This window comes from Pararhizobium antarcticum (assembly GCF_001885585.1).
In the GTDB taxonomy this organism is placed as follows: Bacteria; Pseudomonadota; Alphaproteobacteria; order Rhizobiales; family Rhizobiaceae; genus Pararhizobium; species Pararhizobium antarcticum.
Window position 1 is genome coordinate 1 of sequence record NZ_LSRP01000089.1, and the last position, 54,335, is coordinate 54,335.

Annotated in this window: 47 protein-coding genes; 24 read left to right on the forward strand and 23 right to left on the reverse strand. The window is 61.1% G+C overall.

Features of this window, described 5'->3' with window-relative positions; translation table 11 throughout:
- Both AX760_RS13805 and AX760_RS13810 read right to left on the reverse strand, forming a co-directional pair.
- Positions 1-765: bifunctional ornithine acetyltransferase/N-acetylglutamate synthase (locus AX760_RS13805; RefSeq protein ID WP_175552064.1), on the reverse strand; the 765-nt coding region annotated here is incomplete at its 3' end.
- A gap of 164 nt (positions 766-929) precedes the next feature.
- Positions 930-1,790 carry a peptidylprolyl isomerase gene (locus AX760_RS13810; protein WP_071833479.1) on the reverse strand — a complete coding sequence of 287 codons (861 nt, stop codon included), beginning with the start codon at positions 1,788-1,790 and terminating at the stop codon, positions 930-932.
- Positions 1,791-2,034: 244 nt separating this feature from the next.
- Here AX760_RS13810 and secA point away from each other — a divergent pair, with 244 nt between their 5' ends.
- From secA to AX760_RS13825, 3 genes are all read left to right on the forward strand, one after another.
- Entirely contained in the window at positions 2,035-4,746 is a 2,712-nt protein-coding gene (gene secA / locus AX760_RS13815; protein ID WP_071833480.1) for a preprotein translocase subunit SecA, read from the forward strand.
- Positions 4,747-5,026: 280 nt separating this feature from the next.
- Positions 5,027-6,421 (forward strand): lipopolysaccharide biosynthesis protein, encoded by a 1,395-nt coding sequence (locus AX760_RS13820; protein ID WP_071833534.1) that lies wholly within the window; start codon positions 5,027-5,029, stop codon positions 6,419-6,421.
- Positions 6,418-7,701, forward strand: coding sequence for a GNAT family N-acetyltransferase (locus tag AX760_RS13825; protein ID WP_071833481.1), 1,284 nt, complete (start codon positions 6,418-6,420; stop codon positions 7,699-7,701). The genes AX760_RS13820 and AX760_RS13825 overlap by 4 nt, the downstream gene beginning before the upstream one ends.
- Before the next feature lie 9 nt (positions 7,702-7,710).
- Here the strand turns inward: AX760_RS13825 and AX760_RS13830 are convergent, their stop codons facing one another.
- Entirely contained in the window at positions 7,711-9,363 is a 1,653-nt protein-coding gene (locus AX760_RS13830; protein ID WP_071833482.1) for an AMP-binding protein, read from the reverse strand.
- Positions 9,364-9,559: 196 nt separating this feature from the next.
- Here AX760_RS13830 and AX760_RS13835 point away from each other — a divergent pair, with 196 nt between their 5' ends.
- The 5 genes from AX760_RS13835 (at position 9,560) to AX760_RS13855 (ending at position 17,057) form a co-directional block, all read left to right on the forward strand.
- Entirely contained in the window at positions 9,560-10,165 is a 606-nt protein-coding gene (locus AX760_RS13835; protein WP_071833483.1) for a TetR/AcrR family transcriptional regulator, read from the forward strand.
- Between the two features lie 58 nt (positions 10,166-10,223).
- Complete coding sequence (locus tag AX760_RS13840; RefSeq protein ID WP_071833484.1) at positions 10,224-11,378, forward strand: efflux RND transporter periplasmic adaptor subunit; 1,155 nt, start codon at positions 10,224-10,226, stop codon at positions 11,376-11,378.
- Positions 11,379-11,406: 28 nt separating this feature from the next.
- On the forward strand, positions 11,407-14,568 hold the full coding sequence (locus AX760_RS13845; RefSeq protein WP_071833485.1) for an efflux RND transporter permease subunit: 3,162 nt from the start codon (positions 11,407-11,409) through the stop codon (positions 14,566-14,568).
- Between the two features lie 171 nt (positions 14,569-14,739).
- Complete coding sequence (locus AX760_RS13850; protein WP_071833486.1) at positions 14,740-15,753, forward strand: LacI family DNA-binding transcriptional regulator; 1,014 nt, start codon at positions 14,740-14,742, stop codon at positions 15,751-15,753.
- 50 nt (positions 15,754-15,803) lie between these two features.
- Positions 15,804-17,057 (forward strand): glycerate kinase type-2 family protein, encoded by a 1,254-nt coding sequence (locus AX760_RS13855; RefSeq protein WP_071833487.1) that lies wholly within the window; start codon positions 15,804-15,806, stop codon positions 17,055-17,057.
- A 28-nt stretch (positions 17,058-17,085) separates the two neighbouring features.
- Here the strand turns inward: AX760_RS13855 and AX760_RS13860 are convergent, their stop codons facing one another.
- Positions 17,086-19,653: an ABC transporter permease gene (locus tag AX760_RS13860; protein ID WP_071833488.1), complete on the reverse strand. Its 2,568-nt coding sequence runs from the start codon at positions 19,651-19,653 to the stop codon at positions 17,086-17,088.
- A complete protein-coding gene (locus AX760_RS13865; RefSeq protein WP_071833489.1) occupies positions 19,650-20,384 on the reverse strand; it encodes an ABC transporter ATP-binding protein in 735 nt (244 codons plus the stop codon). Before AX760_RS13865 ends, AX760_RS13860 begins: the two co-directional genes overlap by 4 nt.
- An 85-nt stretch (positions 20,385-20,469) precedes the next feature.
- Between AX760_RS13865 and AX760_RS13870 the strand changes: the two genes are divergently transcribed.
- Together AX760_RS13870 and thpR are read left to right on the forward strand one after the other, a co-directional pair.
- Positions 20,470-21,114, forward strand: a complete 645-nt coding sequence (locus AX760_RS13870) for an arylesterase (protein WP_071833490.1) — start codon at positions 20,470-20,472, stop codon at positions 21,112-21,114.
- A gap of 160 nt (positions 21,115-21,274) precedes the next feature.
- Entirely contained in the window at positions 21,275-21,865 is a 591-nt protein-coding gene (gene thpR, locus AX760_RS13875) for an RNA 2',3'-cyclic phosphodiesterase (protein WP_071833491.1), read from the forward strand.
- On the opposite strand, the gene AX760_RS13880 is transcribed toward thpR, so the two are convergent.
- Positions 21,802-22,272 (reverse strand): low molecular weight protein-tyrosine-phosphatase, encoded by a 471-nt coding sequence (locus tag AX760_RS13880; RefSeq protein ID WP_071833492.1) that lies wholly within the window; start codon positions 22,270-22,272, stop codon positions 21,802-21,804. The genes thpR and AX760_RS13880 overlap by 64 nt on opposite strands.
- 125 nt (positions 22,273-22,397) lie before the next feature.
- Between AX760_RS13880 and AX760_RS13885 the strand changes: the two genes are divergently transcribed.
- Positions 22,398-22,715, forward strand: a complete 318-nt coding sequence (locus AX760_RS13885) for a 4a-hydroxytetrahydrobiopterin dehydratase (RefSeq protein WP_071833493.1) — start codon at positions 22,398-22,400, stop codon at positions 22,713-22,715.
- A gap of 91 nt (positions 22,716-22,806) precedes the next feature.
- Positions 22,807-23,184 (forward strand): YkvA family protein, encoded by a 378-nt coding sequence (locus AX760_RS13890; RefSeq protein ID WP_071833536.1) that lies wholly within the window; start codon positions 22,807-22,809, stop codon positions 23,182-23,184.
- Positions 23,185-23,193: 9 nt separating this feature from the next.
- Here the strand turns inward: AX760_RS13890 and AX760_RS13895 are convergent, their stop codons facing one another.
- Entirely contained in the window at positions 23,194-23,763 is a 570-nt protein-coding gene (locus tag AX760_RS13895; protein WP_071833494.1) for a sigma-70 family RNA polymerase sigma factor, read from the reverse strand.
- Positions 23,764-24,210: 447 nt separating this feature from the next.
- Between AX760_RS13895 and AX760_RS13900 the strand changes: the two genes are divergently transcribed.
- Both AX760_RS13900 and rlmN read left to right on the forward strand, forming a co-directional pair.
- Positions 24,211-24,714 (forward strand): invasion associated locus B family protein, encoded by a 504-nt coding sequence (locus AX760_RS13900; protein WP_071833495.1) that lies wholly within the window; start codon positions 24,211-24,213, stop codon positions 24,712-24,714.
- Between the two features lie 328 nt (positions 24,715-25,042).
- The gene (rlmN, locus tag AX760_RS13905; RefSeq protein ID WP_425348848.1) at positions 25,043-26,218 is read left to right on the forward strand and encodes a dual-specificity RNA methyltransferase RlmN; all 1,176 of its coding nucleotides are present in this window, start codon (positions 25,043-25,045) and stop codon (positions 26,216-26,218) included.
- 39 nt (positions 26,219-26,257) lie between these two features.
- Here the strand turns inward: rlmN and AX760_RS13910 are convergent, their stop codons facing one another.
- Positions 26,258-26,899: a LysE family translocator gene (locus AX760_RS13910; RefSeq protein ID WP_071833497.1), complete on the reverse strand. Its 642-nt coding sequence runs from the start codon at positions 26,897-26,899 to the stop codon at positions 26,258-26,260.
- 268 nt (positions 26,900-27,167) lie between these two features.
- Here AX760_RS13910 and AX760_RS13915 point away from each other — a divergent pair, with 268 nt between their 5' ends.
- On the forward strand, positions 27,168-28,388 hold the full coding sequence (locus AX760_RS13915) for an argininosuccinate synthase (protein ID WP_071833498.1): 1,221 nt from the start codon (positions 27,168-27,170) through the stop codon (positions 28,386-28,388).
- A gap of 88 nt (positions 28,389-28,476) precedes the next feature.
- Here AX760_RS13915 and AX760_RS13920 read toward each other — a convergent pair whose 3' ends face one another.
- Positions 28,477-29,667 carry a multidrug effflux MFS transporter gene (locus AX760_RS13920; protein ID WP_071833499.1) on the reverse strand — a complete coding sequence of 397 codons (1,191 nt, stop codon included), beginning with the start codon at positions 29,665-29,667 and terminating at the stop codon, positions 28,477-28,479.
- Between the two features lie 271 nt (positions 29,668-29,938).
- Here AX760_RS13920 and AX760_RS13925 point away from each other — a divergent pair, with 271 nt between their 5' ends.
- The 3 genes from AX760_RS13925 (at position 29,939) to typA (ending at position 34,766) form a co-directional block, all read left to right on the forward strand.
- Complete coding sequence (locus AX760_RS13925) at positions 29,939-30,580, forward strand: LysE family translocator (protein WP_071833500.1); 642 nt, start codon at positions 29,939-29,941, stop codon at positions 30,578-30,580.
- Between the two features lie 108 nt (positions 30,581-30,688).
- On the forward strand, positions 30,689-32,752 hold the full coding sequence (locus AX760_RS13930) for a M3 family metallopeptidase (protein ID WP_071833501.1): 2,064 nt from the start codon (positions 30,689-30,691) through the stop codon (positions 32,750-32,752).
- Between the two features lie 184 nt (positions 32,753-32,936).
- Positions 32,937-34,766: a translational GTPase TypA gene (typA, locus tag AX760_RS13935; protein ID WP_071833502.1), complete on the forward strand. Its 1,830-nt coding sequence runs from the start codon at positions 32,937-32,939 to the stop codon at positions 34,764-34,766.
- Positions 34,767-35,068: 302 nt separating this feature from the next.
- Here the strand turns inward: typA and AX760_RS13940 are convergent, their stop codons facing one another.
- The 6 genes from AX760_RS13940 to AX760_RS13970 all read right to left on the reverse strand — a co-directional run bounded on the left by AX760_RS13940 (position 35,069) and on the right by AX760_RS13970 (position 43,155).
- Positions 35,069-35,638: a CarD family transcriptional regulator gene (locus AX760_RS13940; protein ID WP_071833503.1), complete on the reverse strand. Its 570-nt coding sequence runs from the start codon at positions 35,636-35,638 to the stop codon at positions 35,069-35,071.
- A gap of 411 nt (positions 35,639-36,049) precedes the next feature.
- Positions 36,050-36,388 carry a ferredoxin FdxA gene (gene fdxA / locus AX760_RS13945; RefSeq protein WP_071833504.1) on the reverse strand — a complete coding sequence of 113 codons (339 nt, stop codon included), beginning with the start codon at positions 36,386-36,388 and terminating at the stop codon, positions 36,050-36,052.
- Between the two features lie 204 nt (positions 36,389-36,592).
- Positions 36,593-37,012: an RNA-binding S4 domain-containing protein gene (locus AX760_RS13950; RefSeq protein ID WP_071833506.1), complete on the reverse strand. Its 420-nt coding sequence runs from the start codon at positions 37,010-37,012 to the stop codon at positions 36,593-36,595.
- Between the two features lie 3 nt (positions 37,013-37,015).
- Entirely contained in the window at positions 37,016-40,231 is a 3,216-nt protein-coding gene (locus AX760_RS13955) for a helicase-related protein (RefSeq protein ID WP_071833508.1), read from the reverse strand.
- 897 nt (positions 40,232-41,128) lie between these two features.
- Positions 41,129-41,854 (reverse strand): beta-ketoacyl-ACP reductase, encoded by a 726-nt coding sequence (gene phbB / locus AX760_RS13965; protein ID WP_071833538.1) that lies wholly within the window; start codon positions 41,852-41,854, stop codon positions 41,129-41,131.
- Positions 41,855-41,973: 119 nt separating this feature from the next.
- Complete coding sequence (locus AX760_RS13970) at positions 41,974-43,155, reverse strand: acetyl-CoA C-acetyltransferase (protein ID WP_071833512.1); 1,182 nt, start codon at positions 43,153-43,155, stop codon at positions 41,974-41,976.
- A gap of 227 nt (positions 43,156-43,382) precedes the next feature.
- On the opposite strand from AX760_RS13970, the gene phaR reads away from it, so the two are divergent.
- Entirely contained in the window at positions 43,383-43,964 is a 582-nt protein-coding gene (gene phaR / locus AX760_RS13975) for a polyhydroxyalkanoate synthesis repressor PhaR (RefSeq protein WP_071833514.1), read from the forward strand.
- A 48-nt stretch (positions 43,965-44,012) separates the two neighbouring features.
- Here the strand turns inward: phaR and AX760_RS13980 are convergent, their stop codons facing one another.
- The 4 genes from AX760_RS13980 to mtgA form a co-directional block, all read right to left on the reverse strand.
- A complete protein-coding gene (locus tag AX760_RS13980) occupies positions 44,013-44,420 on the reverse strand; it encodes a hypothetical protein (protein ID WP_071833516.1) in 408 nt (135 codons plus the stop codon).
- A gap of 193 nt (positions 44,421-44,613) precedes the next feature.
- Positions 44,614-44,799: a 50S ribosomal protein L32 gene (rpmF, locus tag AX760_RS13985; protein WP_071833517.1), complete on the reverse strand. Its 186-nt coding sequence runs from the start codon at positions 44,797-44,799 to the stop codon at positions 44,614-44,616.
- A 177-nt stretch (positions 44,800-44,976) separates the two neighbouring features.
- Positions 44,977-45,624, reverse strand: a complete 648-nt coding sequence (locus AX760_RS13990; protein WP_071833518.1) for a glutathione S-transferase family protein — start codon at positions 45,622-45,624, stop codon at positions 44,977-44,979.
- 75 nt (positions 45,625-45,699) lie between these two features.
- Complete coding sequence (gene mtgA, locus AX760_RS13995) at positions 45,700-46,386, reverse strand: monofunctional biosynthetic peptidoglycan transglycosylase (protein WP_083531187.1); 687 nt, start codon at positions 46,384-46,386, stop codon at positions 45,700-45,702.
- 215 nt (positions 46,387-46,601) lie between these two features.
- Between mtgA and AX760_RS14000 the strand changes: the two genes are divergently transcribed.
- Together AX760_RS14000 and AX760_RS14005 are read left to right on the forward strand one after the other, a co-directional pair.
- Positions 46,602-47,516, forward strand: a complete 915-nt coding sequence (locus AX760_RS14000) for a polyprenyl synthetase family protein (RefSeq protein WP_071833521.1) — start codon at positions 46,602-46,604, stop codon at positions 47,514-47,516.
- Between the two features lie 139 nt (positions 47,517-47,655).
- Positions 47,656-48,297 carry a LysE family translocator gene (locus AX760_RS14005; RefSeq protein WP_071833522.1) on the forward strand — a complete coding sequence of 214 codons (642 nt, stop codon included), beginning with the start codon at positions 47,656-47,658 and terminating at the stop codon, positions 48,295-48,297.
- A gap of 1 nt (position 48,298) precedes the next feature.
- On the opposite strand, the gene ispG is transcribed toward AX760_RS14005, so the two are convergent.
- The 4 genes from ispG to AX760_RS14025 all read right to left on the reverse strand — a co-directional run bounded on the left by ispG (position 48,299) and on the right by AX760_RS14025 (position 52,058).
- A complete protein-coding gene (ispG, locus tag AX760_RS14010) occupies positions 48,299-49,552 on the reverse strand; it encodes a flavodoxin-dependent (E)-4-hydroxy-3-methylbut-2-enyl-diphosphate synthase (protein WP_071833524.1) in 1,254 nt (417 codons plus the stop codon).
- Positions 49,553-49,668: 116 nt separating this feature from the next.
- Positions 49,669-50,865, reverse strand: coding sequence for an MFS transporter (locus AX760_RS14015; RefSeq protein ID WP_071833526.1), 1,197 nt, complete (start codon positions 50,863-50,865; stop codon positions 49,669-49,671).
- A 30-nt stretch (positions 50,866-50,895) separates the two neighbouring features.
- Positions 50,896-51,279 (reverse strand): glyoxalase/bleomycin resistance/extradiol dioxygenase family protein, encoded by a 384-nt coding sequence (locus tag AX760_RS14020; protein ID WP_071833528.1) that lies wholly within the window; start codon positions 51,277-51,279, stop codon positions 50,896-50,898.
- On the reverse strand, positions 51,276-52,058 hold the full coding sequence (locus AX760_RS14025; protein WP_071833529.1) for a DeoR/GlpR family DNA-binding transcription regulator: 783 nt from the start codon (positions 52,056-52,058) through the stop codon (positions 51,276-51,278). The genes AX760_RS14020 and AX760_RS14025 overlap by 4 nt, the downstream gene beginning before the upstream one ends.
- A gap of 303 nt (positions 52,059-52,361) precedes the next feature.
- Here AX760_RS14025 and AX760_RS14030 point away from each other — a divergent pair, with 303 nt between their 5' ends.
- The 3 genes from AX760_RS14030 to AX760_RS14040 all read left to right on the forward strand — a co-directional run.
- Positions 52,362-53,138 (forward strand): amino acid ABC transporter substrate-binding protein, encoded by a 777-nt coding sequence (locus AX760_RS14030; protein WP_071833531.1) that lies wholly within the window; start codon positions 52,362-52,364, stop codon positions 53,136-53,138.
- 108 nt (positions 53,139-53,246) lie between these two features.
- Positions 53,247-53,927 (forward strand): amino acid ABC transporter permease, encoded by a 681-nt coding sequence (locus AX760_RS14035; protein ID WP_071833533.1) that lies wholly within the window; start codon positions 53,247-53,249, stop codon positions 53,925-53,927.
- Positions 53,924-54,335 (forward strand): ATP-binding cassette domain-containing protein (locus AX760_RS14040; protein ID WP_139276501.1); only part of this gene is annotated, 412 nt, incomplete at its 3' end. The genes AX760_RS14035 and AX760_RS14040, both read left to right, overlap by 4 nt.

The following is a 54,335-nucleotide window of genomic DNA, read 5'->3' on the forward strand; positions in this document are numbered from 1 at the left end:
GGTGATCTTGGTCTGGCCATCGGCGCCGGCAGCACCGGTTGCAAACAGCATCAGCGTGTCGGAGGTCGAGGTATCGCTATCGACCGTGACGGAATTGAATGTCGGGCCGGTCCCTTCGGACAGAAGCACCTGCAAGGCTGCCGGCGCAATGTCGGCATCGGTGACGACGAAGGACAGCATGGTCGCCATATCGGGCGCGATCATGCCGGCACCCTTGGCGATGCCGTTGATCGTTACCGTGACGCCGCCGATCATGGCAGTGCGCGTCGAAACCTTGGGGTAGGTATCGGTGGTCATGATGGCCTTGGCCGCCTCGAACCAGACATCGCCTGTCGCGGAAACGGCTAGCGCATCGAGCACGCCGGAAAATTTCGTGGCGTCCAGCGGCTCGCCGATGACACCGGTGGAAGCAAGGAAAACCTCGCTTTCCTTGCAGCCCGCAGCCTTGGCGGCCGACTGGGCGGTGAGCTCTGTCGCGGCTCGACCCTTCTTGCCGGTAAAGGCATTGGCATTACCGGAATTGACGACAACAGCGCGGGCCACGCCGCCCGGTAGGTTGCTCCGGCAAAAATCAACGGGAGCCGACGGGCATTTCGACCGGGTGAAGACCCCGGCGACCGCCGCAGGCGCGTCGAAGATCATCATCAGGACGTCGGTTCGGTTCTTGTACTTGATGCCGGCAGAGGCGGTCGCCATGCGCACGCCGCGGACGGCTGGCATCTCGGCGAAGGATTTCGGGGCAAGCGGGGAAACGGTTCCGGACATGATCAGACCTGCAGGACAAGAGCAACGGACCGGCAAGGCGGACCGACGACAAGGTCCCGAAAGACATTATGTCCCCGGGACCCGTTGAAACTCGAAGGCTTAAACCAAAAGCACGTGACCGCGTGACGACAGCAGACACGTCCTCAGCCGTTCGGAACCGCCGCTCAATTGGCAGCGGGCTCCTTGTTGGCGTCATCATAGGCCTTCTTCAGTGCCGGATCGATGATTTCGACGCCGGCATCCTTCTTCGCCGCAGCCAGCAGCTCGAGATATTTGTCGCGCATGACCAGCTGCTTGACCTGGGGCTCGACCTGCTCGAGCGCCGGGGCTGCCTGGGTGCGCCGATCGTCGAGACGAATGACATGAAAGCCGAACTGGGTCTTGACCGGGGTCTCGGTGTACTTGCCCTTTTCAAGCGCAAAGGCTGCCTCGGAGAATTCCGGAACCATGCGGTCCTTGGTAAAATAACCGAGATCGCCGCCGCCATCCTTGTTCGGATCGGTGGACTTTTCCTTGGCGAGCGCTGCAAAATCCTTGCCGGCATCCAGTTCCTTGATGATGGCCTTCGCCTCATCCTCGGTCTTGACCAGGATATGGCTGGCCTTCACCTCTTCAGGCGGTGTGATCGCCGCAATTTCCTTGTCATAGCGCGCCTTGACGTCTTCCGGCTTGATCGCTTCGACGACATGCTTCTTGAAAAACGCGTTGTGCAGTTCGCGATTGGCCAGGAACGAAACCCGGCGCTTGAAGGCTTCGTCGTTCTGAAGGCCTTCCTTGTTTGCGCCTGCGGCAAGCAGCTGCATGTCGATCACGGCGGACAAGGCGGCCGCACGCTTCTGCTCTTCGGGAAGCTGGGCGACCTGCGGATCGAGACCGCTGATGGCCATGTCGATATCCGACTGGTGAATCTCGCTTGCACCGACCTTGGCGACAACCGGATCGGCCGCATCGGCGGCGAAGACGGATCCCTGGGACGCCATCAGGGCGACCAGCGCCACCGCTGCCAGCTTGTTGTGCTTGAACATTCGTCTAACCTTTCGCGCTTCAAAACCGAACCCTTCGGGCCGGCCAAAAAACGTTCCACATCATCATATTGTGGCCGTTCTGTAGCCTCGCCGCGCCTCAAGTCCCGTTGACATAATTCGACCCCCCTCTTATCTGTCACGCAACCTCGCGTCCAGAACAGTTTCCGGGCGTTCCAGTGCATAATGCGGAAATGTGCTCTCCGCGCCGGAACGGGCGGCGACAGAAAAGAAAGGACCATTCCTTATGGTCAGTCTCGGCGGCCTCGCCCGCAAAATTTTTGGCTCATCGAACGATCGTCGCGTTCGTGGCTACAAGGCACGCGTCGACGCGATCAACGCACTCGAGCCGGAGATGAAAGCCCTCAGCGATGAGGCACTGGCTGGAAAGACCGTGGAGTTCCGCCAGCAGCTTGCCGACGGCAAGACACTGGATGATCTCCTGGTGCCGGCCTTTGCCGTGGCACGCGAAGCCGCGCGACGCACGCTGGGCCTGCGCCCCTTTGACGTCCAGCTGATCGGCGGGATGATCCTGCATGAGCGCGCCATCGCCGAAATGAAGACCGGCGAAGGCAAGACACTGGTCGCGACACTGCCGGTCTATCTCAACGCGCTCGCCGGCAAGGGCGTGCATGTGGTCACGGTCAACGACTACCTTGCTTCCCGCGACTCGGCGACGATGAACCGCATCTACGCCTTCCTCGGGCTGAAAACAGGCGTCATCGTGCATGGCCTGTCGGACGACCAGCGGCGCGATGCCTATGCATGCGACATCACCTACGCGACAAACAACGAACTTGGCTTCGACTATCTGCGCGACAACATGAAGTACGAGCGCGCCCAGATGGTGCAGCGCGGACACTTCTTCGCCATCGTCGACGAAGTCGACTCGATCCTCGTCGATGAAGCGCGCACGCCGCTGATCATTTCCGGCCCGCTCGACGACCGCTCGGATCTCTACAACACGATCAACGCCTTCATTCCAATGCTGGAACCCGAGGACTACGAGATCGACGAGAAGCAGCGTTCGGCCAACTTCTCGGAAGTGGGCACGGAGAAGCTCGAAAACCTTCTGCGCGACGCAAATCTGTTGAAGGGCGAAACGCTCTACGACGTCGAGAACGTGGCGATCGTCCACCATGTCAACAACGCGCTGAAGGCCCACAGGCTGTTCACGCGCGACAAGGACTACATCGTCCGCAATGACGAGATCGTCATCATCGACGAATTCACCGGCCGCATGATGCCGGGCCGCCGCTATTCGGAAGGCCAGCACCAGGCGCTGGAAGCCAAGGAAGGCGTCAGCATCCAGCCGGAAAACCAGACACTCGCCTCGGTTACCTTCCAGAACTATTTCCGCATGTACAAGAAGCTCGGCGGCATGACCGGTACGGCTTCGACCGAAGCCGAGGAATTCGGCAACATCTACGGTCTGGAAGTGCTCGAAGTCCCGACCAACCTGCCGATCATCCGCCTGGACGAGGACGACGAGGTCTATCGGACCGCGGAAGAGAAATACAAGGCGATCATCGCCGAGATCAAGGAAGCCCAGGACCGCCAGCAGCCGGTTCTGGTGGGAACGACCTCGATCGAAAAGTCCGAGCTTCTGGCCGAAATGCTGAAGACTGCAGGGTTCAAGAACTTCCAGGTCCTGAACGCCCGCTATCACGAGCAGGAAGCCTTCATCGTATCGCAGGCGGGTGTTCCCGGTGCAGTCACGATCGCCACCAACATGGCGGGCCGCGGCACCGACATCCAGCTCGGTGGCAACCTCGAAATGCGCATCGCTGCCGAACTCGGCGAGATGGAGCATGGGACCGAACGCGATGAAAAGGAAGCTGCGATCAAGGTCGAGGTCCAGCGCCTGAAGGACATCGCGCTCGCCGCCGGCGGTCTCTACGTCCTGGCGACAGAACGCCATGAAAGCCGCCGCATCGACAACCAGCTTCGCGGCCGTTCCGGCCGTCAGGGCGACCCCGGCCGTTCGAAGTTCTTCCTGTCGCTGCAGGACGACCTGATGCGCATTTTCGGCTCTAATCGCATGGATTCGATGCTGACCAAGCTTGGCCTCAAGGAGGGCGAAGCGATCGTCCATCCCTGGATCAACAAGGCCCTCGAACGCGCGCAGAAAAAGGTCGAGGCCCGCAACTTCGACACCCGCAAGAACCTGCTGAAATATGACGACGTGCTGAACGACCAGCGCAAGGTGATCTTCGAACAGCGCATCGAACTGATGGATGCGACGGATGTGACCGAAACCGTCACCGATATGCGCCACGACGTCATCGACGATATCGTCAACAAGCGCATCCCGGAAAAGGCCTATGCCGAACAGTGGGACGTCGACGGCCTGACCAACGATGTCCGCACCCAGCTGAACCTCGACCTGCCCGTCGCCGACTGGGCTCGGGAAGAGGGCATCGACGAAAACGATATCCGCGAGCGTCTCACGGCAGCAGCGGACGCAGCGGCAGCCGATCGCGCCGCGCGCTTCGGGCAAGACATCATGCAGTATGTCGAACGTTCCGTCGTGCTGCAGACGATTGACCATCTGTGGCGCGAGCATATCGTCAACCTCGATCACCTTCGTTCGGTCGTCGGCTTCCGCGGATACGCGCAGCGCGATCCGCTGCAGGAATACAAGTCCGAAGCCTTCGAACTTTTCCAGGCCCTGCTCGGCAATCTGCGCCAGGGCGTGACTGCGCAGCTGATGCGCGTGGAACTGGTCCGTGAGGCAGCCGACGCCCCGCAGCCGCAGCTCCCGGAGATGGAAGGCCATCACATCGATCCGCTCACCGGGGAAGACGACTTCAATGAAGGCGAAAGCCAGTTGCTCGTTGCCCCGGAAAACCGCGATCCGCAGAATCCGTTGAGCTGGGGCAAGGTTTCCCGCAACGAACTCTGCCCCTGCGGCTCCGGCAAGAAGTACAAGCACTGCCACGGCGCCTTCGAAGCTTAAAACGCGGCGGCTTGCTTTTAGAACCTTTGTTTTTCTGAAACGGCAGACGGGATTGCAGTCCCGTCTGCCGTTTGACTGACCTCACGAAATTGACCCAGGTGTCTATCGACCTGACCGGCCTGTTTTTCCGAGAAACAGCATGCCGCTCGCTGGCTGCCATGCCATCTCCCGCACCGCCCTGCACCCTTTGTTAACGCTGTTCTGGCTACACTGACGGCCAGTATTGCGTAATCTCATGGGTATTCCCTTGTTCCTGGCTGCATGTCATACGGCTGGACGACTGTTGCCGCCGGCCTTGCGCGAACGGCTGTCGCCGTTTGCCCAAAAGCTGGTGCCCGTTCTCACCGAAAACGATCCGAAGCATCGGGCGCAGCGCATGGCGCTTGTCGCGTTTGCGATCCGCATCGTCAGCGCGGCCATCGCCTTCGTTTCGCAGATCATCCTCGCGCGCCTCATGGGTGAATTCGAATACGGGATCTTCGTGTTCGTCTGGGTCCTCGTCGTTCTGTTCGGCAATCTCTCCTGCCTCGGCTTCCATACGGCGATCATCCGCTTCCTGCCGCAGTACCATGCGCGCGACGCGCTGCCTGAGATCCGCGGCCTGACGACAACAGTCAGGATATTCGCCCTCGTCTCCGCAACAGGCCTTGCCATTGTTGGCATCAGCGGCCTCTGGCTGTTCGGCGACCGAATCGACAGCTACTACATCGTCCCGCTCTATCTCGGCATCTTCTCCTTGCCGATGATCGCGCTCGGCGACGTCATGGACGGCACGTCGCGGGCCCATAGCTGGGCGGTGTCGGCGCTCAGCCCGACCTATATCATCCGCCCGGTGCTCATCCTCGGACTGATGATGCTGGCTGTTGCGATTGGCGAGCCGCACACGGCCCGGACCGCGATGATCGCTGCGATGGCGGCAACGTACCTGACCAGCGTGACGCAGTTCTTCATCCTCACCTGGCGGCTGCGCAAACGCTATGTCAAAGGCCCGCGCAAGATCGAATTCGGCACCTGGATCCGCATTGCCCTGCCGATCTTCCTGATCGAGGGTTTCGGCTTCATGCTGACAAACTCGGACGTTGTGATCGTCGGTCTCTACCTCGACCCGCAAAGCGTCGCGATCTATTTTGCTGCCGCCAAGACGATGGCGCTGGTACATTTCGTGATGTTTTCGGTGAAGGCGGCCGCCGCCCCGCGGTTCTCCGCAGCCATGGCCGATCCGGACCGCCAGCAACTGGCCGTCATTGCCGTCGAAAGTGCGCGCTGGTCGTTCTGGCCATCGCTTGCCGTAGGTGCGCTGGTGCTGCTGGCCGGCAACTTCCTGCTGTCGCTCTTCGGACCAGCCTTTGTTTCCGGCTATCCGCTGATGGTCATCCTGTTTGCCGGCATCATGGCCAAGGCGTTTGTCGGACCGGCCGAGGCTTTCCTGACCATGGCGGGACAGCAGAAGCTCTGTGTCGGCCTCTACGCGGCAGCGCTCGTCTGCAATCTCGCCCTGAACATGACGCTAATTCCGCTTTTCGGCCTGTCCGGCGCTGCCCTGGCCACCGCCGGTGCCATGCTGATCGAGGCCATCCTTCTTCATCTGGCCGTGCGCCATACGTTTGGCATCGTGCTGTTCGCCTTTGCGGACCCCCATGCCAGAACCATCAAATCAGAGGCTCCCAGACCATGACCGGCACGCCAAACTACCCAGACGATCCGACCGGCCGCGCAGCGCGGGTACTAGGTGGGCTGGCCCCCACGGTCCTCCATCATCCGGCCGCGGAAAACAGCCTGCCGATCGGCCGACCCGGTCGCAAGCTCTGCCTCTATCCGGCCCGCGCCGGCTATGACCTGCAGCAGGAACTGGACTTCCTGTCGAACAGGGCGCTGGAGCCGAATGTCTTTTTCACCGGGCGCTTCCTCGCCCCGGCCATGCCGCGCCTCGAGGACCGCGTTATCCGCCTGGCGCTGATCCGCGACGAGAACGAACAGCGTAGCCGCATCCGTTTCCTGATGCCGTTTTCCATTGAAAAGCCCGGTTTCTCCATTGGCGCATCGATCATCCGCGCCTGGTCGAACCCATTTGGGCCCCTCGGCGTCCCGCTGCTCGACGCGGAAGAAGCCGCCGAAACGATCGACAATCTCTACGAGGCCCTTGCCGATCCCACGGCTGGCCTGCCTTCGGTTCTGGTGCTTCCGGATGTCCGGCTGAAGGGCAAGTTTGCCCAGCTTGCCCGCGCCGTCGCCATCGGTCGCAACCTTCCGATCACGGTGACAGACAGCTTCACGCGGCCGATGCTGGAAAGCCTTCTGGATGGCCAGACCTATCTTCGCAAGGCAATGAACCCCTCCCATTTTCGCGATCTGCGCCGGCAATGGGGACATCTGGAGGCGCTGGGTAAACTCGACTACAACGTCGCCCGCCAGCCGGCCGACGTCCGGGTGCGCATGGAGGAATTCCTGGCGCTCGAGGCAAGCGGCTGGAAGGGCCGGCAGCGCACCGCCATGGTTATGGATCGCTACCGCGCAGCGTTTGCCCGCGAGGCGATCACCAATCTTGCCGAGGCAGACAGCGTCCGCATCCACACGCTCGACCTGAACGGAACGGCGATTGCCGCGATGATCGTTTTCATGATGGCCGGCGAGGCCTATACGTGGAAGACCGCCTATGATGAGCAATATGCCCGCTATTCGCCCGGCAAGCTGCTGATGGCGGAACTGACGGAATGGCATCTCGACGACGCCAACATTATGCGTTCTGACAGCTGCGCCGTGCCGGATCATCCCGTGATGAGCCGATTCTGGGAGGAACGCGAAGAGATGGGCACGCTGGTCATCGGTCTTCATCAGAACCGCGACCGCGATGTCCGACAGGTCGCAGCGCAGCTCCATCTCTACCGAAATACCCGCAACATGGCCCGCTTGCTGCGCGAGAAAATCCGCGCCCTGGCACCGCGTCGATCGAAATAGCCGGTCAAATCAGGCAGCCGGCTTTGCAACCTCGGCTGCCGCCTGCTGACGCAGAAGCCGGCGGATGACCTTGCCCGACGTCGTCAACGGCAGGCTTTCGACAAACTCCACCTCGCGCGGATATTCGTGCATCGACAACCGCGTCTTCACCCAATCGCGGATCTCTGCCTCCAGCGCCGGGCTCGCCGCATGCCCGGGCTTCAGAACGACATAGGCCTTGACGATTTCCGTTCGCAGCGCATCCGGCTTGCCGATCGCCGCTGCAAGCTGGATGGCCGGATGGCCGGCGAGACAGTCCTCGATCTCGCCCGGACCGATCCGGTATCCGGATGAGGTGATGACATCGTCGTCGCGGCCGAAGAAGGTAACATAGCCTTCCGCATCCTGAACGCCCTGGTCTCCCGTCGTCATCCAGTCGCCGATGAATTTTCGCTCCGTTGCCGTGTCATTGTTCCAGTAGCCGAGAAACATCACCGGGTCCGGCCTGCGGACGGCCACTTGCCCTACGGTTCCAACAGGCACACTGTTGCCCTGCGTATCGATGATCGCGACGGTATGGCCTGGCACTGCCTTGCCCATCGATCCCGGCTTCAGCACGCCGAGATGGGCCGCCGATGACAGCACGATGTTGCACTCCGTCTGGCCATAGAATTCATTGACCGGCACCCCGAAGGCTACGCTTGCCCATTCGCCTGTTTCCCGTCCAAGCGATTCGCCCGCTGAGCCGATCGTGCGCAGGTTGAGATTGTAGTGCGCCCGCGGATCTTCGACCACCTTCAGCAGGCGCAGCGCCGTTGGTGGAATGAAGGCATTGCGCACCTGCATTTCGGCCATGATGCGAAGCGCCATGTGCGGGTCGAACTTCTGGCCCGGTGAGGAAACGACGGGCACCCCGAGCAAAAGGGACGGCAAGAGCGCATTGAGCAATCCGCCCGCCCAGGCCCAGTCGGCCGGCGTCCACATCCGGTCGCCCGCCTGCGGCAGGTTGGCGTGGTGGAACTGGAAGCCCGGAATATGGCCGAGAAGCACGCGATGTCCGTGCAGCGCACCCTTTGGCGGGCCTGTCGTGCCTGACGTATAGATCATCATGGCGGGATCATCCGGCGTCGTGTCCGCTGCCGCAAACACCGCCGGGAATTCGTCCGCCAGACGGCGGAAGGATCTGGCATCGGCTGGCATCTCCCCGGCGTGATCGGTCAAAACGACGCGCTTCAGCGCAGGCAACCGGTCGCGCAGCGCAGCAATCTTGGTCCATCCGAAACCATTGGTGACAATCGCGGAGGCGCCAGCGTCACGCAGCCTGTATTCAAGCGCCTCGACACCAAAAAGCAGGGCGAGCGGCAGCGCAATGGCGCCGGTCTTGTAGATGGCCGCATGCGCGATGGCCGTCTCGAACCCCTGGGGCAGCAGGATCGCCACTCGGTCTCCCGGCAGGATCCCGTTTGCAACAAGACCATGGGCAAAGGACGAGGACCGTGCTGCAAACGCGCCGTAGGTCAGCGACAGATGCGCGCCATCCGGGCTGAAATGCTGCAGGCAGATCCGATCCGGCTCCCGTGCCGCCCAGGCATCACTGACCGCCACGCCGATGTTGAACCGCGCCGGAAGCTGCCAGCGGAAATCGCGGCGCAGGGTGTCATAGGAATCGCGGATCGGCAGCATGTATCGCCCGGAAAGAGTTTCGCTGCAGTGCAATACCATTGTCGCAGCCCGATGTTCAACTGCCGTGCACATTGAGGATCTCGCAGGCAGGTCGCCGCTCTTTCTGCTGCCACCAACGGCGGATGTGTTGACAGAATATCAATGATGCCTTACGACTGACGAAATTCAAATTTCGTCAGTCGTAAGGCATCACACAATGCAAGACGCCACCAGCGCCGAACTCGACACCATCCGGCAGGAAAACATCACCCGGATCCTGGGTGCGGCCGAACGGCTTTTCCGGCACTACGGCTATGGCAAGACAACGGTCGCCGACATTGCCCGCGAGCTTGGCATGTCGACGGCGAACATCTATCGTTTCTTTGCGTCCAAGGTCGAGATTCACCAGGCCATCTGTAGCCAGATGCTGGCTGGCAGCTATCAACTGGCCCGCCATACCGCCAGCCTTCCCATCAGTGCGACCGAGCGGCTGCGCCGCTATGCGCTGGAGCAGCACACGCTAACGGTCGAGACGATGATGGATGAGGAAAAGGTGCACGAGATGGTCATTGTCGCCATCGAGCGTGACTGGGCTGTCATCGAAAAGCATATCGACCGGTTGCACGACCTCATCGCCGAGATGGTTTCCGACGGCATTGCTGCGGGCGAGTTCCGTGAGCAGGACGTATCTGTCGCGTCGAAATGCTTCGGTGCGAGCATCACCTCACTCTGTCATCCGCAACTGATCATGCACTGCATCTCGAAACCCAACCGGGCAAAGCCCGAAGATCTCGTGGATTTTGCAATCCGGGCGCTGATCTGACGCATCGCCACACGACTGTAAACCGCACTTCAGACATCAAACGAACAGGAATTCAGCCATGTTTTTTCAGGCCGCACAGATCAGGACGACGTTGAAAGCTTCCGTGCTGCTTGCGGCGATGGCCGGTCTGGCAGGCTGCTCGGAAGAAGCGCCGGAGACCAGGGCGGAAGTCATCCGCCCCGTGAAAGTCATGACGGTATCCGAGGCGCAGACAGGCCGCGACCTCGAATATTCCGGCGCGATCCGGGCGCGCACCGAAATGGCGCTTGGCTTTCGCGTCGGCGGCAAGATCACCGAACGGCTGGTCGACATCGGCGGCCGTGTGAACAAAGGCGACGTGCTTGCCCGCATCGATACGACCGACTACGCCTTGTCGGTTCTGACTGCGCAGGCCAATCTCGCCGCCGCCGAGCGGCAGGTTGAAACCGCGGAACTGACCCGCAGGCGCGCCAACGAGCTTTTCGACAAGCAGGTGTCACCGAAATCGCAGCTCGAACAGGCCCAGCTTTCCTATAACCAGGCCGTTTCGACGCGGGACGCCGCCCGCTCCTCTCTCGAACAGGCGCGCAATCAGGTATCCTATGGCGCCCTGCAGGCCGACCGGAACGGCATCGTCACGGCGGTCAATGCTGAAGCCGGGCAGGTCGTTGCTGCAGGAAACCCGGTGGTCACCATTGCTGCTGATGGCGAAAAGGAAGTCCAGGTCGCCGTCCCCGAAACCGACATCCTCGCCTTCAAGCCGGGCAAGACAGTCAAGGTGGCCATCTGGTCCAACAGTGGCGAGTTGCTGCAGGGCAAGGTTCGCGAGGTGGCCGGCAGTGCCGATCCGCAATCGCGTACCTTTGCAATCCGCATCAGCCTGCCGGAAAACACGCCGGCCCTGCTCGGCATGACGGCATCCGTTTCCACGGCCGCCGATGCCGGCCCCTCTCTGATCGCTGTTCCGCTCAGCGCGCTTGCCAAGGATGGCGAGAAGGCCTTGGTCTGGACGGTCGATCCGGCCAGCGAAACCGTCCATGCGCGCCCGGTCGAGATAGCGGATTTTGCAGGCACGCAGGCACGCATCGCACAGGGGCTGAAGCCCGGCGACATCATTGTCACGGCCGGCACGCAGTTCATGCGCGAAGACCTGAAAGTGAAGCTGCCGCAGGCATCACTGAACCAGCAGGCAAGCGCAACCGACGATATCGCGACGGCCAAGCGCATTCGCTGAGTTGAAGTAGAGAGAACGGAACGACGCCATGACGACCCCCCACGATCGCGCAACCGGCACTGGCAAACAAGCGTTCAACCTGTCGCGCTGGGCGATCGGTCATCCGAGCATTGCCCGCTTCCTCTTCGGCCTCATCCTTCTGACCGGCGTTTTCGGCCTGATGAACATGGGCCAGAAGGAAGATCCCGATTTCACCTTCCGCGTCATGGTGATCCAGGCCTCCTGGCCGGGGGCCTCGATCGAGGAGATGCAGGACCAGGTCGTCAACAAGATCGAGCGCAAGCTCCAGGAGACGCCGCATCTCGACTTCGTTCGCTCCTACAGCCGCGCCGGCAGCGCCATCATCACGCTGCAGGTCAAGGGCGACACCGACGCCGCCGAAGTGGCTGATGCCTTCTACCAGGTCCGCAAAAAGGTCGGCGACATCCGCTCAGAGCTGCCATCCGGGCTCTACGGCCCCTATTTCAACGATGAGTTCGGCGATACCTTCATCACCCTGCACTCCCTGACCGGCGCGGGCTACAGCTATCCCGAGCTGAAAACCTACGCCATCCAGGCCCGCGATATGCTGCTGGCGACGCCGGGCGTCGAGAAAGCCGTCATCATCGGCGACCAGCCCGAGAAAATTTTTATAGACGTGTCCTCCAAGGCCCTGGCCGAGCGCGGATTGACGCTCAACGATCTCGGCAACACGCTGGCCGGCCAGAACAGCATCGACCCCGCCGGCAGCGTCGATACCGGCGAACGCTCCGTGCGCATCTCCGTCGAGGGCAGCGTCGACAGGGTCGACGATATCCGCGAGTTGCGGCTGCGATCCGGCGAGCAGGTGACACGGCTCGGCGATATCGCAACCGTCACCGCGGGGCTCGAGGACCCGGTTGCGCGCAAATACCGCTTCGATGGCCAGGACAGCGTCCAGATTGGCGTGGTCATGGCCAAGGGCTACAATGTCATCGACGTCGGCAAGACAGTCGAGGCAACCTATGACCGTTTCAGCGAAGCCCTTCCCTATGGCGTGAAGATCGATCAGATCGCCAACCAGCCGGAGGTCGTCACCGAAGCGGTCGGCGAGTTCATGAAGGCACTTGGGGAAGCCCTCGTCATCGTGCTGATCGTATCCTTCCTGTCGATCGGCTGGCGGTCGGGCCTCGTCATCGCCATCGCGATCCCGCTGGTTCTCGCCGCAACGTTTGCGATCATGTACGAAATCGGCATCGACCTGCAGCGCATTTCGCTGGGTGCATTGATCATCGCGCTCGGTCTCCTGGTCGATGATGCCATGATCGTCGTCGAGATGATGGAGCGCAAGCTGGAAGAAGGCTTGGAGAAGGTCGAGGCTGCGAGCTTTGCCTACTCGTCCACCGCATTTCCCATGTTGACGGGCACGCTGATCACCACTGCCGGCTTCATCCCGGTCGGCTTTGCCGCCTCGACGGCCGGCGAATATGTCCGGTCGCTGTTCTACGTCGTCGGCATCGCGCTCGTGGTGTCCTGGTTCGTCGCCGTCTATTTCACGCCCTGGCTCGGCTATATGATCCTCAAGCAACGCAATCATGCCGGAAGCCACAAGGATGTGTTCGATACACGCTTCTACCGCCGCCTGCGTGCAAGCGTCGGCTGGGCGGTACGCCACCGGCTGATCGTCATCACCTTGACGCTCGGCACCTTTGTCACCAGCCTCTGGGCGTTCCAGTTCATCCCGCAGAACTTCTTTCCGCAATCCTCCCGTCCCGAAATCCTTGTCGATCTCTGGCTTCCGGAGGGCACGAGCATCTCCGAGGTGGAGGCACAGGCAAAGGCGCTGGAGGACCGCATCGTCACGGATGAAGACAAGCGTTTCATCGCCACCTATATCGGCGAAGGCGCGCCGCGCTTTTTCCTGCCGCTCGACCAGCAATTGCGCAATCCGAACTTCGCCCAGCTTCTCGTGATGGCCAGGGACGAACCGGCCCGCGAGCGGCTGATCGTCAAGCTGCGCGGCATTCTGGCGGAAGATTTTCCGGACGTGCGTTCCAAGGTCGACCGGCTGTTTCTCGGCCCGCCGACCGGCTGGCCGGTGCAGATGCGCGTCAGTGGCCCTGATAGGGCAGAGGTGCGCCGCATCGCCGACGAGGTGAAGCAGGCATTCTCAGACAATCCGATGCTGGGCGCCATTCATGACGACTGGCTGGAACCGGTGCCGGCTATGAAACTGGTCATCGACCAGGATCGGGCCCGGGCGCTCGGGGTCACGTCGCAGCGCATTCGCCAGATGTTGCAGGCCACCACGAGCGGCGCACCGCTGGGTGACTTCCGCGATGGCGAGGAAACGGTTTCGATCGTCGCCCGCGAACCGGAGGAAAACCGGAAACTGCTGTCGGCCATCAACTCGGTCTATATCCCGACGGATTTCGGTGGCTTCATTCCGCTGTCGCAAATCGCCAAGGTGGTTCCCGTTCTCGAGCAGGGCGTCGAATGGCGGCGCGACCGGCTGCCGACCATCACCGTGCGCGGCACCCTGCCGGACGGCGTCCAGCCCAACGACGTCGCATTGAAAATGTATGGCGAGTTGCAGGGCCTGAGAGATGGTCTGGCGCCCGGCTACAAGGTCGATATTCAGGGCGGCGCCGAAGATGCAGCCGAAAGCCAGGCCTCGATCGCCGCCAAGGCGCCAATTATGCTGCTGGTCATCGTCCTGCTGCTGATGATCCAGTTGCAGCACTTCGGCAAGGCGATGCTGGTGCTCGCCACGGGTCCGCTCGGCATCATCGGCGCCAGCGCCGCACTGTTGATCAGCGGTGCCCCGTTCGGCTTCGTCGCGATCCTCGGCGTCATTGCCCTGCTCGGCATCATCATCCGCAACTCGATCATCCTGATCGACCAGATCGACCAGGACATTGCCGCCGGTATGAACCGGATGGACGCGATCGTCGGCGGGGCAGTGCTTCGTTTTCGCCCGATCACACTGACGGCGCTGACCGCCGTGCTGGCGCTGATCCCGATCTCGCGTGGCGTCTTCTGGGGTCCGCTCGCCTATGCCATGATGGGCGGCATCCTGGTTGCGACCGTGTTGACGATCTTCGTTCTTCCGGCAGCCTATGCGGTATTCTTCGGTCGCGAGCCGAAAAAATACCCCACGGAAGAGGACGCAGCCACCGCACCCGCGCAGCCTGACGAAGACCGTCGTCCGGCCGCCATAGCGGCCGAATAGCAAGCAAGCCGGAAGTTCCGATTTCAGCGATAAAGGCGACAGGGCTCTTGCAGCGCTGTCGCCTTTGCATTCCGAGAAAACGATTTCACAAACTGTCTTGACTTTAAACCCGAGGTCGACAATTCATAGAGAAAGCTTGTGAAATCGATTTCATAAAATCGGGGAAATCCTGTGCCTGACGAACCGGACGTCAAACTGATCGATGTTGCGCGGAAGGCGGGATGCTCACCGGCGACGGTGTCGCGGGTGCTCAACCACAATGCCAAGGTCAACACTGCCACTCGCGAAAAGGTGCTGCAGGCGGCCATGGATCTCGCCTATGTCCCGAACGGCTCTGCCCGGAGCCTGCGATCGACGAAATCGCGCCTCGCCGGGGCTGTGATACCGACGCTGGATCACGCGATCTATGCCACCATGGTCAACAGCCTGCAGGCGCGCCTTACGGAAAATGGCGTGTCGCTGATCATCAACACGTCGTCCTACGACATCGACAGGGAATACGAGCAGGTCCGGCTGCTTGTCGAGCGCGGTGTCGAATCCGTCGTGCTCGTCGGCGCCGCCCATCGCCGCGAAACCATTGCCCTGCTCGAGCAACGCAACATCGCCTACGTCTTCACCTATACAGCCAAACCAACGGACATTGGCGCAGCCGTGGGTTTCGACAACGAGAAAGCGGGCCGGCTGGCCGCGCGCCATCTCATCGATCTCGGCCATACCAGGATCGCCATGCTCGGCGGGATCACCATCAACAATGACCGTGCGGTTTCGCGCCGAGACGGCTTCGTCGCGGAACTGCGCGATAACAACCTGGCGCCGCTCGGCATTCTCGAAACGCCATACCAGGCAGACGGCGGGCATGCCGGGATGAAGCGGTTGATGCTTGCGGACACCCCACCGACCGCCGTCATCTGTGCCAGCGACATCGCCGCGGCGGGCGCACTCAAATATTGCCGGCAGAACGACATCGCCGTTCCCGGCACCGTCTCGGTCCTTGGCTTCGACAATCTCGACATCGGCGAGCTGACGACACCGGAACTGACGACGATCGATGTTCCGGCAGGGGAAATGGGCAGGATCGCTGCTGACTATCTGCTGGCGCCAGCGGCGCAACGTCAGCACATGCGCATCCGGGAACTGCCACTCCGGCTGGTGGTGCGCGGCAGCACCGCTGCGCTACTGCGATGAAAAAAGACCGTTCTCCGAACAACAATCGGTCCATCTGTGAGAGACAAGACATGAATCCCAGAGCCCTGCTGACCACGCTTTTCCATGCCGCCGTCGAGGCCGCCAACCCCGATCATGGCATTCGGAAATTTCTCCCGGAGATGCCGAAAGGCCGCACCATCGTCATCGGCGCCGGCAAGGGGGCCGCCCAGCTGGCGCGCGCCCTCGAGAATGCATGGCCGGGAAAGCTCGAGGGTGCAGTTGTCACGCGTTATGGTTATGCAGCCCCCTGCACACAGATCGAGGTGCTGGAAGCAGCGCATCCCGTACCGGATCAAGCAGGACTGGCGGCGTCGGAAAGGCTGCTGGAACTGGTCGAGGGTTTGACGGAAGACGATCTGGTCATCGCGCTGATGTGCGGCGGCGGATCGGCGCTTCTGCCCGCCCCGCCCGAAACCTTCGAACTCGCCGACGAGATCATCCTCAACGAAGCGCTGCTCAAATCCGGCGCGCCGATTTCGGCGATGAACCTCATCCGCAAGCATTTTTCCGGGATCAAGGGCGGACGCCTGGCTGCCGCAGCCTATCCCGCCAAGGTGGTGACATTTGTCGTTTCGGATATCCCCGGGGACAATCCGGCGCTGGTATCCTCAGGCCCGACCATCGCCAGCGCAGGCGATGCGCAGGACGCCTTGAGAGCGATCGAAACCTACCGCATCGACCTGCCGGCCAACATCCTGCGACACATCGAGACCGCCGCCCCCGCTCCATCCTGCGACAGTCCTGTCTTTGCAGGACATAGGGTTCATCTGATCGCGTCAGCGAATGTCTCGCTGGAGGCGGCTGCAACCGTGGCGGAAAGCCATGATGTCCGTGCCGTCATCCTCTCGGATGCGCTGGAGGGCGAGGCTCGCGAGGCCGGCCGTTTCCATGCCGCAATCGCGAAGGAGGTCGAACGCCGTGGCCGGCCGTTTCAGACACCCGTGGTGCTGCTTTCCGGCGGCGAAACAACCGTCACCCTTCGCGGCAAGGGCAAGGGTGGACGAAACACCGAGTTTCTCCTGTCCTTTGCTGCGCAGATTTCCGGATCATCGCGAATCCATGCACTGTCGGCCGACACCGACGGGATCGATGGCAGCGAGGACAATGCCGGCGCCTTTGCCGACGGATCCAGCATAAGCCGCATGCTGGCCGCAGATATCAGGGCGGACCAGCATCTTGCCAACAACGACGCATGGTCCGCCTTCAGGACTGTCGACGATCTCTTCGTCTGCGGACCCACCGGCACCAACGTCAACGACTTTCGCGCCATTCTCATTCTCTGAACCGTTCTCTAAGGCAGAGACGCGAAACTCAGAGTTCGCGCAGCACCGGAGCCGCCTTCTGGCCGAGAACGCGCCATGTGCCAACCAGCCCGATGCCAACCGTCATTGCAAGCGCGATCACCACGGTCAGCCCCGCAACGTCAGGCAGGAAGGACGATGGCAGCGTCATGATCCGGCTGACGACGAACCAGGCGGAAACGCCGCCCGCAAACAGCGCGAAAATCGCCGTGGACAGACCGAGAATGGCATATTCATAGCTGAACGCCCGGATCAGGGTCGAGCGCGTCGCGCCGAGCGTCTTCAGCACCACCGCATCATGGATGCGCGCCCGGTTGCCGGCGGCAAGCGCACCGGCCAGCACCAGCACCGACGCGACCAGCGCCACGGCCGCGGCGGCACGGATGGCGGTCGCCAACTGCCCGACCAACTCGTTGATGATATCGAGCGCATCCTTCACCCGAACGCTGGTGATCGTCGGATAGCCATTGGTGATCGCCTTAAGCGCGGCCGATTCCTGCTCCGCCGTGGCATTGGGATCAATCACCGTGGCAAGCCAGGCATGGGGAGCCCCCGCAAACGTGTTCGGCGAGAACACCATGACGAAATTGATCGACAGGGATTCCCATTCAACCGTTCGGAAATTGGCGATCTTTGCCGTGATGTTGCGGCCAAGCACATTGACGGTGACCATGTCGCCAATCTTCAGACCCAGTTCACCCGCCTCTTCCTCCGAAAACGACACCAGCGGCTCGCCATTATAGTCGGCAGTCCACCATTCGCCTTCCGTCAGCGTCGAGTTTTCTGGCATGTTTTTCGCATAGGTGATGCCGCGGTCGCCCCTGAGCACCCATTGCCCGCTGGGCGGAACCGTCATCTTTCCGACATCCACGCCGTTGAACGCGAGGATCCGGCCGCGCAGCATCGGCACTTCGATGATCTTGCCGTCCGGCAGCGATGTTTGCAACAGCGAGCGGAAGCCGTCGATCTCCGTGCCCTGGATATCGACGAAAAAGAAGTTCGGCGCCCGTTCCGGCAGGTTTCCTGTCAGCTCCCTGCGCAGATTGCCGTCGATCAAGGCCAGCGTCACCAGAAGCGCCAGACCAAGGCCGAGCGAAAGCACGACCGATGGTGTCAGCGCACCCGGGCGGTGGATATTGCCGATCGCCAGCCGCAATGCCGGAGATTTGACCCGCGGCGCCCGGCGCGCCAGCGCCGAGACCAGCACGGAAACACCGCGCAGCACGATGAAGGCGAAGGCGATGGCACCGAGGAACACCATCGATATATAGCGATCATAGGCCGTCAGGATGGCCAGCCCGCCAAGCAAGGCGAGGCAGAGACCGGCACCGACCAGATAGGGCCAGGACGGCAGGCGCGCCCGCTCGAAGCCCTGCTCGCGGAACAGCGCCGTCGCCGGCACGTTGCGTGCCCGGCCAAGCGGCAGGATCGCAAAGGCGAGCGCGGTCAGGACGCCGAACAGGGACGCCATGCCGAGTGCCGAGGGGAAGAGCTGGAAACCGGTCGATACCGGCAGTATGCCGGCCAGGAACTGGGCCGCGACATAGGGAATGAGTGCGCCGAAAACCAGGCCGATGACGATGCCAATCAGCGCGATGAACAGGATCTGGAACAGATAGATCATCACGACAACAGAAGCGGGGGCGCCAAGGCACTTGAAGGTGGCGATCACGCCGCGTTTGGAATCAAGAAAGGCGCGAACCGCATTGGCCACGCCGACGCCCCCGACGATCAGGGCGGTCAGGCCGACAAGCGTCAGGAACTGCGAGAACCGGGTAATATTGGCTGTGAGTGCCGGTGCGGCATTCGCACTGGTGCGGATCGACCATCCGGCGGACGGAAACTGCTCCTCCGCCTGCTTTCGGATCAACGGCACACTCGCACCATTGTCGATACGCGCCTTGTAGCCATATTCGACCAGACTGCCCTGCTGGACCAGCCCGGAAGCCGCCAGTGCATCCGTCGAGACCAGCAGCCGCGGCGCAAAACCGAACCCCTCGGACAGGGCATCCGGTTCGCGCAGGATCGTGCCGTTGACGCGTATCCGCGCCGTGCCCAGCAAAATATCGTCACCAACCTTGATGCCGAGCCTTTCAAGCAGAAGCGGGGCGACAAGGCCACCGAATTGCGTGCCATCCTTTGCCAGGCTGGCGGAAAGGGGTGCCGCTGGCTCGCTCTGAAGGGAGCCGTAGAGCGGATAGGCGCCATCGACCGCCTTCAGTTCGACCAGCGCCTGATTGGAACCATCAGGCAGGCGCGCCATCGAGCGCAGCGACGACGACACGGAGATTGCCCCCATGCCGTCCAGGAAGGTCTTCTCTTCCTCGGTCGCAACCCGGTTGTTGAGCTGAAAGCGGATGTCGCCGGCCAGAAGCTCCCGGCCCTGGCTGGCAATGGAGCCGGTAATCGATTGCGAGAGCGAATTGACGCCGGCGATCGCCGCGGTACCCAGCGCAATACAGGCGAGAAAGATATAAAACCCCTTCAGGCCACCGCGCATCTCGCGCAGCGCCAGCCGGAAGGCAAGCGCGACGGAGCTTCCGAAGCGCTGGGGTGCAATGTCGGCGACGATCCTCATGCGCTGGCGACCGCGCTGCGAACGGCGCCTGCATCCTGTGTCGGACTGTCGGCCAGCCCGTCAGCGACAATCTCGCCGGAGCGCACCCGCACCTGGCGCGAGCATCGCGCTGCAAGGCTTGCATCATGGGTTACGAGAATGAGGGTCATGTCGCGCTCGGCCTGCTTCGAGAAGATCAGATCGGCGATCTGACGGCCGGTCTCGGCATCCAGATTGCCGGTCGGCTCGTCGGCGATCAGAAGCTTAGGCGATGGCGCCAGCGACCGGGCAATGGCGACGCGCTGCTGTTCGCCGCCGGAGAGCTGGCCGGGATAATGGGACAACCGCTCGCCGAGGCCGACGGAAATCAGCTCCTGTCGGGCGATTTCGAAAGCGTTTCTGACATTGGCGAGCTCGAGCGGCACCGCCACGTTTTCGAGCGCCGTCATGTTCGGAATCAGATGGAAGGACTGGAAGACGATGCCGATGTTGCGGCCGCGAAATTCGGCGACCTTGTCTTCGCTGAGGCCATGCAACGGTGTGCCAGCAATGGTGATCTCGCCGCTGTCAAGCCGTTCGAGGCCGGCAAGCACCATCAGCAGGGTCGATTTCCCCGAGCCCGACGGCCCGACGATACCCACCGATTCGCCCGTACCGATGGTCAGGTTCATTCCCTTGAGAACGTGCACCGATGCTGCGGCCTGCCCAAGCGTCAGATCCGCATTTTTCAGTTCGATCATGGTTTTTACCAAAGGAAACCGCCCTATATGTGAAAATATGAAAACGCCAGTTTGACTGTTACGACTGGTTTGTGAAAACGGATTTAGGGACGACGCCATGCGATTAAAAGGTTTCCGGGCATTTTTGTTGATGCTTGCCCCTCTGTTTCTTCTGGCGCCCACGACGGTTCGCGCTGAGACAATCAATCTTGTCGGCTTCGGAGACAGCCTGATGGCCGGTTACCAGTTGCCGCCGGAGGATGCGTTTCCTGCACGGCTGGAAAAAGCGTTGCGGGAAAAGGGCCTCGATGTGTCGATCGCCAATGCCGGCGTTTCCGGCGATACGACCTCTGGCGGGCTTGCCCGCATCGACTGGTCGGTGCCCGACGGAACCAAGGGCGTCATCCTCGAACTCGGCGCCAATGATGCCCTGCGCGGCATCCCGCCTGAAGACAGCCGCAAAAACCTTGACGCCATGCTGGCCAAACTCAAGGCACGCAATATCCCTGTCCTGCTGGTCGGCATCTATGCGCCACCGAACATGGGCGAGGATTATTCCGCGCGTTTCAACCCGATCTATCCGGCGCTTGCAGAAACCTATGGCTTGGAACTCTATCCCTTTTTCCTCGATGGTATCGTGACGGATCCGGCGCTGAAGCTGGACGACGGCATGCACCCGAATGGACAGGGCATCGGCGTCATGGTCGAGAAATTCCTGCCGGTTGCCGAGCGCTTCATCCGGGCCATTTCCGCTGGCGGCTGATCGGCTTTTGCCGGCTGGTGGCCGTTGGGCAACGCGGCAAAGATCGTTCAGAGGTTGTTAACAAGATGAGCGCCAAATATTGCAGGTGCTAAATAATAGTTGCTTGCAGATCATCGGCATGTTTCGCTGAGCCATCTGTTAGAGATTCGGGGAGCTCGTTATGCCGAGACTTTTCACCGCCCTCGAGATTCCGCGTAATGCCGCGATGAGCCTTTCATTGTTGCGTGGTGGTCTTCCCGGTGCCCGTTGGATCGATGTGGAAAACTACCACATCACGCTTCGCTTCATCGGCGATGTCGACAACCGCACCGCAGACGAGATCGTCGATCGGCTGGACCGGATCGAACGTCCCGAATTCCAGTTGCGACTGACTGGCATGGGTGCCTTCGGATCGAAGAAGCCGCATTCGGTCTTTGCGGGCGTCAGCCCCCCCCCGGAAATCTATGCGCTGCAGGCGGAAATCGAGCGCATCTGCCAGAGACTGGGCCTGCCAGCAGATCCACGCAAGTTCACCCCGCATGTCACGCTGGCGCGGTTGCGTTCGTCGCGTGTCGATGATGTCGTCAGCTACCTTGGCGAACGCGGCAACTTCCACACCAGCACCTTTACCGTGCCGCGCTTCGTGCTGCTCTCGTCGCGTGATTCGGTCGGTGGCGGACCCTATCTGACGGAAGAGATCTTTCCGCTCTACGAAAAACGCTCGTCCAGCCTGCCGATGAGCGACGAACATCCGTCGGAAAGCATGGTGTAGACCGTCTCGAAACCATCGACGCCGCTGTAATACGGGTCGGGCACGTCCAAGGCAGTGCCAAGGGCATAGTCCAGAAACAGGTGGATGCGCGTTTGTGCGGGCGGCGGCGCCAGAAGGCGCAACTGTTCAACATTCCCGTGATCCATGCCGAAGATCAGGTCGAATCTTTCGAAATCCGTCTGTTCGACGCGCCTGCAGCGCTGCTGGCCGATGTCGATGCCGTGACGCTCGGCCACGGCGATGGAGCGCGGATCGGGTGCATTGCCGAGATGCCAGCCGCCGGTTCCCGCTGAATCCACGGTCACCTCACGCCTGGTTTCGCCAGCCTGTTGCCGCAAAATCCCCTCCGCCAGCGGCGAGCGGCAGATGTTACCAAGACAAACAAAGAGAATGCGGGCGGGTTTCATGCTATCCAGCCTATCAAGACACAGATTGAACCTATCGGCAGCGCAGGCGTTTGGCCTTTGCGACATTCACCGTCGACGCAAGACGACGGTCCAGACACCCGAACAGTCCAGACGAGGGAAACATCATGAAGCATGAAAAGCTCGACGCCGAAACCACAAAGCAGCATCTCCATGGAATGGAGGGCTGGGTTCTCGCGGATGATGGCCTTTCGATCTGGAAAGCCTTCCGATTCAAGAGCTTCATTGAGGCTTTCGGTTTCATGTCGGAAAGCGCGCTTGCGGCGGAAAAGCTTGGACATCATCCGGAATGGTTCAACGTCTACAACAAGGTCGACGTGACGCTGACCACCCATGACGCAAAAGGCCTGACGGAACTCGATTTCAAGCTTGCCGCAAAGATGGACACGGCAGCAGCCGGACGCATGCCCGACCATATCAAATAGTCCACGTCATCCAATGTTCTGCATTGAACCGGGCATTTGAATTGCGTCGCCGCAGCCCCATATGTTTCCGATGATCGACGAAAGGGACAAGATGGACAACGTCAAGATCGGCGAAATACTCCTGCCCGGCGAACAGAGTGAACAGGAAGCCCGCGCCCGCAAGGTCCGCCGGCGCTTCTGGCCGACGCTGAAGCGCGCCATGCGCCAGGTTCCGTTCAGCCGCGATCTGGTCGCGGCCTATTACTGCGCCATGGATCCGACGACGCCAATGCGCACACGCGGCATCCTGCTCGGGGCGCTTGCATATTTCGTCATGCCGATCGACTTCCTTCCGGATATGCTGGCCATGGTCGGCTTTTCCGACGACATCGCGGTGCTGACGGCGGCCTTTGCTGCGATCAGCGGCCAGATCAAGGAAGACCACTATGTCCGCGCCGACGCGGCGTTGCAGTCCACACCGGACGAATAACCGGAACGATCAGGCGCTGTCGACGCCATCTTCCTCGAGCAGTTTCTTGAGTTTGCCGAAGGCGAGCCGGATGCGCGACTTCACCGTGCCAAGCGGAATACCCGTGGCCGCCGAAATTTCAGAATGCGACTGGCCGAAGAAAAACGCCATGCGAATCAGGGTGACCTGCTCCTCCGGCAGCTTTTCCATGGCCGCACGCACGATCTGTTCGCGGTCTCCGCTCTCAACAAGTGCATCGGGTGCAGCCGGTGCGGCCGGCATCAGGGACGGATCGGTTTCGTCGAGGGTGCGGTTGCGCATGCGTCTTGCCGCATCAATGCGGCGATTGCGGGCGATCCGGAAAAGCCAGGTGGAGAGCGACGACTTCGACGAATCGTAGAGATGGGCCTTCTGCCAGAGCACCACCATGACTTCCTGGGCGAGCTCCTCTGCCTCCATGGCGGGCATATTCTGGCGCATCAGGAAGGATTTCAGCCGGGGCGCGAAGAAATCGAAAAGCGCAGCAAATGCCGTCTGGTCGCGTTTTTGCGCGACGGCGACCGCAAGATTGGCGAAATGCTGTTTGGCATCAACATTCATTCCGCTTTTTCGGCCTCCCACAGTCTGTCTTTTCTATAATTGCACAACAGGTACAACGGTTTTGCCAAACGTCAAACTCTTGCCTGATTCTTTGTGACATAAAACGATGCCTTGCACCGATATCGTCGTCGACAAAGACGCATTCCCGGGCGCAAGGCGGCATGGGCGACACGCGGGCCTGAAAAACGGCTTGCAGCACTGTTCATAACAGGCGCAATTCATACCGGACAACGGCCGGACGGGCGGGCAACCGCTGCCGGGACAGAATGACGGTCTGGAACCTGGTAGGGTTTTGTCGTAAATGTTCTGGAATGAACCGGATATGCAGGAAATTCAGGATCGTTGACGGTTTGGTAACCTGAATTAAGCCAAAATCAATCAAATCGTGACCATGCGTAACCGGTAAATCCGGAACAGACGTGGCAGCTAAGAAACCGGCAGGACATTATGTTTGTAACAAAGCTCACCACCGCACTTGCAATTCTACTCTCTTTTGCCAGCGTGGCCTCAGCCCAGTCGCCAACCCGAATCCAGCAGTTCAATGCGTGGGGTGCCTATTCCTATACGGCAGGCACCGGCAAGGTCTGCTACGTGCTGTCGGTTCCGAAGGAAAAGAGCCCGGCAAACGTCGACCATGGCGATATCTTTTTCCTCGTCTCACAGCGCCCCGGCCAGAATATCTCCTACGAACCCCAGGCGATGATGGGCTATGCGTTGCAGGAAAATTCGAAGGTCGTCGTCAAGATTGACGCCCGCGAATTCACCCTGTTCACCAAGGGCAACTCGGCCTGGGTGGAAAACGCAGCCGAGGAACCGGCCCTCGTTGCAGCCATGAAGGGCGGCAAGGCCATGTCGGTGACGGCAAAGTCACGCAAGGGAACGCCGACATCCTACTCCTATTCACTGTCCGGCATTTCGGCCGCGCTGAAGCAAATCGAAACCTGCAGGTAAGCGCATCCAGCTCTGTGAATTTTCGCAAAGGCCGGCTCGTCCGGCCTTTCTGCGTTAACGCATTTGCTTTTTTGCAGATCTGACCTGACGTCCGGGAGGGTGACGCCTTGCGAAAAGCGTGCTAAAGGCCCGCTCCATGATGGCTGCGCGGATCCGTTGACGATCCCCATGCGCGGCAAACGAACACGGATCTCAGCATATTACGCATTGGACGTGCAGGCGATACGCTTGACGGGCCTTGCGTATCGCAGAATGGGAAATGGCGAGAATGGCCGCGACTGAAGCACGCAATCTGGACCGCCCGGTCAGGGCACCCGTCCGTCCGGCCATGGCACCCGAAATGCCATCGCTGATCGGTCTGTCGCGCGAGGATCTCGGCGCGGCTCTTGCCGGTGCCGGCGTGCCGCTGAAGCAGGTGAAGATGCGGGTCAGCCAGCTCTGGCACTGGCTTTACGTGCGCGGCGTTTCCGATTTCGATCACATGACCAATGTTTCCAAGGACCTGCGCGAAACGCTGAAACGGCACTTCACCATTGGCCGGCCGGAAATCGTCGAGGAGCAGATCTCAAATGACGGCACCCGCAAATGGTTGATGCGTTTTCCGCCGCGCGGTGCCGGCCGTCCCGTCGAGATCGAGACCGTCTATATTCCAGAAGAGGGCCGCGGCACGTTGTGCGTCTCCAGCCAAGTCGGCTGCACGCTGACCTGTTCGTTCTGCCACACCGGCACGCAAAAGCTGGTGCGCAACCTGACGGCCGAGGAAATTCTGTCGCAACTTCTGCTCGCGCGTGACCGGCTGGGCGATTTTCCCGACCGGGATACGCCCGCCGGCGCAATCGTTCCCAATGAAGGCCGCAAGGTCACCAATATGGTGATGATGGGCATGGGCGAGCCACTCTACAATTTCGAGAACGTCAAGACGGCGCTTCTGATCGCGACCGATGGCGACGGCCTGTCGCTGTCGCGTCGCCGCGTCACGCTTTCAACCTCGGGCATCGTGCCGGAAATCTTCCGCACCGGCGAGGAGATCGGCGTCATGCTGGCCATCTCGCTGCATGCGGTGAAGGACGACCTGCGCGACATGCTGGTGCCGATCAACAAGAAATATCCGCTGAAAGACCTGCTCGACGCCTGCCGCAACTATCCCGGCGTCTCCAACGCCCGCCGCATCACTTTCGAATATGTGATGCTCGAGGGTGTCAATGACAGCCTCGAGGACGCCAAGGAACTGGTCCGGCTCTTGAAGGGCATTCCGGCGAAGATCAACCTCATCCCCTTCAATCCCTGGCCGGGCACGAACTATCAGTGTTCGAAATGGGAACAGATCGAGAAGTTTGCCGACTTCATCAACGCAGCCGGCTACGCCTCGCCGATCCGCACGCCGCGCGGCCGCGACATCCTCGCCGCCTGCGGCCAGCTGAAGTCCGACAGCGAACGCATGCGCAAGGTCGACCGGATGGCGCTCGAAGCCCTGATGATCGCCAATCACGGCGAAGATGATTGATCCGCACCGATCGCATCTGCGTTCGGCTGCAGCCGCTGCTCAACGCGACTGCGTGAACAGGATCTTCACCGCGAAGATCGAGAAGACACCGGCAAAACTGTAGTCGATCGCGCGCATCACGTTTTTCTTGCGCTGCAGCCAGGCCGACAGCCAGTCCGCCGTCAGGATGACGGCAATATTGACAGGCATGGCTGCGACGATGAAGAAGATGCCGAGAAACAGCAGCTTGGCCGTGACGTTCGGATCGTGCGCGGTCACAAATTGCGGCAGGAAGGTCATGAAAAAGATGATGACCTTGGGATTGAGCAGATTGACGCCGAGACCGGTCGAGATGTTCGACAGCGGCGAGGCCTCCGCGCCGTCTTCCTTCCTGACGGAAAGGCTCGATCCGAAACGGATGGCCTGGATGGCCAGCCAGAAGAGATAGGCGGCACCGCCTGTTTTCAGCACCAGAAAGGCCGTTGGCGAGGCCGTGATCAGCGCCGAGATACCGAAGGCGACCAGAAGCGTGTGGACGAGGCAGCCGAGACTGGTGCCGACAACGACGTACATGGCGGCGGCCTTGCCCTGCGACAGTGCACGGCTGATCGACAGCGTCATGTCTGGCCCGGGCGTGGCGGCCAGCAGAAGGGTCGCTGCGGTAAAGGCAAGCAGTGTCGGCAGGCTGGGCAGGAAATCCATGGTCGCTTCTTCCGATAACGGGCTACGGGCCGTCGATACCACGTCCGCACCGATCCGGTCTGCACATTTTCGGGAAGAGACAGCGGCAATCCACCGCGTGCTTGCCTTGGCGTCGCTATAAAAATCCGTGTCAGTTCCGCATCTTTATGGGGCGGTCAGGGCAGCAAAAGCCCGTAAGTCTTGCACGAGCGCGCAATCTGGCTAAAAGTGCCGCGAAATTTTCCATGCGGTATCGGCCGCGCAGCAAAGACCAGACGGACATCAAACCATGACAGCGCAAAAGCAAGTGAAGAAAGTCGTTCTCGCCTATTCCGGCGGCCTCGACACCTCGATCATCCTGAAATGGCTCCAGACGGAACTCGGCGCCGAAGTCGTGACCTTCACGGCCGATCTCGGCCAGGGCGAAGAACTCGAGCCGGCCCGCAAGAAGGCCGAGATGATGGGCATCAAGGATATCTACATCCGCGACGTGCGCGAGGAATTCGTCAAGGACTTCGTCTTCCCGATGTTCAGGGCAAACGCCGTCTATGAAGGCGTCTACCTGCTCGGCACCTCGATTGCCCGTCCGCTGATCTCAAAGCACCTGATCGAAATCGCCCGCGAAACCGGCGCAGACGCGATTGCCCATGGCGCGACCGGCAAGGGCAATGACCAGGTTCGCTTCGAGCTTTCGGCCTATGCGCTGAACCCCGACATCAAGATCATCGCCCCCTGGCGCGACTGGTCGTTCAAGAGCCGCACAGACCTCTTGGCCTTTGCCGAGCAGCACCAGATCCCGGTTGCCAAGGACAAGATGGGCGAAGCCCCGTTCTCCGTCGACGCCAACCTGCTGCACTCGTCTTCCGAGGGCAAGGTTCTTGAAGATCCGGCTGTCGAAGCGCCGGAATATGTGCACATGCGCACCATTTCGCCGGAAGCCGCTCCCGACAAGGCGACAATCATCAAGGTCGGCTTCCGCAAGGGCGATGCAGTCTCTATCGACGGCAAGGAAATGAGCCCGGCCTCGATCCTGACGGCATTGAACGCGTTTGGCCGCGACAACGGTATCGGCCGCCTTGACCTCGTCGAGAACCGCTTCGTCGGCATGAAGTCGCGTGGCATCTACGAAACACCCGGCGGTACGATCCTCCTGACGGCGCACCGCGCGATCGAATCGATCACGCTGGACCGCGGCGCGGCCCATCTCAAGGACGACATCATGCCGCGTTACGCCGAGTTGATCTACTACGGCTTCTGGTTCTCGCCAGAGCGCGAAATGCTGCAAGCCCTGATCGACAAGAGCCAGGAGCATGTCGAGGGCGAAGTGACGCTGAAGCTCTACAAGGGCAATGTGATGGTCACCGGCCGCGAGAGCGACAAGTCGCTCTATTCCGACAAGCTGGTGACCTTCGAGGATGACCAGGGCGCCTACGACCAGAAGGACGCCGCCGGCTTTATCAAGCTCAACGCGCTGCGCCTGCGCACTCTGGCGGCACGCAATCGCAAGTAGTTTTTACGTTTTCCTGAGAACCGTTTCTCAAACCCGCGACGCCTCGTCGCGGGTTTTTTGATGCCAATCAGGAACATCCGGACACAGTCTATGCCAAGGTGCGGCTGGCCCGCAGGAACCACAGATAGCCGGCTATAGACAAAGCCCCCATGATCGGGATCACCGATCCGAAGGCCAAGACCGGCACGCCGAGGAGCGCTGCAACGACGCCGGCCGCGAACCCCGCCCCCATCTGGATAAAGCCCATCAGGGCGGAGGCGGAACCGGCCATATGGGGAAAGGGAAACATCGCTGCCGTCGTCATCTGCGGCGTCACGAACGCGATCCCGAAGGTGTAGCAGGAGACCGGAAGCATGATCGACAGGAAACACGGCTCGATCAGCTGGACCGACAGCATGATCATCAGGCTGCCGACGCCGATGAAAAGCAAACCGAGACGGACCGCCAGGTCATCGCCGAAACGCCGTGTGAAGAAGCGCAGCGCGATGGAACCGGAGAAATAGGCGCCCGACTGCAACAGCATGCCCATGCCGAATTGGGTCGGGCTCAGCCCGACCGTGTCGATGAGGATGAAGGGCAGCATGGTTGATTGCGCATAAAGCGCACCGACAGAACCGGCCATGACCAGCGCACAGGCGAGAAACCGGCTATCCGCCGCCAGAGACCGGTAGGCCTCCATGACGGGTCGCGGCCGCGCCCGCTTTGCATCAGGCACAGTGGTTTCCTTGAGGAAAACCATCATGGCCAGACAGGATAGCAGTCCGAAGCCGACCATCAGGAAGAACACCGACGACCAGCCGAAGGCGACAAGCGTCAGCCCGCCGAGCGTCGGGGCAATGGCCGGGCCGATGGCCAGCATGATACCGATCAGGTTCAGGATCCGCGAGGCCTCCGCACCGACGAACTGGTCGCGCACGATTGCCCGCGCCACGGTGATGCCGACGGAGGCGCCGATACCCTGGATCAGGCGGCCCGCAAGAAGCAGGTCAATGGTCGGCGCATAGGCGCAAAGAAGACTGCCCGCCAGATAGATGCCAAGAAACAGAAGCGTTGCCGTGCGGCGGCCGTAGGCATCCGACAGCGGGCCGGCCAACAGCTGGGCAAAGGCAAAACCGGCAAAATACAGCGACAGTGTCAGCTTGATCGCCGATTCCGTTGTGCCGAAGGCCTCGACAAGCTGCGGCATGGCCGGCGTGTAGAGCGACATGGAGATCGGTCCCAGCGTCGCCAGCAACGCGCCCAGTAGGCTGGTGCGCCGCTCCGTCATGCGTTCAGCCATTGGCGCAGCCTTCCTTCTCGATATCGGCGGAGATGGGATCCTGCCGATTCAGGCTTGGGGCACAAGGATCGGCACGCTCGCCTGCAAAGCCATATGGGCAGGCGGCTGCAGTCGCGCGGTCACTTACCAGCTCATCCACGTCACGGCAATGTGGCGCAAGCGCTGTAGAACGATCCGCCTACCCGCGATTTGACCTGCGCAAGATCGTCCCCGCGTCTTGACGGAATCATCCCTGCAGGATCGAATGGCGTTCTGTTCTCGGGGAAATTTCATGTCACAGACTTTGCTTTTCGGCGCCTTCCTGGCTGCCCTGCTCTACGTTCTCATCCCCGGCCCTGCCTTTCTTGCCCTGCTGGGGATCGGCGCCGGTCAGGGAAGACGCGCCGGCGCGATGTTCATGGGCGGGCATCTGGCCGGCGATGTGCTCTGGTCGGCCCTGGCACTGGTGGCGATCGTCGGGGCAAAATCCATCGGCAGCACGATCTTCGACATTCTCGGCCTTTTCTGCGGGCTCTATCTCGCCTGGATTGGCTGGACGGCGCTGAATGCCAGGCCGCGCGGCGACAACCAGCCACTGCTCGTCGTCGAACGCCCCTATCGGCGCGGCCTGATCTTCGGGCTGACCAATCCGAAGGGTTATCCGGTTGCACTCGCGACCTTCACCGCGCTTCTCGCCAGCTCCGCCAACGCGCTTGAGTTCGACGCTCTTCCCATGCTGCTGGCAGTCTCCTTTTTCGGCTTCCTCGTTGCCGACCTGATCCTGATTTTTGTTATCGGCGCGCCAATCGTGCGGCGGTTCTACCGTCGTCACGAACTTGCGATTGTCCGCCTGTCGGGGCTTCTCTTCATCGGTTTTGCCGTCCAGGCGATCTGGCACGCCGCACCGGGCCTGCTCGGGCTGCGCAAGCCTTGAAACGGCCAGACGCGGACACAACCTTGAGCTCGCCCCATTCGCAGTGAACAACGGCATCCGCTCATGTGCTCTCATGCGCACCAGCAAAAAAGACGAAGGAATACGCCGATGACCACCAGAAACACGCTCAACCCGGCCCTGACAGATTGGAACGGTCCGGACGGGCTCCCACGTTTCGAGGCCGTGAACGATGCCGACTTCGCGCCGTCATTCGAGGCGGCACTTGCCGACCATGATGCCGAAATCGCAACGATCGCCAAAAATCCGGATACGCCGACCTTCGGCAATACCATTCTCGCCCTGGAAACAGCCGGCGACACCCTGTCGCGCGTATCGGCGCTGTTCTGGAACCGGGCCGGCGCCCATACCAATGATGTCATCCAGGCGCTGGAGCGGGACATCGCGCCGAAAATGTCGCGGCACTACTCGAAGATCGGCATGAATGCCGCGCTGTTCGCCCGCATCGATGTGCTGTGGGAAAGCCGTGAAACCCTCGGGCTCGATCTCGAAGCCACGCGCGTTCTCGAGCGGCACTGGAAGGGCTTCGTCAAATCCGGCGCCAGGCTGGCAAAGGTCGAGCAGGAGCGGCTGGCTGCCATCAACGAAACTCTGGCCAGCCTCGGTGCAAAATTCGGCCAGAACGTGCTGGCCGACGAAAAGCGATGGGCACTGATCGTCACGGAGGAGGACGAGCTTGCAGGCCTTCCAGAGTTCCTGCGGGACGCCATGGCGTCAGCCGCACGCGACCGTGGCGAGGACGGCAAATATGCGGTCACCCTGTCGCGCTCGATCATCGAGCCCTTCCTGACCTTCTCCGACCATCGCGAGCTGCGCGAGCAGGCGTTTCGCGCGTGGACCGCGCGGGGGGCCAATGGCGGTGACACCGATAATCGCGAGACGATCCGCGAAACGCTGGCGCTGCGGGCTGAAAAGGCAAAGCTGCTCGGGTATGAAAACTATGCCGCGCTGAAACTCGACAACACCATGGCGAAAACCGCCGAGGCGGTGAACGGCCTGCTCATGCAGGTGTGGGAGAAGGCCGTCGTGCGCGCACGCGAAGAAGAGGCGGATCTGGCCGGTCTGGTCGCAGCCGAGGGCAAGAACCATCCGGTCATGCCCTGGGACTGGCGGCACTATGCCGAGAAGCTGCGGTCGCAGCGCTTCAACTTTTCGGAAGGCGAGTTGAAGCCCTATCTGCAACTCGAAAAGATCATCGATGCCTGTTTCGATGTCGCACAACGGCTGTTCGGAATTACCGCCACCGAAAAAAAGGGGGTCTCAGGCTATCATCCGGATGTCCGCGTCTTTGACATCCGGGATGAAAGCGGCAAGCTGGTGGCCTTGTTCCTCGGCGACTATTTTGCCCGCGCCTCGAAGCGCTCCGGCGCCTGGATGAGTGCCTTCCAGTCACAGCACAAGCTCCCCATGAAAAATGGCGCGAAGGGCGAGCTGCCGATCATCTACAATGTCTGCAATTTCGCAAAACCCGCCGCCGGCAGGACGGCGTTGCTGTCGCTCGACGACGCACGCACGCTGTTCCATGAATTCGGCCACGCGCTGCACGGCATGCTGTCGAACGTCAACTATCCCTCCGTATCCGGCACCAGCGTTTCGCGTGACTTTGTCGAACTGCCCTCGCAGCTTTACGAACATTGGCTGACCGTGCCGGCGATCCTCAAGCAATACGCTGTGCACGAGCAGACCGGAGAGCCGATGCCGCAGGCATTGCTCGACAAGGTTTTGGCGGCGCGGACCTTCAATTCCGGATTCAACACAGTCGAATTCACCTCTTCGGCGCTGGTCGACATGGCTTTCCATACCAGAGACGCCATTGCCGATCCGATGGCGGTGCAGGCAGAGGTGCTGGACAGGATCGGCATGCCCGCATCCATCGTCATGCGCCACGCGACGCCGCACTTCCAGCACGTGTTTTCCGGCGACGGCTATTCCGCCGGCTATTATTCCTACATGTGGTCGGAAGTGCTCGATGCCGATGCCTTTGCCGCCTTCGAGGAAACCGGGAATGCCTTCGATGGCGCCATGGCAAAGCGCCTGAAGGACAATATCTATTCGATCGGCGGTGCCATCGATCCGGAGGATGCCTACAAGGCGTTCCGTGGCAAGCTGCCGAGCCCGGACGCCATGCTGGCGAAAAAGGGACTGGCCGCCTGAGCCAGACGCCGCCCGGAACACGGCCGGATAAGAGCGGATACATGACAGTTTTTTAAAACATGACGGCAGGCTGCAAGACTTTGCGGCCTGCCCCCTTTCGCAAATGCAAAAAAACCTGTATGAGCCCGGCAATTGAAGATGTGGCGTGCGCAAGATGCACCCCGAAACCTCCGAGTATTTACATATGAAAATGCGCAACATCGCGATCATCGCACACGTTGACCATGGCAAGACCACGCTTGTTGACGAACTTCTGAAGCAGTCGGGTTCCTTCCGCGACAACCAGCGCACGACCGAGCGCATGATGGATTCGAACGACCTCGAAAAGGAGCGTGGCATCACGATCCTTGCCAAGGCGACCTCGATCGAGTGGAAGGGCGTCCGCATCAACATCGTCGACACCCCCGGCCACGCCGACTTCGGTGGCGAAGTCGAGCGCATCCTGTCGATGGTCGACGGCGCGATCGTTCTGGTCGACAGTTCGGAAGGCCCGATGCCGCAGACCAAGTTCGTCGTCTCCAAGGCCCTGAAGGTCGGCCTTCGCCCGATCGTCGCGATCAACAAGATCGACCGTCCGGACGGCCGCCATGAAGAAGTCATCAACGAAGTCTTCGACCTCTTCGCAAACCTCGACGCGACCGACGAACAGCTCGATTTCCCGATTCTCTACGGTTCGGGCCGCAATGGCTGGATGAACCTCAACCCGGAAGGTCCGAAGGAAGAAGGTCTTGCACCGCTTCTCGACCTCGTGCTCAAGCACGTTCCCGAGCCGAGCGTCGGCGAAGAAGACGGCGCCTTCCGCATGATCGGCACGATCCTGGAAGCCAATCCCTTCCTCGGCCGCATCATCACCGGCCGTATCCATTCGGGCTCGATCAAGCCGAACCAGGCCGTCAAGGTTCTCGGCCAGGACGGCAAGCTCATCGAGAACGGTCGTATCTCGAAGATCTTGGCATTCCGCGGCATCGAGCGCACGCCGATCGACGAAGCCCATGCGGGCGACATCGTCGCGATCGCCGGCCTCTCCAAGGGTACTGTCGCCGACACGTTCTGCGATCCCTCGGTCACCGAAGCGCTGCATGCCCAGCCGATCGACCCGCCGACTGTCACCATGTCCTTCATCGTCAATGACAGCCCGCTGGCTGGCACCGAAGGCGACAAGGTGACGAGCCGCGTCATCCGTGACCGCCTGCTCAAGGAAGCCGAAGGCAACGTTGCGCTGAAGATCGAAGAAGCCGAAGGCAAGGATTCGTTCTACGTTTCCGGTCGCGGCGAATTGCAGCTGGCCGTTCTGATCGAGACCATGCGCCGCGAAGGCTTCGAACTGGCCGTCTCGCGTCCGCGCGTCGTTATGCACAAGGACGAGAAGACCGGCGACATGCTCGAGCCTGTCGAAGAAGTCGTGATCGACGTCGATGAGGAATATTCCGGCGTCGTTGTCCAGAAGATGTCCGAGCGCAAGGCCGAAATGGCCGAGCTTCGCCCGTCCGGCGGCAACCGCGTTCGCCTGAAGTTCTTCGCGCCGACCCGTGGCCTGATTGGCTACCAGTCTGAACTGATGACCGACACGCGCGGCACGGCGATCATGAACCGTCTGTTCCACGAATATCAGCCTTACAAGGGTGATATCGGCGGCCGCGTCCAGGGCGTTCTGCTCTCCAACGACGCCGGCGAATCGGTTGCCTACGCGATGTTCAACCTGGAAGACCGCGGTCCGATGATCATCGACGTCGGCGAGAAGGTCTATGCCGGCATGATCATCGGCATCCACACGCGTGACAACGACCTCGAGGTCAACGTGCTGAAGGGCAAGAAGCTCACCAACATGCGCGCCTCCGGCAAGGACGAAGCCGTCAAGCTGACCCCGCCGATCCGCATGACACTCGATCGCGCACTGTCCTGGATCCAGGACGACGAACTGGTTGAAGTGACGCCGAAGAACATCCGCCTTCGCAAGATGTACCTCGACTCGAACGACCGCAAGCGTTTTGAAAAGTCGCGCGGCGCCGCATAAGCAGCCGCCTCCGACTGGATAAAGACAAGGGCGCAGCGATATCGATCGCTGCGCCCTTTTCGGTTCTGGCCGTGGCATGCGCTTGCCGGCCGGCACGCGCGCCAGGCGCCGCACAAAGGGCGCAGGCAGGCATCCCGCTACCACGCCATGAGTGCGCATCAGGCCGCTTCTTGGCAGCCTCAGCGCATTCCAGCGCCGCACTGGCGGCTACCGACCTTTGCCGACCGCCGCAGCCCTGCTGGCACAAAAAAACCCTGCCATCACTGACAGGGCTTTTTGAAGAATACCGCGTGGCTGATGGCCTATGCGGCTTCGTCCTGGCTTTCGTCTTCTTCGACGGCCTTGCCGCGCTTCGGACCCTTGCTCAGGTTGGCTTCGACCAGACGGACAGCTTCCGTTTCCGACATCTTGTTCACGGCTGCGATCTCACGCGCCATGCGATCAAGGGCAGCTTCATAGAGCTGACGTTCGGAATAGGATTGTTCCGGCTGGTTTTCAGCACGATAGAGGTCGCGAACGACTTCAGCGATCGAGATCAGATCGCCAGAGTTGATCTTTGCATCGTATTCCTGGGCGCGACGCGACCACATGGTGCGCTTTACACGCGCACGACCCTGAACGACCTTGAGTGCACGTTCGACGAAGTCGGTCTCCGACAGCTTGCGCATGCCGATGGTCACGGCCTTGGCAACCGGAACCTTGAGACGCATCTTGTCCTTTTCGAAATCGATGACAAAAAGCTCAAGCGTCATGCCTGCAACTTCCTGCTCGTCAATCGCTACGATTTGTCCAACACCATGGGCTGGGTAAACGATCGATTCACCGATTTTGAATCCATGGCGTGTTGAAGATTTTTTCTGCTGGGTCGTCATTCGTTTCAAAAACTCCCTGTTACGCTCCCGGCGGGGCCGGGGCCGGGTCAGTCAGGCCCGGGATAGACGGGGCACCATCGGGTGACTCCATGCCAATCCATCCAGTGGAACGCAAACGGTCTTCTGCGGAGCGATCACAATGAAGCAACTGACGTTGCGTGTTTCGAGTGAGCCGCGCCGTGGAGATGTTTGCTTTCGTGGTGGTTTTCGGGCACACGTCCGTGCCACGATTTGGATCAGTTTCATGACCCTATCATAAAAAACTGCAGAAATCAATAATTTGCTTTACAATCACGGAAGCACCCGGCCAGCCCATCTTCGACATGGTTAAGCCGGGTCTTGCCGGATTCGTGCTTTTGGCAATTCCCGTACGGAATTGCTGCACTGCGAGGCGGTTCGTGTCCGCCGGGATCAGTCGCCCTGACCGGGCTCCGGCGAAAAGTACTTTTCGAACTTTCCTTCTTCGCCGTCCATTTCCTTGGCTTCCGCCATGGCGTCCCGCTTGATGGTGATGTTCGGCCATTTTACCGCATATTCGGCATTGACCGTCAGCCACTTGTCAAGGCCCGGCTCCGTATCCGGCTTGATGGCGCCTGCAGGACATTCCGGCTCGCAAACGCCGCAATCGATGCACTCGTCCGGATGGATGACCAGAAAGTTCTCGCCCTCGTAGAAGCAGTCCACCGGGCAGACTTCGACGCAGTCGGTATATTTGCAGCGAATGCAATTGTCGGTCACGACATACGTCATGAAGTACTCCAGCAATTTCTCACATTTGATGGCAGGCGGCAACCAAGAGTGATGCCCGCAGTCCGCACATCGTCCGGAAACCCGGCTTCCCGCAGCCGAATGACGACGCGACGAGCCTGTATGGTTGCCCTGTGAGGTAAAGGCTTTAAAGGGCCTTTGCAAGAATAATTCATGCGCGAATAGGGCCGCTGGAGAGACAGTTTTCTAATCCTCGCACCAGTCCGGCCCGGATTGCAGCCGATCCACGTCCCGGCGCTCCTTCTTCGTCGGACGTCCGCTGCCGCGCTCCCGTGTCGCCTGCTCGAATGCGGTGCGCTCATCGCGCGCAAGCGGCGCAGGTGTCAGGTCATCGTAGAGAAGCCGTGCTTCCTCATAGGGACCGCGCCGATGTCCGGGCAGGATCACCCGGACGATCCGTTCGCTGCGCTCCAGCGACACGATGATCCTGTCGCCAGCCTTCACAGCGTAGGAGGGCTGCTTGACGCGCGCATCGTTGACGGACACGTCGCCCGTCTCGATCGCCTTCTGGGCCACCGAGCGGGATTTCATCAGACGGGCGAAAAACAGCCATTTGTCCAGACGCTGGCGAGACACCGGCAGGGACTGTGGCTGTTTGTCGACCATATCCTACTTCTTCATCTGCTCCTTCAGAGCAGCGAGTTTTGCAAAGGGGCTATCCGGATCAAGCGGCTTTTCCTTGCGCGGCGGGCGCGCTTCGAATTTGGCTGCCTGCTGCGGCTTCGGTCCGCGATCATTGCGGTCCGGACGGTCCTGGCGTTCGCCCTTTTCGTGACGCTGGCCGCCCTGCGGCTTTCCGTCACGTCCCTTGGCACGATGATCCGGGGCACGATCCGGCCGGCCACCGCCAGGCTTGCGATTGTCATCGCGGCCTTCGCGACGGCCCTCACCTTCGCGACGCGGCTCGCCCTCACGGCGGGCCTCGCCCTGCGGTGCACGATTGCCCGACGCACGACGATCGCCCTGCGGACGACCCCCGGTGCGCTGGTTATCGTTGCGGCTGCCGGGACGCCACAGAAGCACAGGCTTGGCCTCCACCGGCTCGCCAGTCTCGGCAGTGGATGGATCAGTAGTGGATGGCTCTGTCGCTGTCGGCTCTGTCTCGGCCGTCTCCGTCGCGGCTGGGGCGTCTGCAACCACGCCTGCGGTCTCTGGCTCAGCCGGCACTTCGGTGAGAGCAACGGCCTCGACAGTCGGCTCGGTCGCCTGTTCCTCGGCAGAGGCGTCGGCATCATCGTGATCGGCCTTTTCGGCTTCGGCCTTGTCGCCCTCAGCCTGATCAGCTTCCGGCTTGTCAGCCTCGACCTTGTCAGCGTCCGTTTCAGGAGCGCTGCCCTCTGCAGGTGCGGCGGGGGTCGTGCCCGATTGCGTACCCAGGAACGCTGCGGCTTCCTCAGCCTTGACGCTGTCGGCGCGGTAGCCGAGTCCCTTCAATATTTCTTCCATGTCATCCGGTGTTGCGCCGAGAATCGACAGCATGGCCGTGGTTGCCGTGAAGCGGCGACCGTCATAGGCACCATCCGGACGGGACGCGGAACCCGGCTTCCACTGCAGCAGCGGGCGGATCAGGTCAGCCAGACGCTCGAGAATGTCGATGCGCACGGCGCGCTTGCCGAGAAAGCGGAAGCCGGCAAGCTTGTAGAAGGTCCGCTCGAAGGTCGGATCGGTGACGACCGAGGTCCGTCCGGCAGCCAGGACCGGAATGAGATCGCCGTAACCCGGCTTGTCGAGACCGTCATTCTTCAGTGCCCAGAGCAGCGTGATCAATTCGGACGGTGACGGCTTCAGAAGCGCCGGCATGAAGATGTGATAGGCGCCGAAGCGAATGCCGTGGCGGCGGATCGAGGCCCGCGCCTCCTGGTCCAGCGACTTGACGTCATCGGCAACGTCGCGGCGGAACAGCACGCCGAGGCTCTCGACGAGCTGGAAAGCCAGCCCCTTTGCCAGTCCCTCGAGATCTTCCGCCCGCGACAGGTCATCGAGCGGCTTCAGAACCGTGGAAATGTGATGATTGACGAAACGCTCGATGCGGGCCACGACGTGATCGCGGGCATTGCCCTGCAACTGCTCGTCGGCCAGGAGTATGACGCGCGGACGCATGACATGGTCGCTCGCCGCAAGGCGGGCAACCGGATCGCCGAGCCAGCGCACCAAACCATCGGATGCGAGCGCAAGGTCGCTGTTGCCGGCAGCATGCAGCCGCGCAGCCCGCGCCTCGAACTCGAGCGCAAGCGCCTTCTGCGCTGCGCCGAGCGCAGCACGCGCATCGGAACCTTCCGCCCCTGCGGCCAGGCTGAACCGGAAACCGGCCAACTGTCCCACATGATGTCCCTCGACGAAGACATCTCCATTTACACTGATCTCAGCTTCCAGCATCGCATTCTCTCTCAGGCGCTTCATAAGCACAGATGTCCTGCGGTCAACGAAGCGTTTCGTCAACCTTTCATGTAAGGCATCGGACAATCGATCTTCAATTTCCCGCGTCTTTTCTTGCCAGTGTGTCGGATCGGCAAGCCATCCGGGCCGGTTTGACACATACGTCCAGGTTCTGATCTGCGCAATACGTGCCGACAATGTATCGATTTCACCATCGGTCCGGTCGGCTCGATGCACCTGCTCGGCCATGAACGTCTCGTTCACCGTGCCACGGCCAACGAGATCGGCATAGATCGTCGAGATCAGATCGGCATGCTGCGCCGGCGTAATGCGGCGGTAATCCGGAAGGGCGCAGGCATCCCAGAGCTTTTCGACACGCTCTGGCGTGGTCGCGACACTCGCAACCTCCGGATAGCGCGACAGATATTCCAGCGCCTGCTGGTCGATCGCCGGGAGCGCACGCGTCAGCCCATGCACCGTTGGCGCCACCTCGAGACTTTTCTTCAGTGCCGCGATGGAGGCAAAATCGACGGCTTTCGAGCGCCATTGCAGCACGCGCACGGGATCGAACTGATGCGATTCGATGCGGTGCACCAGTTCCTTGTCGAAGGGCTCAACGCGCGAGGTGACACCGAATGTGCCGTCGCGCACATGCCGCCCGGCCCGGCCGGCAATCTGCGCCATTTCTCCGGGATTGAGGTCACGGAACTGGTAGCCGTCGAACTTGCGGTCCTGCGCGAAGGCAACATGGTCGACATCGAGATTGAGCCCCATGCCGATCGCATCGGTGGCCACCAGATATTCGACATCGCCTTCCTGATAGAGCGCCACCTGCGCATTGCGCGTGCGCGGCGAAAGTGCGCCCAGCACCACGGCCGCGCCACCGCGCTGACGCCGGATCAATTCGGCGATCGCATAGACCTCCTCGGCCGAAAAGGCGACGATGGCCGTCCGTTGCGGCAGGCGGGTGATTTTCTTGGATCCCGCATACAACAGTTGCGACAGTCGCGGACGCTCGACGACGGTGATGCCGGGCAGAAGCTTTTCAAGGATGGGCCGCATGGTCGCAGCCCCGAGCAGAAGCGTTTCCGTGCGCCCGCGCAGGTGCATCAAACGATCGGTGAAGATATGGCCACGCTCGAGATCGCCGGCCAGTTGCACCTCATCGATCGCAACGAAAGACGCCATCGTATCGCGCGGCATGGCCTCGACCGTGCAGACCGAAAAGCGCGCCATATGCGGTGTGATCTTTTCCTCGCCGGTGATCAGGGCAACGTTATGCGCACCGACTTTTTCGACGACACGCGTGTAGACCTCCCGCGCGAGCAGCCGCAGCGGCAGCCCGATCACGCCGGACTCATGCGCCACCATACGCTCGATGGCATAATGCGTCTTGCCGGTATTGGTCGGTCCGAGCACCGCAGTCACGCCGCGGCCGCTCAGGATCATGGATTGGTCACGCACGTCTCTCATCCCGGCATCGTCTGGCCCGCTGCCACGGCATCTACGCCGCGCTGCAACCGGTGCAGCACAGATGCCTATGCAGGGCACCAAACGCAAGAGCGCAACCACAACATAGTGGCCTGCCGCATCCTTTGCCGCCGCCTTTCTCTGCACCCTGAAGCCGATTCGGAACAGCCACGGAACGAATCAGCGACGAATCGCTGACTCCACCGGATTCAGGGTTTGTTCACCGCTAGATATTGATTTTGAAAGCCGGTCACGCACCACATGCTGAATCACCAATTCACGACCACGATGCGCGCGCCCGACAGGGCCCGCACGCCTGGCCAGGCGCTCCGGTGCGGTCGATGGATTCTGAATCCAAGACTCTGGAAGAATTGGAAAATTTTCCCGCTGAAAGCGAATCCTGCGCTCTGAAATGGATCGAATCAACGGGGTTTGAAAAAGCCTGTCCGAATCGGCACCGAATCGCCCGGCGTGATCGGTCTTTCTCGGACAGCCCACAACATCTGGTAGGCAAGTCTCCCGCCGATGCGCGGCCACCGAAGCGGATTTGACGGCGATCTGGCACCGTCCTCCGACCGATCACACAAGGCCACACCCGCATCGGCATTGACCGCATCTTTGGAAGCAAGCCACCGCAACCACGTCGTCATTAACGTTTCAATCAAAGCGGGAACGAAGCGGCTACGAATCGCGGACACAGCCGGTTTCCCGGTTTGTTCACCGCTACATCATGTGGAATTACAATTGGTTAACCATAGGAAACGGTGGATAACTGGGCGCGGTCGGGCCGGAGTTTGATCGCGCGTTAAGCTTTGCGGCCAACAAACAAAAGGGCGCTCGAAAGCGCCCTTGGAGAAATCTGTCGAGCCACATTCGTCAGACGACGAACTGCCCGCCATTGGCCGAAATCGTAGACCCCGTGATAAAGCCGGCATCGTCGGAGGCAAGAAACACGACGCAGCGGGCGATTTCTTCCGGTTCGCCAAGGCGGCCGACGGGGATCTGCGGGATGATCCGCTCCGTCAGCACCTTTTCCGGAATGGCGCGCACCATTTCCGTGCCGATATAGCCGGGGCAGATGGCATTGACGGTAATGCCCTTTGCCGCGCCTTCCTGCGCCAGCGCCTTGGTAAACCCGAGATCGCCGGCCTTGGCGGCAGAATAGTTTGCCTGGCCCATCTGGCCCTTCTGGCCATTGATGGACGAAATATTGATGACGCGGCCGAAATTGCGATCGCGCATGCCCGACCAGACAGGATGCGTCATGTTGAACAGGCCGGTGAGATTGGTGCCGATGACATCGCCCCACTGCTCGGGCGTCATCTTGTGGAACATCGCGTCGCGGGTGATACCGGCATTGTTGACAAGGATTTCGACGGGACCAAGGGCGGCCTCGACCGAAGCAATGCCTGCGACGCATTCCTTGTAGTCGGACACGTCCCATTTGAAGACCGCGATCCCGGTGACGCTGCTGAAGGCCGTGGCCTTCTCGTCATTGCCGGCATAGGTGGCCGCGACGCTATATCCTGCCGTCTTCAGCGCAATCGAGATTGCGGCTCCGATGCCACGCGTCCCGCCGGTTACCAGTGCTACCCTGCTCATTGTCTCGCTCCCCGATTGATTGTTGGTCGTTTGCCATGGACCGCCCGTCAGATGCGGGCGAACCATTTGCGAACCCCTCCGGCTTTTTGCCGTGAGGTCATGTCATTGCGTTCAGGACCTCAAAGCCGCTCGACGCACATGGCAACGCCCATGCCGCCGCCGATGCAGAGCGTTGCAAGTCCCTTGGAGACGCCACGGCGCTTCATCTCGAACAGAAGCGTGTTGAGAACGCGGGCACCGGACGCCCCGATCGGGTGGCCGATGGCGATCGCGCCGCCGTTGACGTTGACGATCGATGGATCCCAGCCCAGATCCTTGTTCACCGCGCAGGCCTGCGCCGCAAAGGCTTCGTTGGCCTCGACCAGGTCGAGATCGCCGACAGCCCATCCAGCCCGTTCCAGAGCCTTGCGCGAAGCCGGGATCGGCCCTGTGCCCATGATCTGCGGATCGACGCCGGCGGTGGCCCAGGAGACGATACGCGCAAGCGGGGCGATGCCGCGACGAACGGCTTCGGCTTCGCTCATCAGCAGCGTTGCAGCCGCACCGTCATTCAGGCCAGAGGCATTGGCCGCAGTGACCGTGCCTTCCTTGTCGAAGGCCGGGCGCAGCTTGGTCATCGATTCCAGAGTTGCACCATGGCGGATATATTCATCCTGATCGACCGTTACATCACCCTTTCGGCCGGAAATGACGAAGGGAACGATCTCGTCGGCAAAGCGCCCGGCCTTCTGTGCGGCCTCCGCCTTGTTCTGCGAAGCCAGTGCAAACTGGTCCTGGTCGTCGCGCGACAGCTGCCACTTCTTGGCGACGTTCTCCGCCGTGATCCCCATGTGGTAACCGTGGAATGCGTCGGTTAGACCGTCCTTGATCATGGTGTCGATCAGCTTGAAATCGCCCATCTTCACGCCCGCGCGCAGATAACCGCAATGCGGTGCCATCGACATGGATTCCATGCCGCCGGCGACAATGATTTTCGCGTCGCCCGTGGCGATCTGCTGCATGCCCAGCGCCACCGCACGCAGCCCGGAGCCGCACAGCTGGTTCATGCCCCAGGCCGTCGCCTCCTGCGGCACACCGGCCTTCATGGCCGCCTGGCGCGCCGGGTTCTGGCCTTCGCCCGCGCCCAGCACCTGACCGAGAATGACCTCGTCGACCTCGGCAGCCTCGACACCCGCACGGGCCAGCGCGGCCTTGATCGCAGCGGCGCCGAGTTCATGGGCCGGCGTGTTCGCAAAGGCGCCGTTAAAGGATCCGACGGCTGTGCGAGCCGCACTGGCGATCACGATGGATGGATTGCTCATGGTCTGTTTCCTCGATTTTCTTCTGCTCCGTGGAGAGACTGGCAAAGCTCGCAGCGCAAGTCAAACGCGATAATGTGACAGGGGTTCGCTCGCTGGTGCAATCAGGGTCCGACGGCAAACTTCGCACCTGCGTCGTCGCATTGCACAAAGAGATTGTCAGAACGGTTTTTTTGCGGATACTCTGAAAAGTATAATAAAGACGGGAACATGGGAGGAGGAGACCCCACATGGCAAAGCATGACGGCCAGATCGTTATCAAAAAATATGCAAACCGGAGGCTCTACAATACCGGCACAAGCACGTATGTGACCTTGGACGATCTTGCGGTAATGGTGAAAAAGGGAGACGAATTCACCGTTCAGGACGCGAAATCGGGCGAGGACATTACCCACTCCGTCCTCACGCAGATCATCTTCGAGCAGGAGTCGAAGACAGGCAACACGCTCTTGCCGATTTCCTTCCTCCGCCAGCTGATTTCCTTCTACGGGGACCAGATGCAGATGGTCGTGCCCAGCTACCTCGAACACTCGATGCAGGCCTTTACCGACCAGCAGGTGCAGATGCGCGAGCAGATCAACAAGGCCTTTGGCGATACGCCGCTTGGCAAGAATTTCAGCGTGCCCTTGCAACTGGTGGAAGAGCAGGTAAAGCGCAACACCGATCTTTTCCATCAGGCAATGCAGATGTTCTCGCCCTTCATGGCCGCAGCCCCGCAGGCCAAGGAAACGCGCAAGGCGGAAGCCAAGGATATCGACGAACTGAAAGAGCAGATGCGGGCGCTTCAGGCCAAGCTCGAAAATCTGGGCTGAGCAAAAGATCGCGCATTCGGAGACGCATGCGCGATTTGTCTTTTCCGGCTACAGGCCGATCGAGACATCCCGTCCGGCCGCGCGCATGGACACGGAAAATCCGGCGATCACATCGATGAAGCTGATCATCATCAGGATGAAGAATATCTGCGTTGCGGCATTGCCGACCAGCAGGAACTCCACCAGGAACACGATAAACAGAACCATCGACAGAAGATGATCCAGCAATGTTTTGGAGCTGGTGCGTGTGGCCTTGAGGATCTCGACAAACAGCAGGGCAAGGGCGATGACGATCAGAAGATCGCCGAAGCTCATGGTCCAGGTGGCACCCGACAGCATCGACAGGGACATGATCTGATTGTCCAGCACGGCAATCCCGCCAGCGCCGAGAACACCGGTCATGGCTAGATTGTAGAGCGCAAACGGTAGGATCAGCAGCGGAATGGCGGCAATCATCTGGACACAGGCTCCCGTTGTCAGGCACGAACGACGCGCTTAGCTGTTCCATACAGCAGGTTTCAGGTCAAGAAGATGGCACCGGAGAGACAGAAACCGGGATCAGACCACAACCCACCGCAACAGACATTCGCGCAAGAAAAAGGGCCGGCAAAGCCAGCCCTCGATCTCTTGCCCGGATGTCAAGCGCAGCTTATGCGCTTTCCTTCGGTGTCAGAACCTGGCGACCACGGTACATGCCGGTCTTCAGGTCGATGTGGTGCGGGCGGCGCAGTTCGCCGGAGTTCTTGTCTTCGACAAACGTCGGCGACTTCAGCGCGTCAGCGGAGCGGCGCATGCCGCGCTTGGACGGGCTTGTTTTTCTTTTCGGTACAGCCATTTTATACTCCACTTATCGGGCAAGACACTGTTTCGCGGCCGGTTAACTGGCCGGGACAAACAGTTGTCAATCTCGGAATTTGCCGGGCTTATACATGCCTCACAGGCGTTTGACCAGTCCCTGCCTCGATTTTTTCGACTCTTGCCTGTCCACACGATTCAGGCCTGTTTGCGCGGTTCAGGCTTCGTCTTCCGGAACGACCCAGGTTTCGAGAAGCGCTGCCGCCTGCCATTTCTGAAACGCCGGGTGGGTCTTGACGGCGTTCATATAGGCCAGCGAGACCGGATCACTGGTCAGTTCGTAGATCTCCAGCCGGTTGACGACAGGCGCAAACATCGCATCCACCGCCGAAAACGCACCGAAAAGGAACGGCCCGCCGGAGCGGGCAATCGACTGCTGCCAGATCGTCTCGATGCGCAAAACGTCGTCCATCACCCCGTCGGGCAGGTCGATCGCCTGGATTTCGCGGCGAATGTTCATCGGGCAGGCGCCACGCAGCGCGCGAAAGCCGGACAGCATTTCCATGGAATAGCTGCGGGCGAGAGCGCGGTCCTCGATTGCTTCAGGCCACAGCCCCGCCTGCGGGAAAAGATCAGCCGCATATTCGATGATGGCGAGCGATTCCCAGACCCTGAAATTGCCATGATACAGGATCGGCACGCGGCCCGTTGGCGAAATCTCCTGGATTCTGGGGTTGCCGGCCGGGAAATCGAAGGGAATGACAACATCCCGGAACGGAACGCCGCAGCCTTCGAGCGCAAGCCAGGGCCGGAACGACCAGGAGGAATAGTTCTTGTTGCCGATATAAAGAAGGAGTTCGCTCACTGGTTTTCTCCGCTCGAATGTCTGCTGCCGACCGTAGACGCGCGGGGTTGCCGGGGCCAATGAAAAGCGGTGATCCTACTCATAAAGACATTTGATGTAATCGCCGGACCGGCCAGCACGGCGCTCGATCACCCCGGCCAGCCGCCGGAGCCCGCTGCCGGGCTTGCCGGCATTGCGCTCGAAGGGATTGGGCAGCGAAACGGCCAGCAGCGCCGACTGACGCCGGGTCAATTTCGAGGCGGAGACACCAAAGTGATGCTGGGCAGCGGCCTCGGCACCGTAGATGCCCGGCCCCCACTCGGCGACGTTCAGATAGATCTCCATCATGCGCTGTTTGCTCCAGACGAAATCCGCGACCAGCGCCAGGGGCAACTCCATGGCCTTGCGGACGAAGGATCGACCGTTCCACAAGAACAGGTTCTTCGAGGTCTGCATCGGGATTGTGCTGGCACCGCGGGTCGATTCGCCCTCGAGCGCCTCGTTGACCACGCTGCGCATCTGCACCCAGTCCACGCCGTCATGGGTGCAGAACTGCCCATCCTCGGACATCATCACGGACTGCACGAGATTTTTCGAAATATCCTCGAACGGCACCCATTGACGGTCGTAACCGCGCAGCAGCACCAGGTCGCGCAGCATCAGCGTCGAGATGGGATGCACGAAGCTCGGTGCGTAGAGGATGATCAGGACATAGGGAAGGACGATCAGGGCGAGGAGCGCCAGAAGCAGCTTGCGCCAACGGGCGCGCAGATCGCGCATCATGCCCGTCCAACGGCCGGGTTGCACGTCACGCTCCTCCCGAGTTTCCGGTACAATATCCACCCTTTGAAACGCCCGCCTGATGATCCCAATGGTTCTCTTAGAGCATGAACGGCAAAAACTGAACGCCTTTTCTGCAGGAAAGCCCTGTCTGCCAAGCTTTGTGCCCGGATAAATCCCGTTGCCAGCATCCCTGAACTCGTGCCAAAGAACGCGACATGAGCGACAAGACCAGCCTGTTCCAAGCCCGCCTGAAGACCAATGCCGATGCCGTCGAGGCCTGCCTGACGGATGTGCTGTCGCAGGCCGTCCAGCCGGACGAGATCGCGCGGCCGGAGCGATTGATGGCAGCCATGCGGCACGGCGTGCTGAACGGCGGCAAGCGGCTGCGGCCGTTCCTTGTCATTGAGACCGCAGCCATTCTGGGTGGCGACCCGCAGGCGGCCTTGCGCGTCGGCGCTGCGCTCGAATGCGTGCACTGCTATTCGCTGGTGCATGATGATCTGCCGGCGATGGATGACGACGCCCTGCGGCGTGGCCAGCCGACGGTGCATGTCGCCTTCGACGAGGCATCCGCGATCCTGTCCGGCGACAGCCTGCTGACGCTGGCTTTCGACATTGTCGCATCGCCGGAAACGCCGCTTTCAGACCGGCAGAAGACAGAACTGGTGCTGGCACTGGCCCGCGCCTCCGGCATTGGCGGCATGGCAGGCGGACAGGCGCTCGATCTCGCGGCAGAGACGTCGGCACCGGACGAAGCGGCGATCGTGACGCTGCAGGCGATGAAGACCGGCGCGCTCATCCGCTTTGCCTGCGAAGCCGGCGCGATCCTTGCCGGCGCTGACCCGGAAAAACGCCGGCTCCTGCGAACCTATGGCGAAACCATCGGCCGTGCTTTCCAGCTCGCCGACGACCTCCTGGACCTGACCGCCGATGCGCAGACCATGGGCAAGGCAACAGGCAAGGATGCGGAACGCGGCAAGGGCACGCTCGTTTCACTCAGAGGCCAGCCGTGGGCAGAAGCGGAACTGGCGCGCCTGGTAACCGTTGCTACGTCTCTTCTGGCGCCATTCGGTGCAAGCGCCGACATTCTCATCGAGACAGCACGGTTCGTTGCCGAGCGGAAAAGCTGATTGACCCGATCGGCCTGAAAACCGTTTCAGACTGAAGGCCAATCGACCTGGAGAATTGTCACCGCAACAAGAAAACCGTATCCACACCGGGATATTTCGCTAGCGTGGCGATCCAACACGCTTTGCGGAACGACCAGCGATGACGGACCCGACACCCTACCTGCCCCACCTCATGATCGCCTGGACCGCCTATCTGATTGCCACGGCATCGCCGGGGCCAGCCGTGCTTGCGATTATCTCGACATCGATCAGCCAGGGCCGGAGCGCCGGGCTGGCGCTGGCACTCGGCGTTCTCAGTGGCTCATACACATGGGCGATGCTGACGGCTGCAGGGCTTTCCGCGCTGATCCGCAGCTATGGGCATGCACTGATCATCCTGAAGATCGCAGGCGGCCTCTATCTCCTGTGGCTGGCCTACAACGCTCTGAGAGCCGCCTTGCGGAAGGATGCGCCAAAAAGTCTGGTCAGCCCCGACGTCAGGCCATCGCTTAAAAAGCTCTATTTCAAGGGCCTCAGCATCCACCTGACCAACCCCAAGGCGATTTTCTCCTGGATCATGCTGGTCTCGCTCGGCATGCCGCAGGACGCACCGGCCAGTGTCATGGCCGTCCTGATTGGCGGCTGCATGCTGCTCGGCGTGGTCGTCTTTGGCGGCTTTGCGCTGGTCTTTTCCATGGCGCCGGTCAACCGCGCCTATCGCCGCGCGCGCCGCTGGATCGAGGGTGCCATGGCCGGCTTCTTCGCTTTTGCCGGATTGAGGCTGCTGACGGCAAAGCTGTAGCCTATTCGGCCGCAGCCTGCCCCTGACCGAAGCGCTTTTCGATATAGGCATTGACGAGCACTTCGAAATCGCCGGCAATATTGGTGCCGCGGATGGTCATGGCTTTCTTGCCGTCGATATAGACCGGTGCCGCCGGAAGTTCGCCGGTTCCCGGCAGCGAGATGCCGATATCGGCATGTTTGCTTTCGCCGGGTCCGTTGACGATGCAGCCCATCACGGCGACCTTGAGACCCTCGACACCCGGATATTTCTCCCGCCAGACCGGCATGTTGCGGCGGATATCGTCCTCGATCTTGCGGGCCAGCTCCTGAAAGACCGTCGACGTGGTGCGACCACAGCCCGGACAGGCGGCAACCACCGGAATGAACTGGCGGAAGCCCATGACCTGCAGAAGTTCCTGCGCCACCTGCACCTCGCGGGTGCGATCGCCGCCGGGTTCCGGCGTCAGCGAGATGCGGATCGTATCGCCGATGCCCTGCTGCATCAGGATACCAAGCGAAGCAGCCGACGAGACGATACCCTTCGAGCCCATGCCGGCTTCCGTCAGGCCAAGATGCAGCGCGTGGTCGGAACGGGAAGACAGCATCGCATAGCAGGCGATCAGGTCCTGCACGTTGGACACTTTTGCCGAAAGGATGATGCGGTTGCGCGGCAGGCCGATCTCTTCGGCCAGTTCCGCCGAGATCAGCGCCGATTGCACGATCGTTTCGCGCATCACCTGTTGCGCCGTCAGCGGAAAACCTTGGGACTGGTTGTCGTCCATCATCCGGGTCAGCAGTTCCTGGTCGAGCGAGCCCCAGTTGACGCCGATGCGCACCGGCTTGTCGAACTGGATGGCGCGCTCGATGATCGCACCGAACTGCTTGTCCTTCTTGGCCTTGAAACCGACATTGCCGGGATTGATGCGGTATTTCGCCAGCGCTTCGGCGCAAGCCGGATGGTCGGCAAGCAGCTTGTGGCCGATATAGTGAAAATCGCCGATCAGCGGCACGTCGAGCCCCAGGCGCTCCAGCCGCTCGCGGATTTTCGGCACGGCGGCGGCACTTTCATCGCGATCAACGGTGATCCGCACCAGCTCCGAACCGGCCCGGTGAAGCGCCGCGACCTGTGCCACGGTGGCATCGATATCCGCCGTATCCGTATTGGTCATCGACTGGACGACGACGGGTGCACCCCCGCCGACAATGACGCCGCCGACATCGACGGCGACGGAGGCGCGGCGCGGCTGCGGATCAAAATCGAAGGCGGATGACATGAAAGCCCCTTGTACATGGATAGGACAACGGCCTCTCAGGTGGATGAGGATGGCCGCCTTGTCAACGTCAACAACATGGTTTGACGACGATTTGATGACCGGGGCGCTAGATGCACCTAATGGCCTCCGCCGCTCTGATCCGCATGAACGGCATGGCGCGAAAACAGAAGCACGACGATGAACAGGACGGGCACTGCGGTGAAGATGATAGCAAAGCCTGTATGCTCGGCGACGAAGCCGATCAGCGATGGGGCAAACAGCATGCCGGAATATCCCATCGTGGTTGCAACGGAGAGCCCGATACCGGGCGCCAGCCCCGGCATATTGCCCGCCGCGGAAAAGGCGATCGGCACCATGTTGGAGATCCCGACCCCGGCCAGCGCAAAGCCGATGATCGCGATGATCGCGTTTGGCGCAAGGCCGGCCATGACCAGCCCGACGAGCGCAGTCAGGGTGCAGACCCGCAGCGTCCGCACCGCACCGAACCGATCGCGCACGTGATCGCCGGCAAAGCGCATGATGGCCATGGTGGCGGAGAAGGCCGCAAAGCCGAAGCCGGACAGGGCGACCGAGGCGCCAAGCTCGTTGCGCAGATAGAGAGCGCCCCAATCGAGAACCGTGCCTTCCGGCACCATGGAGAACAGCGCGATGATGCCGATGATCCAGGGCAGCGGCGTCATCGGCAGCCGCAGCTTTTCCCTTGCTGCGTCCGGATGCGGCTGATCGGCCTGGATCATCGGCCAGGCGATAGCAAGCACAATCAGGCAGATGATCGTGATGAAGACGGCATGCGTCAGCACACCGAGATAGGCCATGATCACGCCGCCGCTTGCCGAGCCAATGAGGCCGCCAAGGCTCCAATAGGCATGGCACGACGACATGATGGCGCGGCGCATCGATTTTTCGACCTCGACGGCATTGGCATTCATCGCGACATCCATGGCCCCGACGAAGCCGCCGAGCAGGAACATCGCCGGTACGGCTGTCCAGACGTTGGGCGCCAGCGTCAGCACCAGAAGCAGCGGCGACAGGATGACCGCAGTGACCTTGACGACGCGCTGCGAGCCCATGCGCGCAATAAAGCCCCCGGCGATCGGCATCAGCACCAGCGAGCCGATGCCGAACACCAGAATGAGCAGGCCAAGCACGCTTTCGCCGATGCCGAGCCTTTCCTTGAACTCCGGTATCTTCGGCGCCCAGCTGCCGGTGACGAACCCGTTCATCAGGAACAGGAGCGAGACCGCAAGCCGGGTCCGGGGCATATAGCCTTGCCGGACGGCAGGCGGCATCGGGTTTTGGGTAGACTGGTCCATGAACGTTCCCCTGATGATCCGCAGCCGGATTCAGACAGTGATTTCGATAAGGTTGCCGTCGGGATCCCGCAACACGGCTTCATAGAAGCCGTCGCCGGTCATCCGGGCCGGCGATGACAGAATTCCTTTTGATGCGGCTGCATCCGCCAGGGCATCGACGGCTTGGCGACTGCCGAGCGACAAGGCGATATGCGCATACCCAGCCCGCTCCGGCATCGTCTCCGGCGCCGCAATCCAGGGACCTTGCATGATTTCCAGCGACGGCCCGTCTTTGAGCGTCAGGAAACGCGAGGAAAAACCGGGCCGGTTCCGGCTTTCGTAGCGGTCTCCAGCGATGGCATCGAAGGTCGTTTCCCAGAAGGCGCAGAGCCTGTCGAGATCGTCGGTCCAGAGAGCGACATGGGCAATTCTCATGCGACCCCCGGTTCAGAGCGGACGAGCGTGATGCCGAGCAGCCCATAGACATCTCCAGCAGCAGCAGGCGCATCGTGTTCCAGGACCAGTGTCGCGCAGGCGTCGATCGGGATCACCGCATGCGATCCGACCAGGCCGAGCTTTTCATTGTTGACAGCAGCCAGCACCGAGACACTGCGCCCTGCAACGAAGCGCTTGAACTCGGCGTCTTCGAAGCCGAAGGCCGTCAGCCCGGCATCGATGTCGACGCCACAGGCGCCCAGCACACAAAGATCGGGCCGCAGCACCTCGACGTCGCGCTGCGCCTTGGCGCCGATCGCCGCCCCCACCTGCCGATCGACCTTGCCGCCGATCAGGAGCAGCGTCACACCCGGCTTGTCCATCACGGCCGCGGCGATCAGCGGCGTGTTGGTGGCAACCGTCAGGTGGAGATCGGCCGGAATGGCCTTTGCGATCGCCAGATTGGTGGATCCGGCATCGATGAACACCGTCATCCCGGTCTTCAGAAATCCGACCGCCGCCTTCGCCAGCATGACCTTGCGCTGTGGCGCGACGGTGACGCGCTCGCTGAGCGACGTGCTAGCGGTCGCGAGCGAAAGGGCGCCGCCATAGACGCGCTCGCAAAGACCGGCGGCGGCCATTTCCCGCAAATCACGGCGGATCGTATCTTCGGAAACCCGAAATTCCTGGGCAAGGTCGGCCGCCAGCACACGCCCGGACTGCTGCAAACGGTCCTGGATCACGGCGTGTCTCTGTCGCAGAAGCAGGTCTGCCTGCATGGGCCTCTCGAATCGTGCACAAATGAACTTAAATCGGCACAAACAGGCATATACGACTTCATTGCGAATTCAAGCGCAGATTTTCGGGTGAGACGAAGACGTATGGGTCATGCCATTAAATTCGGCAAACGCCTTGATTTTGCGCGATCGGGGCCAAAGTTTACGCTTTGGCGGTCGATTGTAGGAAAACCTTTCGCTGCTGCACCGTACAATTGCAGTTTTATGCGCAGCCATCCCGGATGCCGCGTGCGATTGTTGCGCCACTCCGGCAGATACGCCGGACCCGGAAGATGGAAAAACAAGATGAAATGGGTTCACACACTTCTCGCCGCCGCAGCACTGTCGCAACTCGTCTCCGCAGGTGGCGCGTTCGCCGGTGAAAACCTTGACGCGGTCAAGTCGGCCGGCACTCTGAAGATCGGCACCGAAGGCACCTACGCCCCCTTCACCTATCACGACGAAAGCGGCGCACTGGTCGGTTTCGATGTCGAGATCGGGCAGGAAGTCGCAAAGCGCCTTGGCGTGAAGGCCGAATTCCTCGAAGGAAAGTGGGATGGACTGATCGCAGGCCTCGATGCCAAGCGCTATGACGCGGTGATCAACCAGGTCGGCATCACCGAGGAGCGCAAGAAGAAATATGATTTCTCCGAGCCCTATATCGCTTCCAAGGCGGTTCTGATCGTCAAGGCGGACAATGCCGAGATCAAGGACTTTCCGGATCTGAAGGACAAGAAGGCGGCCCAGTCGTTGTCGAGCAATTTCGGCAAGATCGCCGCGGATGCAGGTGCCGAACTCGTCGGAACGGATGGTTTTGATCAGTCGATCCAGCTGGTTCTGACCGGCCGCGCCGACGCCACCATCAATGACAGCCTGTCCTATCTCGACTTCAAGAAGCACAAGCCCGATGCCCCCGTGAAGATCGCGGCCGAACAGGCCAATGCCGATTACTCCGGCATCATCATCCGCAAGGAAGAGCCGGAACTTCTGGAAGCGATCAACAAGGCGCTTGCCGAGATCAAGGCTGACGGCACCTATGAGACGATTTCGCAGAAATATTTCGGCGCCGACGTTTCCAAGTAAAGCAGTCCAACAGCAAAGCCGAACAGGTTTCGTCGCCCCTGTGACTGCACTATAAGACAGGATCCGCTTCGGCAATCGAAGCGGATCCTGTCGTTTCGAAAGGCCCCCATGCCCCCCTGGCTGCAACTCATGCTGGATTCGCTCCAGCCCCTGCTCTGGGCAGGGCTCGTCTTCACCATCCCGCTGACGCTGCTGTCCTTCACGCTGGGGTTGGCGCTGGGGCTGGTGGTGGCCATCATCCGCCTGTTCGGGCCGAAACCGCTGGTCGCCCTCGTCCGCTTCTATGTCTGGGTCATCCGAGGCACGCCGCTTCTCGTGCAGCTCTTCGTCATCTTCTACGGCCTGCCAAGCCTCGGCATCCTGCTCGATGCCTTCTCTGCAGCCTTGATCGGCTTCACCCTCAATGTCGGGGCCTATACGTCCGAAATCATCCGGGCCGTCATCTCCTCCGTGCCGCGCGGCCAGTGGGAGGCCGCCTATTCGATCGGCATGAGCTGGAGCCAGGCCATGCGTCGCACTGTGCTGCCGCAGGCCGCCCGGGTTGCCGTGCCGCCGCTCTCCAACACCTTCATCTCGCTGGTCAAGGACACCTCGCTCGCCGCTGCGATCACCGTGCCGGAGCTCTTCCAGGCAGCCCAACGAATCGTCGCGACCACCTATGAACCGCTGATCCTCTACATCGAGGTAGCCCTGATCTATCTGGCGCTCAGTTCCGTTCTGTCGGCGCTGCAGGTCAGGCTGGAACGGCGCTTCGCCCGTTATGGTGGCTACCTGGAGGCGCGCACATGATCGAACTCACCCATCTCGAAAAACGCTTCGGTGACAATGTCGTACTGAAGGACATCAGCGTCACCATTGCCGACCGCACCGTCACGGCCCTTGTCGGCCCCTCCGGCGGCGGCAAGAGCACGCTGCTGCGCTGCATCAACCTGCTCGAAATTCCAACGGCCGGGACGATCCGGCTTGGCGACGAAAAGATCACATTCGCGCCGGACAAAAAGACCGGCTGGCGTGAAATCCAGCGCCTGCGCCGCCAGACCGGCATGGTCTTCCAGAATTTCCAGCTGTTTCCGCACCAGACAGCCATCGAAAACGTCATGGAAGGGCTGGTCACGGTCCTGAAATGGCCGAAGGAAAAGGCAAAGGCGCGCGCCCTGGAACTGCTGGAGAAAGTGGGCATGGCGCACAAGGCCGATG

What these genes read in the sequence shown, in the direction of transcription:
- thpR (WP_071833491.1), top strand. Translation starts at nt 21,275, where the DNA reads ATGCCGAGACTTTTCACCGCCCTCGAGATTCCGCGTAATGCCGCGATG.
- rpmF (WP_071833517.1), bottom strand. Translation starts at nt 44,799, where the DNA reads ATGGCTGTACCGAAAAGAAAAACAAGCCCGTCCAAGCGCGGCATGCGC.
- AX760_RS13840 (WP_071833484.1), top strand. Translation starts at nt 10,224, where the DNA reads ATGTTTTTTCAGGCCGCACAGATCAGGACGACGTTGAAAGCTTCCGTG.
- AX760_RS13830 (WP_071833482.1), bottom strand. Translation starts at nt 9,363, where the DNA reads ATGCTGCCGATCCGCGATTCCTATGACACCCTGCGCCGCGATTTCCGC.
- AX760_RS14000 (WP_071833521.1), top strand. Translation starts at nt 46,602, where the DNA reads ATGAGCGACAAGACCAGCCTGTTCCAAGCCCGCCTGAAGACCAATGCC.
- fdxA (WP_071833504.1), bottom strand. Translation starts at nt 36,388, where the DNA reads ATGACGTATGTCGTGACCGACAATTGCATTCGCTGCAAATATACCGAC.
- AX760_RS13980 (WP_071833516.1), bottom strand. Translation starts at nt 44,420, where the DNA reads ATGATTGCCGCCATTCCGCTGCTGATCCTACCGTTTGCGCTCTACAAT.
- rlmN (WP_425348848.1), top strand. Translation starts at nt 25,043, where the DNA reads ATGGCACCCGAAATGCCATCGCTGATCGGTCTGTCGCGCGAGGATCTC.
- AX760_RS13835 (WP_071833483.1), top strand. Translation starts at nt 9,560, where the DNA reads ATGCAAGACGCCACCAGCGCCGAACTCGACACCATCCGGCAGGAAAAC.
- AX760_RS13930 (WP_071833501.1), top strand. Translation starts at nt 30,689, where the DNA reads ATGACCACCAGAAACACGCTCAACCCGGCCCTGACAGATTGGAACGGT.
- phbB (WP_071833538.1), bottom strand. Translation starts at nt 41,854, where the DNA reads ATGAGCAGGGTAGCACTGGTAACCGGCGGGACGCGTGGCATCGGAGCC.
- AX760_RS13860 (WP_071833488.1), bottom strand. Translation starts at nt 19,653, where the DNA reads ATGAGGATCGTCGCCGACATTGCACCCCAGCGCTTCGGAAGCTCCGTC.
- AX760_RS13970 (WP_071833512.1), bottom strand. Translation starts at nt 43,155, where the DNA reads ATGAGCAATCCATCCATCGTGATCGCCAGTGCGGCTCGCACAGCCGTC.
- AX760_RS13855 (WP_071833487.1), top strand. Translation starts at nt 15,804, where the DNA reads ATGAATCCCAGAGCCCTGCTGACCACGCTTTTCCATGCCGCCGTCGAG.
- mtgA (WP_083531187.1), bottom strand. Translation starts at nt 46,386, where the DNA reads ATGATGCGCGATCTGCGCGCCCGTTGGCGCAAGCTGCTTCTGGCGCTC.
- ispG (WP_071833524.1), bottom strand. Translation starts at nt 49,552, where the DNA reads ATGTCATCCGCCTTCGATTTTGATCCGCAGCCGCGCCGCGCCTCCGTC.
- AX760_RS13925 (WP_071833500.1), top strand. Translation starts at nt 29,939, where the DNA reads ATGTCACAGACTTTGCTTTTCGGCGCCTTCCTGGCTGCCCTGCTCTAC.
- AX760_RS13940 (WP_071833503.1), bottom strand. Translation starts at nt 35,638, where the DNA reads ATGACGACCCAGCAGAAAAAATCTTCAACACGCCATGGATTCAAAATC.
- AX760_RS13825 (WP_071833481.1), top strand. Translation starts at nt 6,418, where the DNA reads ATGACCGGCACGCCAAACTACCCAGACGATCCGACCGGCCGCGCAGCG.
- AX760_RS13955 (WP_071833508.1), bottom strand. Translation starts at nt 40,231, where the DNA reads ATGATCCTGAGCGGCCGCGGCGTGACTGCGGTGCTCGGACCGACCAAT.
- AX760_RS13900 (WP_071833495.1), top strand. Translation starts at nt 24,211, where the DNA reads ATGTTTGTAACAAAGCTCACCACCGCACTTGCAATTCTACTCTCTTTT.
- phaR (WP_071833514.1), top strand. Translation starts at nt 43,383, where the DNA reads ATGGCAAAGCATGACGGCCAGATCGTTATCAAAAAATATGCAAACCGG.
- typA (WP_071833502.1), top strand. Translation starts at nt 32,937, where the DNA reads ATGAAAATGCGCAACATCGCGATCATCGCACACGTTGACCATGGCAAG.
- AX760_RS14030 (WP_071833531.1), top strand. Translation starts at nt 52,362, where the DNA reads ATGAAATGGGTTCACACACTTCTCGCCGCCGCAGCACTGTCGCAACTC.
- AX760_RS13910 (WP_071833497.1), bottom strand. Translation starts at nt 26,899, where the DNA reads ATGGATTTCCTGCCCAGCCTGCCGACACTGCTTGCCTTTACCGCAGCG.
- AX760_RS13870 (WP_071833490.1), top strand. Translation starts at nt 20,470, where the DNA reads ATGCGATTAAAAGGTTTCCGGGCATTTTTGTTGATGCTTGCCCCTCTG.
- AX760_RS13885 (WP_071833493.1), top strand. Translation starts at nt 22,398, where the DNA reads ATGAAGCATGAAAAGCTCGACGCCGAAACCACAAAGCAGCATCTCCAT.
- AX760_RS14020 (WP_071833528.1), bottom strand. Translation starts at nt 51,279, where the DNA reads ATGAGAATTGCCCATGTCGCTCTCTGGACCGACGATCTCGACAGGCTC.
- AX760_RS13915 (WP_071833498.1), top strand. Translation starts at nt 27,168, where the DNA reads ATGACAGCGCAAAAGCAAGTGAAGAAAGTCGTTCTCGCCTATTCCGGC.
- AX760_RS14005 (WP_071833522.1), top strand. Translation starts at nt 47,656, where the DNA reads ATGACGGACCCGACACCCTACCTGCCCCACCTCATGATCGCCTGGACC.
- AX760_RS14025 (WP_071833529.1), bottom strand. Translation starts at nt 52,058, where the DNA reads ATGCAGGCAGACCTGCTTCTGCGACAGAGACACGCCGTGATCCAGGAC.
- AX760_RS13810 (WP_071833479.1), bottom strand. Translation starts at nt 1,790, where the DNA reads ATGTTCAAGCACAACAAGCTGGCAGCGGTGGCGCTGGTCGCCCTGATG.
- AX760_RS14035 (WP_071833533.1), top strand. Translation starts at nt 53,247, where the DNA reads ATGCCCCCCTGGCTGCAACTCATGCTGGATTCGCTCCAGCCCCTGCTC.
- AX760_RS13880 (WP_071833492.1), bottom strand. Translation starts at nt 22,272, where the DNA reads ATGAAACCCGCCCGCATTCTCTTTGTTTGTCTTGGTAACATCTGCCGC.
- AX760_RS14015 (WP_071833526.1), bottom strand. Translation starts at nt 50,865, where the DNA reads ATGGACCAGTCTACCCAAAACCCGATGCCGCCTGCCGTCCGGCAAGGC.
- AX760_RS13920 (WP_071833499.1), bottom strand. Translation starts at nt 29,667, where the DNA reads ATGGCTGAACGCATGACGGAGCGGCGCACCAGCCTACTGGGCGCGTTG.
- AX760_RS13895 (WP_071833494.1), bottom strand. Translation starts at nt 23,763, where the DNA reads ATGAATGTTGATGCCAAACAGCATTTCGCCAATCTTGCGGTCGCCGTC.
- secA (WP_071833480.1), top strand. Translation starts at nt 2,035, where the DNA reads ATGGTCAGTCTCGGCGGCCTCGCCCGCAAAATTTTTGGCTCATCGAAC.
- AX760_RS13950 (WP_071833506.1), bottom strand. Translation starts at nt 37,012, where the DNA reads ATGGTCGACAAACAGCCACAGTCCCTGCCGGTGTCTCGCCAGCGTCTG.
- AX760_RS13890 (WP_071833536.1), top strand. Translation starts at nt 22,807, where the DNA reads ATGGACAACGTCAAGATCGGCGAAATACTCCTGCCCGGCGAACAGAGT.
- AX760_RS13845 (WP_071833485.1), top strand. Translation starts at nt 11,407, where the DNA reads ATGACGACCCCCCACGATCGCGCAACCGGCACTGGCAAACAAGCGTTC.